The organism is Pseudomonas sp. Ga0074129 (genome assembly GCA_001465025.1).
In the GTDB taxonomy this organism is placed as follows: domain Bacteria; phylum Pseudomonadota; class Gammaproteobacteria; order Pseudomonadales; family Pseudomonadaceae; genus Aquipseudomonas.
On sequence record LNDO01000100.1, the window covers coordinates 1 to 57,671 of the forward strand.

47 protein-coding genes, 4 pseudogenes and 1 riboswitch (1 of these 52 running past the window's edge) are annotated in these 57,671 nt (G+C 58.7%); of the genes and pseudogenes, 13 read left to right on the plus strand and 38 right to left on the minus strand.

Annotated elements, in window-relative coordinates:
* Positions 1-136 precede the first annotated feature (136 nt).
* The 13 genes from AUK77_RS15635 to AUK77_RS15695 form a co-directional block, all read right to left on the minus strand.
* Positions 137-796: a hypothetical protein gene (locus AUK77_RS15635; RefSeq protein WP_296131388.1), complete on the minus strand. Its 660-nt coding sequence runs from the start codon at positions 794-796 to the stop codon at positions 137-139.
* 222 nt (positions 797-1,018) lie between these two features.
* Positions 1,019-3,154, minus strand: a complete 2,136-nt coding sequence (gene gspD, locus AUK77_RS15640; protein WP_363079422.1) for a type II secretion system secretin GspD — start codon at positions 3,152-3,154, stop codon at positions 1,019-1,021.
* A gap of 359 nt (positions 3,155-3,513) precedes the next feature.
* On the minus strand, positions 3,514-3,837 hold the full coding sequence (locus tag AUK77_RS15645) for a DUF3392 domain-containing protein (protein ID WP_296131393.1): 324 nt from the start codon (positions 3,835-3,837) through the stop codon (positions 3,514-3,516).
* 30 nt (positions 3,838-3,867) lie between these two features.
* On the minus strand, positions 3,868-5,034 hold the full coding sequence (hemW, locus tag AUK77_RS15650) for a radical SAM family heme chaperone HemW (RefSeq protein ID WP_296131551.1): 1,167 nt from the start codon (positions 5,032-5,034) through the stop codon (positions 3,868-3,870).
* 26 nt (positions 5,035-5,060) lie between these two features.
* Positions 5,061-5,657 (minus strand): RdgB/HAM1 family non-canonical purine NTP pyrophosphatase, encoded by a 597-nt coding sequence (gene rdgB, locus AUK77_RS15655; RefSeq protein ID WP_296131396.1) that lies wholly within the window; start codon positions 5,655-5,657, stop codon positions 5,061-5,063.
* Between the two features lie 13 nt (positions 5,658-5,670).
* Complete coding sequence (locus tag AUK77_RS15660; protein ID WP_296131398.1) at positions 5,671-6,090, minus strand: DUF4426 domain-containing protein; 420 nt, start codon at positions 6,088-6,090, stop codon at positions 5,671-5,673.
* 51 nt (positions 6,091-6,141) lie between these two features.
* A complete protein-coding gene (gene metW / locus AUK77_RS15665; RefSeq protein WP_296131399.1) occupies positions 6,142-6,741 on the minus strand; it encodes a methionine biosynthesis protein MetW in 600 nt (199 codons plus the stop codon).
* 2 nt (positions 6,742-6,743) lie between these two features.
* Positions 6,744-7,883 carry a homoserine O-acetyltransferase gene (locus AUK77_RS15670; protein WP_296131402.1) on the minus strand — a complete coding sequence of 380 codons (1,140 nt, stop codon included), beginning with the start codon at positions 7,881-7,883 and terminating at the stop codon, positions 6,744-6,746.
* A 108-nt stretch (positions 7,884-7,991) separates the two neighbouring features.
* Positions 7,992-9,974, minus strand: coding sequence for a dynamin-like GTPase family protein (locus AUK77_RS15675; RefSeq protein WP_296131405.1), 1,983 nt, complete (start codon positions 9,972-9,974; stop codon positions 7,992-7,994).
* Positions 9,975-10,206: 232 nt separating this feature from the next.
* Positions 10,207-10,338 carry a hypothetical protein gene (locus tag AUK77_RS15680; protein WP_296131408.1) on the minus strand — a complete coding sequence of 44 codons (132 nt, stop codon included), beginning with the start codon at positions 10,336-10,338 and terminating at the stop codon, positions 10,207-10,209.
* 160 nt (positions 10,339-10,498) lie between these two features.
* A complete protein-coding gene (locus tag AUK77_RS15685; RefSeq protein ID WP_296131409.1) occupies positions 10,499-11,089 on the minus strand; it encodes a YggT family protein in 591 nt (196 codons plus the stop codon).
* Between the two features lie 9 nt (positions 11,090-11,098).
* Positions 11,099-11,917 (minus strand): pyrroline-5-carboxylate reductase, encoded by an 819-nt coding sequence (gene proC / locus AUK77_RS15690; protein WP_296131412.1) that lies wholly within the window; start codon positions 11,915-11,917, stop codon positions 11,099-11,101.
* Positions 11,918-11,953: 36 nt separating this feature from the next.
* Positions 11,954-12,640 carry a YggS family pyridoxal phosphate-dependent enzyme gene (locus AUK77_RS15695; protein WP_296131415.1) on the minus strand — a complete coding sequence of 229 codons (687 nt, stop codon included), beginning with the start codon at positions 12,638-12,640 and terminating at the stop codon, positions 11,954-11,956.
* Positions 12,641-12,703: 63 nt separating this feature from the next.
* On the opposite strand from AUK77_RS15695, the gene AUK77_RS15700 reads away from it, so the two are divergent.
* Entirely contained in the window at positions 12,704-13,738 is a 1,035-nt protein-coding gene (locus AUK77_RS15700) for a type IV pilus twitching motility protein PilT (RefSeq protein WP_296131417.1), read from the plus strand.
* 103 nt (positions 13,739-13,841) lie between these two features.
* Positions 13,842-14,987, plus strand: coding sequence for a PilT/PilU family type 4a pilus ATPase (locus tag AUK77_RS15705; protein ID WP_296131421.1), 1,146 nt, complete (start codon positions 13,842-13,844; stop codon positions 14,985-14,987).
* On the opposite strand, the gene AUK77_RS15710 is transcribed toward AUK77_RS15705, so the two are convergent.
* Both AUK77_RS15710 and AUK77_RS15715 read right to left on the minus strand, forming a co-directional pair.
* Positions 14,953-15,825: a TIGR03915 family putative DNA repair protein gene (locus tag AUK77_RS15710; protein ID WP_296131425.1), complete on the minus strand. Its 873-nt coding sequence runs from the start codon at positions 15,823-15,825 to the stop codon at positions 14,953-14,955. The two genes, AUK77_RS15705 and AUK77_RS15710, sit on opposite strands and share 35 nt — an antisense overlap.
* Entirely contained in the window at positions 15,825-17,036 is a 1,212-nt protein-coding gene (locus AUK77_RS15715) for a putative DNA modification/repair radical SAM protein (protein WP_296131426.1), read from the minus strand. The genes AUK77_RS15710 and AUK77_RS15715 overlap by 1 nt, the downstream gene beginning before the upstream one ends.
* 157 nt (positions 17,037-17,193) lie before the next feature.
* On the opposite strand from AUK77_RS15715, the pseudogene AUK77_RS15720 reads away from it, so the two are divergent.
* Positions 17,194-17,592, plus strand: a pseudogene (locus tag AUK77_RS15720) (TM2 domain-containing protein).
* A gap of 115 nt (positions 17,593-17,707) precedes the next feature.
* On the opposite strand, the gene AUK77_RS15725 reads toward AUK77_RS15720, so the two are convergent.
* The 7 genes and pseudogenes from AUK77_RS15725 to gshB all read right to left on the minus strand — a co-directional run bounded on the left by AUK77_RS15725 (position 17,708) and on the right by gshB (position 23,596).
* Positions 17,708-18,940: a dihydroorotase gene (locus AUK77_RS15725; RefSeq protein ID WP_296131428.1), complete on the minus strand. Its 1,233-nt coding sequence runs from the start codon at positions 18,938-18,940 to the stop codon at positions 17,708-17,710.
* Positions 18,940-19,915: pseudogene (locus AUK77_RS15730) on the minus strand (aspartate carbamoyltransferase catalytic subunit). Before AUK77_RS15730 ends, AUK77_RS15725 begins: the two are co-directional and overlap by 1 nt.
* 10 nt (positions 19,916-19,925) lie before the next feature.
* On the minus strand, positions 19,926-20,432 hold the full coding sequence (pyrR, locus tag AUK77_RS15735; protein WP_296131431.1) for a bifunctional pyr operon transcriptional regulator/uracil phosphoribosyltransferase PyrR: 507 nt from the start codon (positions 20,430-20,432) through the stop codon (positions 19,926-19,928).
* Positions 20,433-20,626: 194 nt separating this feature from the next.
* Positions 20,627-21,067 (minus strand): Holliday junction resolvase RuvX, encoded by a 441-nt coding sequence (gene ruvX, locus AUK77_RS15740; protein WP_296131434.1) that lies wholly within the window; start codon positions 21,065-21,067, stop codon positions 20,627-20,629.
* Entirely contained in the window at positions 21,067-21,630 is a 564-nt protein-coding gene (locus AUK77_RS15745; RefSeq protein WP_296131437.1) for a YqgE/AlgH family protein, read from the minus strand. Before AUK77_RS15745 ends, ruvX begins: the two co-directional genes overlap by 1 nt.
* A gap of 50 nt (positions 21,631-21,680) precedes the next feature.
* Positions 21,681-22,577, minus strand: coding sequence for an energy transducer TonB (locus tag AUK77_RS15750; protein ID WP_296131440.1), 897 nt, complete (start codon positions 22,575-22,577; stop codon positions 21,681-21,683).
* 56 nt (positions 22,578-22,633) lie between these two features.
* Positions 22,634-23,596, minus strand: coding sequence for a glutathione synthase (gene gshB, locus AUK77_RS15755; RefSeq protein ID WP_296131442.1), 963 nt, complete (start codon positions 23,594-23,596; stop codon positions 22,634-22,636).
* 244 nt (positions 23,597-23,840) lie between these two features.
* Between gshB and pilG the strand changes: the two genes are divergently transcribed.
* From pilG to AUK77_RS15795, 8 genes are all read left to right on the plus strand, one after another.
* Positions 23,841-24,248, plus strand: coding sequence for a twitching motility response regulator PilG (pilG, locus tag AUK77_RS15760; protein WP_296131444.1), 408 nt, complete (start codon positions 23,841-23,843; stop codon positions 24,246-24,248).
* A 47-nt stretch (positions 24,249-24,295) separates the two neighbouring features.
* Positions 24,296-24,661 (plus strand): twitching motility response regulator PilH, encoded by a 366-nt coding sequence (gene pilH, locus AUK77_RS15765; RefSeq protein WP_296131446.1) that lies wholly within the window; start codon positions 24,296-24,298, stop codon positions 24,659-24,661.
* A gap of 45 nt (positions 24,662-24,706) precedes the next feature.
* Positions 24,707-25,243: a chemotaxis protein CheW gene (locus AUK77_RS15770; protein WP_296131449.1), complete on the plus strand. Its 537-nt coding sequence runs from the start codon at positions 24,707-24,709 to the stop codon at positions 25,241-25,243.
* Positions 25,244-25,327: 84 nt separating this feature from the next.
* Positions 25,328-27,373, plus strand: a complete 2,046-nt coding sequence (locus AUK77_RS15775; RefSeq protein ID WP_296131451.1) for a methyl-accepting chemotaxis protein — start codon at positions 25,328-25,330, stop codon at positions 27,371-27,373.
* 68 nt (positions 27,374-27,441) lie between these two features.
* Positions 27,442-28,299, plus strand: coding sequence for a CheR family methyltransferase (locus AUK77_RS15780; RefSeq protein ID WP_296131453.1), 858 nt, complete (start codon positions 27,442-27,444; stop codon positions 28,297-28,299).
* Between the two features lie 99 nt (positions 28,300-28,398).
* Entirely contained in the window at positions 28,399-35,787 is a 7,389-nt protein-coding gene (locus AUK77_RS15785; RefSeq protein ID WP_296131553.1) for an Hpt domain-containing protein, read from the plus strand.
* Positions 35,784-36,803: a chemotaxis protein CheB gene (locus AUK77_RS15790; protein ID WP_296131454.1), complete on the plus strand. Its 1,020-nt coding sequence runs from the start codon at positions 35,784-35,786 to the stop codon at positions 36,801-36,803. Before AUK77_RS15785 ends, AUK77_RS15790 begins: the two co-directional genes overlap by 4 nt.
* Positions 36,804-36,833: 30 nt before the next feature.
* Complete coding sequence (locus tag AUK77_RS15795; protein ID WP_296131458.1) at positions 36,834-37,304, plus strand: chemotaxis protein CheW; 471 nt, start codon at positions 36,834-36,836, stop codon at positions 37,302-37,304.
* A gap of 66 nt (positions 37,305-37,370) precedes the next feature.
* On the opposite strand, the gene AUK77_RS15800 is transcribed toward AUK77_RS15795, so the two are convergent.
* Positions 37,371-38,090 (minus strand): 16S rRNA (uracil(1498)-N(3))-methyltransferase, encoded by a 720-nt coding sequence (locus AUK77_RS15800; protein WP_296131460.1) that lies wholly within the window; start codon positions 38,088-38,090, stop codon positions 37,371-37,373.
* 146 nt (positions 38,091-38,236) lie between these two features.
* A complete protein-coding gene (locus AUK77_RS15805) occupies positions 38,237-39,643 on the minus strand; it encodes an adenosylmethionine--8-amino-7-oxononanoate transaminase (protein ID WP_296131462.1) in 1,407 nt (468 codons plus the stop codon).
* Between the two features lie 308 nt (positions 39,644-39,951).
* On the opposite strand from AUK77_RS15805, the gene AUK77_RS15810 reads away from it, so the two are divergent.
* Together AUK77_RS15810 and AUK77_RS15815 are read left to right on the plus strand one after the other, a co-directional pair.
* Positions 39,952-40,497 carry a cytochrome b gene (locus AUK77_RS15810; protein ID WP_296131465.1) on the plus strand — a complete coding sequence of 182 codons (546 nt, stop codon included), beginning with the start codon at positions 39,952-39,954 and terminating at the stop codon, positions 40,495-40,497.
* Between the two features lie 65 nt (positions 40,498-40,562).
* Complete coding sequence (locus AUK77_RS15815) at positions 40,563-41,141, plus strand: YceI family protein (RefSeq protein ID WP_296131468.1); 579 nt, start codon at positions 40,563-40,565, stop codon at positions 41,139-41,141.
* Between the two features lie 112 nt (positions 41,142-41,253).
* On the opposite strand, the gene AUK77_RS15820 is transcribed toward AUK77_RS15815, so the two are convergent.
* From AUK77_RS15820 to AUK77_RS15885, 14 genes and pseudogenes are all read right to left on the minus strand, one after another.
* The gene (locus tag AUK77_RS15820) at positions 41,254-43,116 is read right to left on the minus strand and encodes a DEAD/DEAH box helicase (RefSeq protein WP_296131473.1); all 1,863 of its coding nucleotides are present in this window, start codon (positions 43,114-43,116) and stop codon (positions 41,254-41,256) included.
* Between the two features lie 153 nt (positions 43,117-43,269).
* A complete protein-coding gene (locus AUK77_RS15825) occupies positions 43,270-43,965 on the minus strand; it encodes a transporter substrate-binding domain-containing protein (RefSeq protein ID WP_296131476.1) in 696 nt (231 codons plus the stop codon).
* A gap of 174 nt (positions 43,966-44,139) precedes the next feature.
* Positions 44,140-45,513, minus strand: coding sequence for a nucleotide 5'-monophosphate nucleosidase PpnN (ppnN, locus tag AUK77_RS15830; protein ID WP_296131478.1), 1,374 nt, complete (start codon positions 45,511-45,513; stop codon positions 44,140-44,142).
* Between the two features lie 178 nt (positions 45,514-45,691).
* The gene (gene metF / locus AUK77_RS15835; RefSeq protein WP_296131481.1) at positions 45,692-46,537 is read right to left on the minus strand and encodes a methylenetetrahydrofolate reductase [NAD(P)H]; all 846 of its coding nucleotides are present in this window, start codon (positions 46,535-46,537) and stop codon (positions 45,692-45,694) included.
* 99 nt (positions 46,538-46,636) lie between these two features.
* Positions 46,637-48,043: an adenosylhomocysteinase gene (gene ahcY, locus AUK77_RS15840; RefSeq protein WP_296131484.1), complete on the minus strand. Its 1,407-nt coding sequence runs from the start codon at positions 48,041-48,043 to the stop codon at positions 46,637-46,639.
* Positions 48,044-48,051: 8 nt separating this feature from the next.
* Positions 48,052-48,145, minus strand: a riboswitch (S-adenosyl-L-homocysteine riboswitch).
* Between the two features lie 93 nt (positions 48,146-48,238).
* Entirely contained in the window at positions 48,239-49,309 is a 1,071-nt protein-coding gene (locus tag AUK77_RS15845; protein ID WP_296131488.1) for a chemotaxis response regulator protein-glutamate methylesterase, read from the minus strand.
* Positions 49,310-49,317: 8 nt separating this feature from the next.
* Positions 49,318-49,926: a chemoreceptor glutamine deamidase CheD gene (cheD, locus tag AUK77_RS15850; protein WP_296131490.1), complete on the minus strand. Its 609-nt coding sequence runs from the start codon at positions 49,924-49,926 to the stop codon at positions 49,318-49,320.
* Positions 49,923-50,765 (minus strand): CheR family methyltransferase, encoded by an 843-nt coding sequence (locus tag AUK77_RS15855; RefSeq protein ID WP_296131492.1) that lies wholly within the window; start codon positions 50,763-50,765, stop codon positions 49,923-49,925. Before AUK77_RS15855 ends, cheD begins: the two co-directional genes overlap by 4 nt.
* Positions 50,766-50,831: 66 nt before the next feature.
* Positions 50,832-52,385, minus strand: a pseudogene (locus tag AUK77_RS15860) (methyl-accepting chemotaxis protein); the annotation flags it as partial.
* A 246-nt stretch (positions 52,386-52,631) separates the two neighbouring features.
* Positions 52,632-53,591, minus strand: a pseudogene (locus AUK77_RS18980) (PAS domain-containing protein); the annotation flags it as partial.
* Positions 53,592-53,700: 109 nt separating this feature from the next.
* Positions 53,701-54,189 carry a chemotaxis protein CheW gene (locus tag AUK77_RS15870; RefSeq protein ID WP_296131495.1) on the minus strand — a complete coding sequence of 163 codons (489 nt, stop codon included), beginning with the start codon at positions 54,187-54,189 and terminating at the stop codon, positions 53,701-53,703.
* Positions 54,173-56,155: a chemotaxis protein CheA gene (locus AUK77_RS15875; RefSeq protein WP_296131498.1), complete on the minus strand. Its 1,983-nt coding sequence runs from the start codon at positions 56,153-56,155 to the stop codon at positions 54,173-54,175. Before AUK77_RS15875 ends, AUK77_RS15870 begins: the two co-directional genes overlap by 17 nt.
* A 27-nt stretch (positions 56,156-56,182) precedes the next feature.
* Complete coding sequence (locus AUK77_RS15880; RefSeq protein WP_296131502.1) at positions 56,183-56,548, minus strand: response regulator; 366 nt, start codon at positions 56,546-56,548, stop codon at positions 56,183-56,185.
* A gap of 27 nt (positions 56,549-56,575) precedes the next feature.
* Positions 56,576-57,671: the 3' portion of a fused response regulator/phosphatase gene (locus AUK77_RS15885; RefSeq protein ID WP_296131505.1), read on the minus strand. 635 nt of this gene lie beyond the right edge of the window; only the last 1,096 of its 1,731 coding nucleotides appear in the window; its start codon lies beyond the right edge, outside the window — the gene reads right to left on this strand; the stop codon is at positions 56,576-56,578.

Genomic DNA, 57,671 nt, shown 5'->3' on the forward strand with positions numbered 1-57,671 from the left:
CTGCTTGAGCGCTACAAAGCGCAGCTCAACCCATTGATCTGCCTGAGTGAATCGCTGGGTTATACGAGCGGCAACAGTTAACTCAGACATAGCCTTTTCATTCGGGTTATCCTTATTCGCAAGTTGTTGGCAGCGCTTAGCCTTGGGTTGGCGGTGGCAACGGCAACGGGCTGTGTTCTTTGTGGTCGTAATGCAGGTGGTCATTGGGGTCGGCGCGCATCACCAGCTGGTTTTCGTCGGTGATGACGGTTTTACCCGTGGCGTTATCGATAATGATCGACAGGCTGCCGTCCAGCGTGGCGACCGTGATGTGGGTTTCCAGAGCGCCTTTGACCAAGGTCATGCTCTCCACGTCATCGCCATCGATCAGGCTGCCTTGCCACACAGCGCTGCCACCAGTGTTGCGGGTTTCGCTCAGGGTGGCGCGCGTGGGGCTGCTACGCCCTGGTAGCGCCAGCGAGAGTTCCTGGCCAACGCTTAGGTTGTTCAGCAGCGCGGGATCGACTTGGGTCAGGTGCTGGGTGATGCCGTTGTTCTCAATCTCTTGCAGCGATTGCACATCCCAGAGTGTGGCGCTGGGTGTGGCTGCAGCGGTTTGGGTCGGCTGCATGGGCAGGGTGTGGCTGACCGGTTGTACGGGGTGAGCCGCTTGCGCAGCAGGCGCGGGGGCGGCGGTAGCCGGTTCGTTGCGTGCGGCTTCCAGAGTCGGCGGTGTGAGCGCGCCTGAGACAACGACGCCGAGCACGCCGCCGACAATGGCGGTGGCGAGCGCAGCAGTGATCCAGCGTGGTGACATGTGACAGCTCCAAGGCTCCAGCAGATTAGGCTGCGCAGTCTAGAGAGCGGGCTGTAGCTGATTCGTTATGCAGTTCACAGGTTGATCAGCGTGCCAGCGCGCCTTGCGCTAATTCGGACGGTGGTCTCATTTTCACAGTGCGACGTGTCTCGTTCGCCAGCGTCTGTGTTGCATCCCTGTATTGTCAGCCTAGCTCAGGCTTCACCTGTGTGCGCCCGCTAGTTATTCAGGACGGGCGCTGGCGGTGCGTTTGGGCAATTGCTCGGGCAGATCTGCGAGGGCTTTAAGAGCCATTTCACGGTTCGGGTAACTGCCGTAAAGCAGGGCAAACTGGCGTTCGCCGTTCAGCTCGCGCTCGACCAGACGCAGCGGTTGCTTGGGATGGCGCTCCAGTATGGCCTGCATAAACTCGCGGCTGCTGCCTTCGATCAGGGCGATGGTGTGACGCTGCTCGTTGACCTCCGGACGGCTTTCACCGCCCCGGCCATTGCCCAGGGTGGCAGGGTCGACGGGTTTGGGCGTCTCGATCAGACTTTTGCTCGGTTTAACCGGGATGGCCTGTGGGGGTTGCAGCGGTTGCGAGTGCTGGCGCAGGTCGGTGGCGGGTGTTTCAAGGCCATGGTTGAACAGGGCTTGTGCTTGCTGTGGCAGTTGCTCGAAGCCATGGGCCTGACCGAGCAGGCGCAAGTCACGGTATTTACCCAAACTCAGGTTGGCCAAACCCGCCCCGTCACGCGCCACTGTCGGGCGCAGGAACACCATCAGATTGCGCTTCTGCCGGGCCTCGCGGGTGGAGCGAAACAGGCGGCCCAAGCCGGGAATATCCCCGAGCAATGGCACCTTGCTTTCGCTGCTGGTGACGTCGTCCTGAATCAGTCCGCCGAGCACGATCACCTGGCCATCGTCAGCCAGCACCGTGCTTTTGATCGAGCGTTTATTGGTTACCAAGTCCACTGCTTGTGCGTTCAAACCGGTGCTGGGGGCAATAGAGGAGATTTCCTGTTCGATCACCAGGCGCAAAGTGGCGCCTTCATTGATATGCGGGGTGACCTTGAGGGTAACGCCGATGTCCTTGCGTTCGATGGTGGTGAAGGGGTTGCTCGAACCCGCTGCGTCGGTGGTGTAGGAGCCGGTTTGAAACGGCACGTTCTGCCCGACCAGAATCTCGGCGGCCTGGTTGTCCAGGGTTAGCAGGGTTGGGGTGGACAGCAGGTTGCTCTTGCCCGTCGATGACAGCGCGGTAATCAGCGCGCCAAAGTTGTCGTTACCGGCCCCCAAGATCAAACCGTTGGGCAGGGCACCGGCCAGTTCTGCGGTTTTTTCGCTGGCAATTGCGCCGAGCAAGGTGCCGACCGACAGGCCAGTGTTGCTGAAATTGACCCCGCCTAGGCCACCGCCGTTGCGGCCATCAATGGCCCACTGCACGCCAAGGGCGTCGTTGATGTCGCCGGACATCTCAACTATCGCCGCTTCAACCAACACCTGCGCGCGCGGCACATCCAGCTGGCGTACCAAGTCCTCGAACATATTGACGATATCGGCTTCGGCCATGATAACGATGGCATTCAGGCTTTCGTCTGCGCGAATCATCAACTTCAGCGGTGATGCATTTTCACTGCCCTGGCTCTGGCTTAGGTTTTCACCGAAGTCGCCCAGGGTTTTGGCCAGTTCCTTGGCATCGCCATGGCGCAGGCGAACCACCCGCGTATTGGCCGAGCGCGAACTGGGTGTGTCCAGGCTCTGCGCCAGTTTCAACAGCCGCGCCCGTGCCTCTTGCGGGCCGAGCAGCAGCAAGCGATTGGCGCGTGTATCGGCAATCACCTGAGCACCGCTGGCTTGCGGGTTTTGTAGTGAACTGTTGATTACTGCTGCCAGTTCTTGCACCCACGCATGGCGCAGGTCGTACACGCTGAAATCGTCTTGGCTGCGACTGTCGAGCTGGCGGATGACATCTTCAATGCGCGCAATATTGGCCGGGCTGTCGCTGATGATCAGGCTATTGGACGACGGTACAGCGGCCAAATGCCCATGGTTGGCAACCAGCGGGCGAATCAGCGGTAGCAGGTCATTGGCCGCACCGTGTTGCACCTGCAGCACGCGGGTTTCCAGATTGCCCCGGCTGCCGGCGGTGGTCTTGGCCTCGCTGTTGGGGATGATGCTCAGCTGATTACCCTGCGGCATCACGGCAAAACCGTGGGTGCTCATCACGGACAGAAACAGCTTGTACACCTCGGCCAGGCTCATGGGCTGTTGCGCCACCACGGTCACCTGACCTTTCACGCGCGGGTCGATGATAAATGTCTGGCCGCTGATGCTGGAGATCTGCTCGATAAAGTCACGGATGTCGGCGCTCTGCATGTTGATGGTCCAGCTTTCGTCTGGCGCGGAGGACGTTTGTTCCGCGTGGCTGAAAGCGCTGGCCAACAATGCAAGGTTTAGAACGCACAGGCAAAACAGGGAGCGAAGGTTCAGCGTGATCATGGCTAGGGCATCAACAGGTAGGGCCGCCGGGCACGTCCTGAGCACAGGCAGGGGCTTGCTTGGGGTGGCGGGAGGCGGTTTTTGCGCCACAGACAGTGGCTACAGCTGGCACGCCGGTGCATTTCGGAGTGCAAGGCTAATCAAAAAGCGCTCTGATTGTTGAGGCTGCGTGACGATCTGCGATGGTCGTCACATTCGCTGCGGAAGTTTCCCTGGTTGCGGTTTGAGTGCCGGACTTAATTCCGGTCGGCGAGGATGCCGACGATAAAGAACACCAGAATCAGCATGGGAGCCAAGGTGAAGTTGTTGAACAGGCCTAGGCCCTTGGCCAGATAGGGTGTGGCAAAGACCATCAGCAGGCCGTAGCCCACCGCGCAGAGCAGGACGAAGATCAGCGTGCGCAGGATGAAGTTCATGCTGCTGGTGTTGCGTTGCACCCAGGTGTTGATACCGGGGCCGAAGAGCACCAGCAGGGTGGCCATGATCGCCAGGGAAATGTCGTAGAGGTGGCCACGGCTCCAGCGCGACAGGGTGACGATCAGGTCGAGTAGCAGGTCCATCCGGGTTCCTTAGCCGTGGCGGCGTCTACGTCAGGGAAGAAAATACTGCAGCAGGTCGTTGAGAAACAGTTGGCCTTCGCGGGTGGCGCACAGCCGGGTCGGGTCCGCGTGCAGCAAGCCACGTTGCTGAGCGTCCTGGCGGGCGGCCGCGAGCACGCTGAGCGGCAAGCCGGTGCGCTGAGTGAACAGTTCGCTGGCGACGCCGTCTGTGAGGCGCAGCACATTCATCAGAAACTCGAAGGGCAGTTCTTCTGCCGTCAACACGCGCTCGCCAGCGCTGAAGCGTTTGCGGCTGTCCATGTAGTCTTTCGGCAGGCGGGTCTTCCAGCTGCGCTGGATGCGGCCATCCGGCTGGCTGAGCTTGGCGTGGGCGCCGGCGCCGATACCGAGAAAGTCACCAAAGGTCCAGTAATTGAGGTTGTGCCGCGCGGCCTTGCCGGGCTGTGCGTAGGCTGACACCTCATACTGCGCATAGCCTTCGGCGGCCAGCAGCGCTTGTCCGGCCTCCTGAATGTCCCACAGCACATCGTCTTCCGGCACCTCGGGCGGCTGGTTCCAGAACACCGTGTTCGGCTCCATCGTTAGCTGGTACCAGGACAGGTGCGTGGGCTGCTGAGCAATGGCAATGCGCAGGTCGCTCAGGGCATCGTCAATCGACTGATCGGGCAGGCCGTGCATCAGGTCTAGGTTGAAGTTATCGAAGCCGGCTGCGCGGGCCATGTCGGCGGCGCGTACGGCTTCGTCACCGTCATGGATGCGGCCGAGTGCCTTGAGTTTGGCCGGTTGGAAACTCTGTACGCCGATGGACAGACGGTTGATACCCAAGCTGCGGTAATCGCGAAACTTGGCTTGCTCGAAGGTGCCGGGGTTGGCTTCAAGGGTGATTTCGATGTCGGCGGCAAACGGCACGCGGCGTTCAACGCCTTCCAGCAGGCGGCCTAAGGCTTTGGCGGAAAACAGGCTGGGTGTGCCGCCGCCAAAGAAGATCGAACTCAACGGTCGCTGATGCACCTGCGCTAGATCGGCATCCAGATCAGCGAGCAAGGCGTCGACATATTCCTCTTCGGGCAGGGTAGGGCCGGCTGCGTGCGAGTTGAAGTCGCAGTACGGGCACTTCTTCACGCACCAAGGGATGTGGATATAGGCCGCCAGCGGGGGCAGCTCGAAGCCGCTGCTAAGCCCCTCACTTTGTGTCAGAGGGGTAGGGGCCGAGGGGGATTGAATCACGCCAAACCCAACCGCTGTTTCAGCAGGGCCATGGCGCGGGCGCGATGGCTGATCTGATTTTTCTCGGCAGCGGGCAGTTCCGCGCTGGAACAGTTGCGCTCCGGCACCCAGAACAGCGGGTCATAGCCAAAGCCTTCCACGCCTTGCGCCGCGTGGAGAATGCGTCCGTGCCAGAGTCCTTCGCAGATGATCGGCAGTGGATCATCGGCGTGGCGCACCAGAGCCAGGCAGCAGACGAACTGCGCGCCGCGCTCGGCATCCGGCACATCTTTAAGCACGTTGAGCAGTTTGGCGTTGTTGGCGGCATCGCCCTGACCGTCGGCGTAGCGCGCGGAGTAAATCCCGGGTGCGCCACCGAGAAAGTCCACCGCTAAACCTGAGTCGTCAGCCAGCGCGGGTAAACCGGACAGGCGCGCCGCGTTGCGCGCCTTGAGGATGGCGTTCTCAATAAACGACAGGCCGGTTTCTTCCGGCTCGACGGTGGAGAACTCGCCAATCGAGCGCACATGCACGTTGCTGCCGAGCATGGCTTGCAGTTCTTTGAGTTTGCCAGCGTTGTGGCTGGCCAGTACCAGTTCCTTGAAAGGCATCATGTGCTCATGACCGTTATTCGTCTGGGAAGACTTCTTGGTTGAAGTCGAAGCTGCGCGCCACGCCATCGTTGGCCCGCACATTGATAGTGAAACGCAGCATTTCGCGCTGGGTAAAGTTGTATTGCGCCAGGTAATAGATGGCTTGGCCTTCTTTGACTTGGCGGAAGGTCAGCGGCTGGCTGCGGCCGACCAAATCCTTCACTTCACCGGTGACGCTGGCGGTGATCGGTGTGCCGGCTTTGAGCACGGAGATATTCACCACGCCCTGGGTTTTGCTGCGTACCAGGTTGCTGGCTGCGGCGATTTCCGGCTGCAGAAAGCTGGAATTAAACGCGATGTAATGCACATCCAGGTCGCCGAAGCTCTTTTTCCGCTCGGCCACTGCCGGCAGGCTCAGGCACAGGGCCAACAACACTAAAGCGATGCGTTTCATAGGTGTCTCCCGATAAACCAACTGTTGATGCAGGGACCAATATCCCGTGCGTTAACGTGTGGTGCCAGTGATGCGGTAAATGCCAATTTCCCCCAGCAGGTTGGGCCAAAGGCGGCTAGCCCAGTTGTTGCGGTGCTGACGGTCGACGGCCAGACGGTCCATGATGGTAGCGCCTTGGTCGTGGCAGAGGTTTTCAAAGTCGGCAAAGGTGCAGAAGTGAATGTTCGGCGTGTTGAACCAGGTGTAGGGCAAAAAGTCCGACACCGGCATGCGGCCTTTGGTAGTGAGGTACCAGCGGCAATGCCAGTGGCCGAAGTTGGGGAAGGTGATGATGCAGGTCTTGCCGACGCGCAGCATTTCCGCCAGCACCTTGTCCGGGTAGTGCAGCGCTTGCAGCGACTGGGTCATGACGACTACGTCGAAGCTGTCACTGGCGAAGTTACCCAGGCCCTTGTCGAGGTTTTGCTCGATCACGTTGACACCCTTGCTGACGCACTGGGCGATATTGTCTGCATCAATCTCCAGGCCGTAGCCGGACACCTGCTTGTGTTCCGTCAGCCAGGCGAGCAATTCACCATTGCCGCACCCGAGGTCGAGTACGCGACTGCCCGCTGGAATCCACTCTTGAATGATGTCGAGGTCCGCGCGCATGGTTACACCTTGATCCTTTTCATATAGCTGTCGAAGGCCTGCAGGTAGCGCGGAATCGGCATCAGGAATGCATCGTGGCCTTGCGGCGCATCGATTTCCAGGTAGCAGACGTTCTTGCGAGCGGCGGTCAGGGCGTCGACGATTTCCCGCGAGCGTGCCGGCGAGAAACGCCAGTCGGTGGTGAAGGACATCACGCAGAAATCGGCGCTGACATGGGCCAGGGTCTTGGCTAGATCGCCGTCGTGCTGAGCGGCCGGGTCGAAGTAATCCAGCGCTTTGGTCATCAGCAGGTAGGTGTTGGCGTCAAAGCGGCCGGAGAACTCTTCGCCCTGATAGCGCAGGTAGCTTTCCACCTGAAACTCGACGCTGTGGAAGTCGTAGTTGAGCTTCTCGCTCTTTAGCCCCCGGCCGAATTTCTCGCCCATGGCGTCGTCCGACAGGTAGGTGATGTGGCCGACCATGCGCGCCAACATCAGGCCGCGCTTGGGAATAACACCCTGTTCCTGAAAGTGCCCGCCGTGGAACTGCGGGTCAGTCAGAATCGCCTGGCGCGCCACTTCATTGAACGCGATGTTCTGCGCCGACAGCTTGGGGGCCGAAGCAATGGCGAGGCAATGACGCACGCGCTCGGGGTAGCTGATGGTCCATTGCATGGCTTGCATGCCGCCGAGGCTGCCGCCGATGACCGCAGCCCATTGAGTGATCCCGAGGTTGTCTGCCAGTCGTGCTTGGCTGTGCACCCAGTCTTCCACGGTCATCACCGGGAAATCCGCCCCAAACGGTTTGCCGGTCGCCGGGTTGGTGCTGCTGGGGCCGGTGGAGCCGTTGCAGCCGCCGAGGTTGTTCAGGCTAACGACAAAGAATTTGCGCGTATCGATCGGCTTGCCGGGGCCAATGCAGCTGTCCCACCAGCCCGGTTTACGCTCATCGGCGCTGTGATAACCGGCGGCGTGATGGTGACCGGAGAGGGCGTGGCAGATCAGCACGGCGTTGCTCGCCGTGGCGTTCAGCTCACCGTAGGTTTCAAACATCAGTTGGTAGTCGGCCAGGCTGCGCCCGCAGGCCAGCGCCAGAGGTTCAGCAAACTGCATCACCTGCGGGGTTACCAGGCCAACAGAGTCTTGGGGAAAGGCAGTCGACATCGACTCTGCTCGCAATAAAGGAAGAGCCGCAGTCTAAAGAGCGCCGCCCCACGCGGCAAGCGCGTGGGGCGGCAGGAGGTGGTACAGGGTGTGTAGCGCTGGCGCGGCTTATTCGCCGATGCTGTGCGGCCGTGCTGCTGTGGGCAGGGTGACCACTTTACCTTGGCGCTGCACCGGTGCCGGGCGGCGCAACACTCGCAGCATCTCGCTGGCCTGGGTTAACTGCTGCTGCAACTCAACACTGTAGTGCGCCAGTTGTTGACCGCGCTGCCGCGTTTGCTGCGTTTGTTGGGCCAGCGCTTTAAGGCGCAGCATGTGGGTTTCCAGCAGTTGTTTGTGCTCAAGCGTGTGCTGCATCAGCGGCATCAAGGCATCGCTGGACCACTGCTCAGCTTCTTGGCGAATGCGTTGATGCAGACCAATCACCTCTTGCACCAAGGTCGCAAAGAAGCGCTTGGTCAGGCTGCGTTGCTCAGTCAGCAGGGTTTTCAGGTGCAGACGAAACTGATCAGCCTTGGTTTGCTGCTTGCGCAGTTCGCGCAGGTAGCGCTCCACATTGAACTGCGGTGCATCCACCCCGTTGAGCGGGTTTTCTTCGTTATGCCGACGGTAAATGGCGGCGACCATTTTGTTAGCCATCTCGGCTTCCTGCGCCAGGGTGTGCAGGTCATGTTCGACACTGCGGAAGAAGTGCAGGATGGCCTGGTTGATGCCAAAGGTGGTCCAGCTGCCGGTCAGGTTCTTGCGCACCTTGTCCAGGTGTTCATCCAGACGTTCGCTGCGCGAGGCATGGCGCAACAACTCGCCCTGACGCTTGAGCAGACGTTGATTGGTCTTCAGGCCGAGCAGACGCTTGTGGTGCTGGCTGTGGTCCTCTTTGGTCTTGGCCGTCAGCTCAAACAGCATTTGCCCATTGTCATGCTGGTGATGGTTGAGCAGCGCCTGCTGTTCGTTGACTTTCTCCAGGCGCAAATTGAGCACGTGCTGGCTGTTTTGCAGCAGGGCCAGCACCTGATTGACCACGCGGTCTTCGAGCAAGCGTTCCTTTTGCGCAATGATGCGTTCGCAGAGCAGGTTTTCCAAGTTGCTCATCTGGCTGCGGGCCAGCAGCTCCGAGTCCTTGCGCACTTTGGCCAACATCGCCTGCTTGGCCGAGAGCGGCAGCACGTCTTCAACACGTATACCAAGCTGTTTGGCGGTGTTGGTTTGGATCTGGCGGATGGCGTTTTGCACAAAGGTTTCGCCGGCCAGGTCGTCCCACAGCACGTCGATCTTGTTCAGCACGGCAAACAGGCAGGTCTGGGTGTCTTCGTCGAGTTGGCGAATGTGCTGCTGCCAGACGGCCATGTCGCTGGCGGTCACGCCGGTGTCAGCGGAGAGCAGAAAAATGATGGCCTGGGCGCTGGGCAGCATCGACAGGGTCAGCTCCGGTTCACTGCCCAAGGCATTCAGGCCCGGTGTGTCGAGGATGCGCAGGCCTTGGCGCAGCAGCGGATGGTCGAAGTTGACCATGGCATGCCGCCAGGCTGGCACCAGCACTTCGCCGGGTTTCTGTGTGCTTTCCAGCATGTCGGGATGAAAGCCCAGGGTGATGGCTTGCTCAACCGGCATGGGCTTGGTGCGCGCGACCTGATTAAAGGCCTGCACCATGTTATTGGGGTCGCTCAAATCCAGCGGGATGTTCACCCAGTGGCGCGGGATGCGTTTGAACTGCGCCACGCTGGCCTCGGCCACGCGCGTTTCGATGGGCAGTAAGCGGATATAAGAGCGTTCCGAGCGCGGATCGAAGAACAGCTCGGTGGGGCACATGGTGGTACGCCCCGCCTGCGACGGCAACATGCGCTGGCCGTAGGACGAGAAGAACAGGCTGTTGATCAGCTCGGTCTTGCCCCGCGAGAACTCCCCCACAAAGGCCAGGGTGATATGGTCGGTGCGCAGCAGCTTGAGCGCCCGTTCGAGCTTGGCCTCCACGGCCTCGGAGTTCAGCCGGTTGGTCATGAGCCAGCTGCGATAGCGCGTGATCTCACGCATCAGCTCGCGCTTCCAGGCGACGTACGCATCCACCTGCTGACTGAGACGTTCCATGCTCATGCGGGCTTTCCTCCGTTGGGTGCATCCATTGTGGGGGCGCTGGGGGTTGGGCACCCAGGGCAAGTCGTGCACACATTGAGCGCTACAGCGTCGCTAATGGCGGCGGCATAACGGCCAATGGCCGCCGAAAGCCCGCCAGATCGGCGCAGTTCGCTCACAAACTATCGGGGCATTATGCGCGGCGCGGCTATGGCGTCAATTGCACGTCGTCGAACACCCGCCTTATGGTCAGTCAAGATGACCGAGCGGTCAGTGCGCGTTCGGTGGATAAGGCTTTTGGGGCGTCGATGCGCAGGCGCTTTTGCCAGCTCTGCTGGCCGGCTTCCAGGCAGGCGTGCTGACCGCCAAGGCTGTTGTCAGGCATGCATGCAGCAGGGCGTTGGCTTTGCCGTCTACCGATGGTCCGGTGGGGTGAATCTTGCTCCGTTCACCTGCAGCCCAATGCATGCGCGTTAGCGTTAGGCTGCAGGTGGCAGTGAGGATCAGGCCGCGGCCATCCCCGGTCAAAATGGCCCAGGCGCCGATCAGATCGCCAAGCTCAGGCCTTTGAGCATGCCGGTCATCACGGCAAGGTTGCGGATCACCAACATGTCGATCAGGTTGAGGATCAGAAACGCCACGATCGGTGACAGGTCCATGCCGCCCATGCTCGGCAGCATGCGCCGAATCGGGGCCAACAAGGGCTCGCAGATCTGATTGATCAGCATGGCGGTTGGATTGTGGCTGCCCTGCGCAACCCAGGAAAGGATGACGCTAATGATCAAGGCAAAGAAGAACACCTTGAGGAACAGGGCCGTCACCCCGACGATCGACCAAACCAGCAACTGCAGCGGATCACCCAGGCCGTAGCCCATCAGCATCAGGGTCAGCGCCATCAGCACCAACTGCACCACAATCGCCAGGACCAGCGACGCCAGATCAAGCCCGGCAACGCTGGGAATGATCTTGCGCAGCGGTTTCACCAGCGGGTGCGTGGCGCGCACGATGAACTGGCTGACCGGGTTGTAAAAATCTGCGCGCACCAACTGCAGGATAAAGCGCAGCAGGACGATCAGCAGGTACAGGCTGCCGATGGTTTGCAGGATGTAAACAGCGGCGGTATCGAGTCCGATCATGTTCGTTCCTTATTGACCCAGTTGTTCGGCCAGCTCGGCTGAGCGGTGAGCAGCGGCGTTGAGTGCTTGTTCGACCAGGGCTTCGAAGCCATTGGCCTGGAAGGTTTTAATTGCCGCTTCGGTGGTGCCAGCGGGGGAGGTGACTCGGCGGCGCAGTTCGCTGGCGTCAACATCGCTGGCCACCGCCATGCGTGCCGCGCCCAGCGCTGTGTGCAGCGTAAGCTGCGCGGCGGTTTCGCGCGGTAGGCCGAGCTTCTCGCCAGCGGCGGTCATGGCCTCAATCAGCAGGAAGAAGTAAGCCGGACCACTGCCGGATACGGCCGTCACCGCATCAATCAGCTCTTCTTTATCCAGCCACAAAGCCAAACCAACCGCGCTTAGCAGGTGCTCTGCTTGTTCGCGCTGAGTCGGCGATACTTGTGTGTTGCCGAACAGGCCACTGACACCCTGACGCAGCAGCGCCGGTGTGTTGGGCATGCAGCGCACAATGGCGCGTGGGCCCAGCCAGTTTTCCAGGCTGGCGCAGCTGATGCCGGCGGCAATCGAGACGATTAGCTGCTGTTCACCGATGTGAGGCGCGAGATCCAGACAGACTTCTTTCATCACTTGCGGTTTGACCGACAAGACAATCACATCGGCATCTTTAATAGCGTCGGCATTGTGCTCAAAGGTGGCGATGGCGAAATCGGCGTTGATCTTGCTGCGCTGCTCGGCACCACGGTCGCTGGCGCGAATGGCGCTGGCCTCAATGCCTTGGGCACGCAGCCCGCCGATCAGGCTGGCAGCCATGTTGCCGGCACCGACAAAGGCAATGCGGGGAGTGGTCATAACGGGCTTCCTTAATAAGGCTGAAGGCAAACTTAATCAGCTGTTGCTGTAATCACGCGCGCCAAACAGGGCTGTACCAATGCGCACCCAAGTTGCACCTTCGGCAATGGCCGCTTCCAGGTCATGGCTCATGCCCATGGAGAGGGTGTCGAGGTCCAGGTTTAGGCTTTGCTGCAACTCACGCAAACGGGCAAACGCCGCGCGCTGTTCAGTCACATCATCGGTCGGTTCAGGGATTGTCATCAATCCACGCAGGCGCAGGTTGGGCAGTTGTGTGACGGCATGTGCCAGCGCCGACAGCTGATCTGGGCTGCAGCCAGATTTGCTGGCTTCACCGCTGACATTGACCTGCAGGCAGATATTCAGTGCGGGCAAGTGTGCCGGGCGTTGGGCAGACAGGCGTTCGGCGATTTTCAGGCGGTCAACCGAATGCACCCAGGCAAAGTGCTCAGCGATGGGTTTGGTCTTGTTCGATTGGATCGGCCCGATAAAGTGCCAGACCACCGGCAGATCGCTCAGTTGCGTCTGCTTATCCAGTGCTTCTTGCAGGTAGTTTTCGCCGAAATCCGTTACGCCCGCCGCGAATGCCTCGCGAATCGCGTCGGCCGGTTTGGTTTTGCTGACTGCGAGCAAGCCGATGTGGCTGAAATCTCGCTGCGAGGCTTGCGCCGCCTCACGGATGCGCACTCCGACCTTTGCAATATTCTCTGCTATCGTGGACATTACTCGCGCCCGCCGCCTGGGTTTTGCGGCATTCTACCTGCTTGTCTGTCATTAGGGAGTCCCATGGATATCACTGAGTTGCTGGCCTTCAGTGCCAAGCAAGGTGCATCGGACCTGCATCTTTCTGCTGGCCTGCCGCCGATGATTCGAGTCGACGGCGATGTACGTCGGATCAACCTGCCAGCCCTGGACCACAAACAGGTGCACGCGCTGATTTACGACATCATGAACGACAAGCAGCGTAAGGATTTCGAGGAGTTCCTCGAGACCGACTTCTCCTTCGAAGTGCCCGGTGTGGCGCGCTTTCGGGTTAACGCCTTTAACCAGAACCGCGGCTCTGGCGCAGTATTCCGGACCATTCCGTCGAAAGTGCTGAGCATGGAAGACCTCGGCATGGGCGAGATCTTCCGCAAAATTTCTGATGTGCCGCGCGGTCTGGTGCTGGTGACAGGGCCAACCGGCTCGGGCAAGTCCACCACTCTGGCGGCGATGCTCGACTACATCAACAGCAACAAGTACCACCACATTCTGACGGTCGAAGACCCGATCGAATTCGTTCACGAATCGAAGAAGTGCCTGGTCAACCAGCGTGAAGTCCACCGCGACACCTTGGGCTTCTCGGAAGCCCTGCGCTCGGCGCTGCGGGAAGACCCGGACATCATCCTGGTGGGCGAGATGCGCGACCTCGAAACCATCCGTTTGGCCCTGACAGCCGCAGAAACCGGCCACTTGGTATTTGGCACCCTGCACACCACCTCGGCGGCCAAGACCATCGACCGTGTGGTTGACGTGTTCCCGGCGGAAGAGAAATCCATGGTGCGCTCCATGCTCTCCGAATCGCTGCAGTCGGTTATTTCGCAAACCCTGCTGAAGAAAATCGGCGGCGGTCGAGTGGCGGCCCACGAAATCATGATCGGCACCCCGGCCATTCGTAACCTGATCCGCGAAGACAAAGTGGCGCAGATGTATTCGGCGATCCAGACCGGTGGCTCGCTGGGCATGCAGACGCTGGATTCGTGCCTGAAAACTCTGGTTGCCAAGGGCGTTGTCAGTCGCGATGCCGCTCGCGAAAAAGCCAAAACGCCAGAGAACTTCTGACTCAACTTGCGCCGCCAGCGTTTGTCTGGCGGTTCCCCAGCGGCACGCCACGCGTGTGTTGTTGGCTTTTGCATAACCGCGTAATGCACATGGGCGACTAACGATGGAATTCGAAAAACTGCTGCGCCTGATGGTTGAAAAGGGCGGCTCCGACCTGTTTATCACCGCCGGTGTTCCGCCGTCGATGAAGGTCAACGGCAAGATCATGCCGGTCACCAAAACGCCTATGTCGCCCGAGCAGGCCCGTGAAACCGTGCACGCGGTGATGAACGAGCAACAGCGCCGTGACTTTGCCGAAAACCATGAGTGCAATTTCGCCATCAGCGCGCGTGGCATTGGTCGTTTTCGCGTCAGCGCCTTTTATCAGCGCAACCTGGCGGGCATGGTGTTGCGCCGCATTGAGACCAACATCCCAACGCTGGACGAACTGAAACTGCCGGAAATCCTGAAAAAATTGGCCCTGACCAAGCGCGGTCTGGTGCTGTTTGTCGGGGCGACGGGCACCGGTAAATCCACCTCGTTGGCGGCGATGATCGGCTACCGCAACAAGAACAGCAGCGGCCACATCATTTCCATCGAAGACCCGATTGAGTACATCCATCAGCACCAGAGCTGCATTGTTACGCAGCGTGAGGTAGGCATCGACACCGAGTCTTTTGAGGTCGCGCTGAAGAACACCCTGCGCCAGGCGCCAGATGTGATTCTGATTGGTGAGGTGCGTACCCGCGAAACCATGGATCATGCCGTGGCTTTCGCTGAAACCGGACATTTGTGCTTAGCCACTTTGCACGCCAACAACGCCAACCAGGCGCTGGATCGCATCATCAACTTCTTCCCGGCTGACCGGCAGAATCAGGTGTGGATGGACTTGTCGCTCAACCTCAAGGCCATCGTTGCACAACAATTGATTCCAACGCCGGATGGCAAGGGGCGGCGCGCGGTAATTGAGGTGCTGATCAACACCCCGCTGGCGGCTGACCTGATCCGCAAGGGCGATGTGCACGAGCTAAAAGCCCTGATGAAGCGCTCAACTGAGCAGGGCATGCAGACCTTCGATCAGGCGCTGTACAACCTCTACAGCCAGGGTGAGATCACCTATGAAGATGCATTGTTGTATGCCGACTCGGCGAACGACCTGCGTCTGATGATCAAGCTGGGGTCGGAAACAGATGGCGATCACCTGACCAGTATGGCGCAAGGTCTGTCGCTGGAAGTCAGTGACGAAGAGCCGGGTCGGCGTTTTCGCTGACAGTCACATGTGCCGGGCGGCTGATGCGTTTGCCGCCCCTGCCTGCCACCGCTTCTGCCTGACCATCGCGCTGTGCCCCGGCGCGGGCTTGGCTCATCAACTGCGGAATCAACGGCCCTTCGGGTAAATTTTTCCAGAAGCGCACCGGCAAGCTGGTTTCCAGCGCGCTGCGGTTGAGTCGCGCCGGGTTGAAGGTGCTGCCGTAATAGGCCAGCCACAGTGCCTGGCCTTCGTCATCGGGTGTGTGTGCCAGGCGCTGCCATTCGGGTGGGCAGGGCCGTTGGTAATGCAAGGTATGCCCATCCCAGTAAACCCCATCATCCGGCGTGGCGATCAGCCAGGTCGTGCGGCCCAAGCGTTCGGCAAAGTGTCCGCTGGCACTGGCCAAAATATCGTGAGCCGGTTCATGCCAGGCCACTAACTGCGGGCCTTCGGCATTCTCGGGGCGTGGCTGGAAGCGCAAAAACGCATGCAGGTGATGGGCTTCACGGCGGACCGCTTTAAGGCGTTTGTGCAACTGGCTGCCGTCGATATCCCCCGGCAACATGGCCGCACGGTCGCCCTGCGCGACGCGCCAGAGTATCCGATAGAGCAGGCTCCAGCGGTCTTCCATGCGGAAACACGCTGCACTTTCCAGCAGTTCCAATAATTGCCGGGGGATACGTGGTGCGGGCTTTGTTGCATCCAGATCCGCTGCCGTGGGCGACTGATCGAACAGGCTCAGGCTGTCGCCGTCGGGTCGCCAGTTCACCTGATGCGGGGCAATGCCTTGTTGCAGCAGACTTCTGGCCACTGTGCGCCAGCCAATAAAGCTGCCGTCGAAGGAGGCATTGCGCATCACCACAGCGACATCTGCGCGGGTGTTTCGCTCAGTTGCTGGCGCAGCACGAGCGATTCGCTGCCCGCCTGATTCGGGCGATAGTCCTGGGTGACGATAAACGGCTTGGCCTTTTCCAGCGCGCAGCGCAGGCGTGTGAGATCTTCAAAGCGAATGCGTTTTTGCCTGCGTAAAGCCATCAGGCGTTTTGCGCTGAGCACGCCGATGCCCGGCACGCGGGCGATCATCGCCGGTTCGGCGCGGTTGAGGTCGGCCGGGAAATGCTCGCGGTTGTTCAGCGCCCAGGCCAGTTTCGGGTCGATATCCAGAGCCAGGTTGCCGGGGCCGCTGAGCAGTTCGCCGACCTCAAAGCCGTAACCGCGCAAAAGGAAATCGGCCTGATACAAGCGGTGTTCACGCAGCAGCGGTGGGGCTTCGAAGGGTACGGTGTTGGGACTTTGTGGGATCGGGCTAAATGCCGAGTAGTACACCCGGCGCAGTTGATATTCGCCGTAGAGCGAGGCGGCGGTATGCAGAATAGTGCTGTCATCGGTTGCATCGGCTCCGATGATCATCTGCGTGCTCTGCCCGGCCGGGGCGAAGCGTGGCCCACGTTTTTCCGCGCGGGCTTCGCTCTCACCCAGATGGATGGAATGCATGGCCTGCTTGATGGTGCGTACCTGCTTCTCGGGTGCCAGGCGGATCAGGCTGCTCTCTGTGGGCAGTTCGATGTTCACGCTGAGGCGATCCGCATAGCGACCCGCTTCAGCAATCAGCAGTGGGTCGGCGTCGGGAATGGTTTTAAGGTGGATGTAGCCGCGAAATTCATGCTCCTCGCGCAGCAGTTTGGCCACGCGAATCAGCTGTTCCATGGTGTAGTCGGCTGAGCGAATGATGCCCGAACTGAGAAACAGCCCGCTGATGCAGTTGCGCTTATAGAAGTCGAGGGTCAGCGTTACTACTTCTTCGGGGGTGAAACGCGCGCGCGGTACATCGCTGGAGCGGCGGTTGACGCAGTATTGGCAGTCATACAGGCAGAAGTTGGTCAGCAGGATCTTCAGCAGCGCCACGCAGCGCCCGTCCGGGGTGAAGCTGTGGCAGATGCCCATACCGGTGGTCGAGCCGATTCCGCTCTTACCCTTCGAGCTGCGGTTGGGTGCACCGCTGCTGGCGCAGGAGGCATCGTACTTGGCGGCGTCGGCGAGTACGGTGAGCTTTTCGATCAGTTGCATCATGACGCCTGTGCATAACTGGTTATGCATACAGTATTTAGCAATCAGCAGCGAGCTTCAAGCGTCATTGGGCTGTTGAGGGATGAATTTCCACCGACGGCGAACCTTGCGTACAGTGGCGCGTCAAACCTTCACACTAAGCTACGGAGTCATACACATGCAGCGACAGGACACGCACAGCAAGCTAATCGGTTATCTGCTGTGGATTTTTGGCTTTCTCGGCGCGCACCGCTTTTATTACGGCAAGCCGGTGACCGGGACCATCTAGTTCTTCACCTTGGGGCTGCTGTTTATCGGCTGGATTGTCGATTTGTTTTTGATCCCGGCGATGGACCGTGAGGCGGATCTGCGTTTTACCGCTGGCGATACCGACTACAACGTTGCCTGGATTCTGCTGACCTTCCTCGGCATTTTCGGCGTGCACCGCATGTACCAAGGCAAGTGGATCACCGGGGTTATCTATCTGTTTACCGGCGGCTTGTTCCTGATCGGCGTGCTGTATGACTTTTGGACGCTGAATAGTCAGGTGTCAATCAAGAACGCTGAGCGCGCCTGAACAGGCGCGCATTTTTCGTGAGATTTTGCCGTGTCGTGGGAAGGGCTTTAGCCGCGAGAGCATTGTTAAAAGCTCGCCGCTAAAGCGCCTCCCCCGTGGCTCTATCGGTTAGCTGTCAGGCCTGATAGCTGATGCGTCCGTCCACCAGGGTATAGCGCACGGCACCCGGCAGGCAGTGGCCGATAAACGGGCAGTTGTCCCCTTTCGAATACCAGGTCTCACCGGCCACGCTTGAAGCCTGCGGATCAAACAGCAGCACATCGGCCTGTGCGCCCACGCTCAGTTTGCCAGCAGGTAGACGCAGCGCTTGCGCCGGGCCACAACTCAGCCGCGCGAGCAGGGTGGGCAGGTCGAGCAGGCCGTCCTGCACCAGGCTCATGGCCAAGGGCAGGAGCAGTTGCACACTGCTGATGCCAGGTTCGGTGGCGCCGAATGGCGCGAGCTTGGCGTCACGTTCATGCGGCTGGTGATGGCTGGCGATGGCGTTGATGACACCGCTTTTCACGGCTGCGCGCAGGCCGTCTCGGTCAGCGACTGTGCGCAACGGTGGCTGCACGTGGTACAGGCTGGAGAAGTCACTCAGCGCTTCATCGGTAAGAATCAGCTGATAAAGCGCGACATCGGCTGTCACTGGCAGGCCGCGAGCTTGGGCGTCTGCTATCAGCTGGGCACCGCGTGCGCTGGTCAGTTGGCTGAAGTGTGCGCGCACACCGGTTTGTTCAACCAGCAGCAGGTCGCGGGCCAGCGCCACCGTTTCTGCCGTTTCCGGAATGCCGGGCAGGCCGAGGAAGCTGGCGGTTGGGCCTTCGTGAGCCAAGCCGCCTTCGGCCAGATCATAATCCTGAGAATGGAAGATTACCGTCAGGTCGAAGGTGGCCGCGTATTCCAGCGCGCGGCGCAAGGTACGGTTATTGCGGAAGTTGTCCAAGCCATTGCTGAAGGCGACACAACCCGCATCGCGCAGGGCTACCAACTCGGCAAGTTGCTCGCCCTGCAGGCCTTTGCTGAATGCGCCAATTGGAAACACCTTGGTGTGGCCGGCTTCGCGGGCGCGGTCGAGAATCAGCTCAGCCACCGCTGGCGTGTCCAGCACGGGGGCGGCTGCCGCGAGGGTTTCCGTGGCGATGCTGCCTTTACGGCTGTAGCCCGGTTCGCGCAGGGCGACGTTCAGGTCGACCAGGCCGGGCGCGGCCACCAAGCCTTGGGCGTTAATGCTCTGCTCGGCGACAAAACCGGCGGGTGCCTGGCCGATGCCGACCACTTTGCCGCTTTCAATGTACAAATCAGCCTGCTGATCAAAACCACTGGCAGGGTCGATCACACGGGCGGCGAGGATACGGATACGCATCAGTTCTGCTCCTCGGCATCTTGATTGAGCTGGCGCTGCGCGGTTTGCCCGCTCATGGCCATGGACAGCACCGCCATGCGGATGGCAATGCCGTAAGTGACTTGATTAAGGATCACCGATTGCGGGCCATCGGCCACAGCCGATTCGATCTCCACGCCACGGTTGATGGGGCCAGGGTGCATGACCAGCGCATCCGGTTTAGCCAACTTCAGGCGCTGTTCGGTGAGGCCGAACAGGCGGTAGAACTCGCCTTCGCTGGGCAGCAGGCCGCCGGTCATGCGCTCGCGCTGCAGGCGCAGCATGATCACCACATCAACTTCCTTGAGGCCTTCAGTCATGTCGCTGTAAACCGTCACGCCGTATTGCTCAATGCCGACTGGCAGCAGGGTTTTCGGTGCAATCACGCGAATGTCCGGGCAGCCCAGGGTTTTCAGCGCGAGCATGTTCGAGCGCGCCACCCGCGAATGCAGGATGTCGCCGACGATGGCCACCGAGAGATTCTCGAAACCGCCTTTGTGCCGGCGGATGGTCAGCATGTCGAGCATGCCCTGGGTTGGGTGGGCGTGACGGCCGTCACCGCCGTTGATGATGGCCAGATTCGGGCACACATGCTCGGCAATAAAGTGCGCGGCACCGGAGTCGGCATGACGCACGACAAAGATGTCGGCTGCCATGGCTTCCAGTTGTGGAGCTGGTCGAGACGTTGAGCGTAATGACATCCGCCGATAGCCGCTGGGCGGCCAGTTCAAAGGTGGTGCGCGTGCGCGTGGAGTTCTCGAAGAACACGTTGCACACCGTTTTGCCGCGCAGCAGCGGGACTTTCTTGACCGCGCGTGCGCCGACTTCGAGGAAGGAGTCGGCGGTGTCGAGGATTTCCGTCAGCAGCTCACGGGACAGGCCGTCGAGGGATAGAAAGTGGCGCAGTTGGCCTTGGTCATTGAGCTGCAGCGAGCGCTTGGCGGCTAGGGTCGTCATGGGGCGAGTCTCAGTGGGCAAGCGTCTGGAGTTCGAGGGTCAGCGGTGTGGGGCCGGTCAATTTTACCCGCTGATCCGTTGTCAGCGACAGCGTGGCGCCGACTACGTCCGGGCTGATCGGTAACTCGCGGGCATTCAAGTCGAGCAGGCTGACCAGGGTCACGCTGGCTGGACGGCCGTAATCAAACAGCTCATTGAGTGCGGCGCGGATGGTGCGGCCGCTCATCAGGACATCGTCAATCAGCACCAAGTGCTGACCTTCGATCTCGAACGGCAACTCGGACGGTTGCACCTGCGGGTGCAGGCCATTCTGGGTGAAGTCATCACGGTAGAAGGACACATCGAGAATGCCCAGCGCGTCTTGGCGGCCGAGGGCTTCGAGCAATGCTTGAGCCACCCAGACGCCGCCGGTGCGGATGCCAATAAAACGCGGCTGGCTGATTTGCCGTTGGTTTAGGTGGCGGGTCAGCGCATCGGCCATTTGCGGTAGCAGTTCGGCCGGGTTGGGTAAACTCATGGCAACACTCCAGATGTATACAAAACAGCCTCTGAAAACGTAGGCGAGGCAGCCGAGACAAGGCGCTACGCCAGTAACAGCCTGCGGCTGGTCAAAACGGTGAGGAAGCGCACTGGGCTCGCACGCGAGTTTACGTGTTGTAAATGAGCATTCCGAGCCTGTTTTTAACGCAGTATCGGCAACGCAGGTAGTTTTCAGGGGCTGTTTTCATCGAGCCAGCCCTGCAAAAGCAGTGCGGCGGCCAGGGCGTCTACCGGGCGTTCGCGGTAGCCACTGTTCTGCCCTTGTTGCAGGCGTTGGCCTTTGGCTTCGTAGGTGGTTAGGCGTTCATCGTGGGTGTGCACGGGCAGGTTGAAGCGGCCGTTTAAGCGGAGGGCGAATTTTTCCGCGCGCTCGCTCATCTCGCTTTTGCTGCCGTCCATGTTCAGCGGCAGGCCGACGACGATGGCATCCGGCTGCCATTCCTTGACCAATGCTTCGACTTTCTGCCAATCCGGCACGCCGTTTTGCGCCTTGAGGATGCACAGTTCGCGAGCCTGGCCGGTGATGACCTGGCCGACCGCCACGCCAATCTGCTTGGTGCCGTAATCGAAGCCCAGCAGCAGGCGCAAAGGTTTGCTTTTGTTATCCGACATTAGGCGTGACCGGCTTGTGAGGTGAGCAGGCTGAGGTTGACGCCCAGGCGCGCGGCAGCGGCATTCAGACGTTGGTCGAAGGGCAGGTCGAAGAGAATGCTCGCGTCGGCCGGGCAGGTCAGCCAGGCGTTAGCAATCAGTTCGGCTTCCAGTTGCCCGGCGTCCCAGCCGGCATAGCCGAGGGCGATCAGGTATTGCTGCGGGCCGTTGCCATCGGCTATGGCAAACAACACATCCTGCGAGGTCGACAAACCCAGTTCACCCAGCTCCAGAGTGGCCTGAAATTGCGTGCCGCTGGGGTGCAGAACAAAACCGCGATCAGTCTGCACTGGGCCACCGGTAAAAATCGGTAAGCTGCGGCAAAGTGCAGGCGGCTCTTGGTCCGGACGCAGTTGCTCCAGTACATCGGCCAGGTTGAGGCCGTTGGGTTTGTTGATCACCAGGCCCATCGCGCCGTTTTCGTTGTGATCAATGATGTAGGTGACCGTCTGCGCAAAATGCGTATCGGCCATGTGCGGCATGGCAATCAGGAACTGATGCTTGAGGGAGCTGGCGTCTTTCATGGCGCTAGTTTGGAGCTTCAGGCGGGAAGGCTCAAGCGCCAAGCAGCGATTCAGTTGCTGGACAGGCGATCGCCGCGCGCAAAGCGCCAGGTGCGGATGATTTCCAGGCGGTCTACATCCGCCAGATCGCCGGTAAACGGCGCGAAGGGAGCAGCCAAACGCACGATGCGCAAGGCGGCTTGATCGAGCAGGCGCTGACCGGATGACTCCAGTACCTGCACTTCATACAGCGTGCCGTCGCGATTGATCGAAACCAGCAGGCGCAAGCTGCCGTAAATCCCCGCGCGCCGGGCTTCGTCGGGGTAGTTGAGATTGCCGATGCGCTCAACTTTCTTGCGCCACTCATCTTTATACCAAGCACCTTTGTCGCGCATGGTTGAGGCGGCGTTCAAGCGATGAATCTTTGGGCGTTTAGCGTATTGCTGAACTTCCTGAGCCAGTTCAGCTTCTAGGCTGGCGATTTCTGAAGACAGTTGCGCGCTGTCGAACACCGGAGCGGTGCGGGTGGGCGGTGTGGCTTTGCTTTCTTCGCGCTTTACCGGAGTTTTCTGTTGTTGTGGGGCGCGGGTAGCGACTGCCGCTTTCGGGGCTTCCTGGCGGGCAGCAGGCTGCTGGGGTGTAGCGGGGGGCGTGACGCGTTTGACCTCGCTGTCCTGAAATAAGGCCTGTTCAGTGGTTTTTGGCGCGGCTTTGTGATCCAGAGTGCCACTGCCTTGCTGGTTGTCCTGGGCGAGAAAATCGGCCTCTTTAGGCTTTTCTTCGCTCTTGAAGGTCGACAGGGTAATTTCCAGCGTTTTGCTGATCTGGCTGGGCTCGGCCAGGGTAAAGCCCAGGCCGAGAATCAGCGCGGCATGCAGCACAGCCGCCAGGAACAGGGTGAAGCCCAAACGGTCAGCCGGCTTTACTGCGGAGCTGGACAGTTCGGGTTGTCGAGTGGCTGCATTCATCGGGTATCAGGTCTGCTCAGGTTGCCGCGCAGTCTGCCGAGGGAGCATGCAAAAGTCTATGAAGCACTGCGCGCATTGAGCTTCTCGGCAATCACATCCATCAGTCGCTCACCGATGCGGGTGTCAAAGGCGGCGTCGATCTCGCGGATGCAGGTCGGGCTGGTCACGTTGATCTCGGTCAGGTGCTCGCCGATGACGTCCAGGCCGACAAACAGCAGGCCTTTTTCACGCAGGGTTGGGCCTACGGCAGCCGCAATTTCACGATCTCGCTCGGTCAGCGGCCTAGCTTCGCCGCGGCCACCCGCTGCAAGATTGCCGCGCGTTTCACCCACCGCCGGGATGCGCGCCAGGCAGTAAGGTACGGGTTCGCCATCAATCATCAGAATGCGTTTGTCGCCATCTTTGATCGCCGGCAGGTAGCCCTGGGCCATGATTTGCTGCTGGCCGTGGTTGGTCAGGGTCTCGAGGATCACCGAAAGGTTGGGGTCGCCTTCGCGGTGACGAAAAATCATCGATCCGCCCATGCCATCGAGGGGTTTGAGAATGATGTCACGCTGCTCTTTGGCAAACTCGCGCAGAATGTCGGCCCTGCGGCTGACAATGGTCGGCGGCGTGTAGTGACTGAATTGCGTGGCAAAGTACTTTTCATTGCAGTCGCGCAGGCTTTGCGGGCGGTTAACCACCAGCACGCCAGCTTGCTCGGCTTGTTCCAGTAGATAGGTGGAGTAAACGAACTCGTTGTCGAAGGGCGGGTCCTTGCGCATCAGGATCACGTCCAAGTCGCTCAGAGCAATGTCCTGCTCGGGGCTGAGTTCGAACCAGCGCTGCGGATCGTTGAATACGCTAAGCTCAGCCACTCGAGCGCGAGCCTGACCTTTGTGCTGATAAAGGTCTTGTTGCTCCATATAAAAGAGAGACCAGCCGCGCGCCTGGGCGGCAAGCAGCATGGCCAGCGAACTGTCTTTTTTGAAGCTGATTTGGGCGATGGGGTCCATGACAATGCCGAGGCGGATGCTCATGGTGGTGTTCTCCGTAATTTTAGGCAGCTTTTCACAGTGTGCTGCGAGCGTGATGTGGCGTCAGGGTGGCGCTGGCGGATCGGGTGGTCAAGGAAAAACCTTGGCCCCGCGTGGCTTATAGATTGCGGCATGAGAGTGTGCTAAAAAGGCCCGACGATTGGGTTGTATCCCGTCGGTGACAGGGCCTCAGACGCACTGATATAACGCAAAAATAACGACTCACCGAGGCGATGGTAGGGCAAACATGGAACAGCATTCCGAGGGTTTGAGGGTGATGGTGATCGACGATTCGAAAACGATTCGTCGTACCGCGGAAACCCTGCTGAAAAAGGTGGGCTGCGAGGTGATTACCGCAGTAGACGGCTTCGATGCTTTGGCAAAGATCGCTGACACACACCCGAATATCATATTTGTCGACATCATGATGCCGCGGCTCGATGGCTATCAAACCTGTGCCTTGATCAAGAACAACAGCGCTTTCAAGTCCACGCCGGTGATCATGCTGTCTTCCAAAGATGGCCTGTTCGATAAAGCCAAGGGCCGTATTGTTGGCTCCGATCAATACCTGACCAAGCCCTTCAGCAAAGAAGAGTTGCTCGGTGCGATCAAAGCCCATGTGCCTCAGTTTACGCCGGTTGAACAAGCGTCCTGACGCCTGGTTGCTAAACCACGCGCCTCTTATAAGTATTGGGAAACACCATGGCTCGAATTCTAATTGTTGATGACTCCCCAACCGAAATGTACAAGCTGACCGCGATGCTCGAGAAGCACGGTCACCAGGTGCTTAAGGCAGAAAACGGCGCTGACGGTGTAGCGCTGGCTCGCCAAGAGAAACCGGACGCCGTGTTGATGGACATCGTCATGCCGGGTCTGAATGGTTTTCAGGCCACGCGCCAGCTGACCAAAGACGCCGAGACTAGCCACATTCCGGTGATCATTGTCACCACCAAGGATCAGGAAACCGACAAAGTCTGGGGCAAACGCCAGGGCGCGAAGGACTACCTGACCAAGCCAGTCGATGAAGACACTCTGGTTAAAACCTTGAATGCGGTACTGGCTGGTTAATTCCGGATTTGTCCGCAACTAAAAAACAATAAGGCCGCAGTTGGCATGTCGGACGCACAAACACCTTTTCAGACACTTCAGGATATTGACAGGCTGTGCCGCTCTTTAGCGGCTGGCCTGCCATCGCAAAAAGCCGTGGTGCAGACCTGGAGCGGCATTGGCTTTCGCATGGGCGAACGCTTTTTCGTCGCGCCGATGGGTGAGGTGGGCGAGGTTCTGCACGAGCCTCGACATACCCTGCTGCCGGGCGTGAAGAACTGGGTCAAAGGTGTGGCTAACGTTCGTGGTCGGTTGCTGCCGGTGATGGATCTGTGCGGCTTCTTCGGCAATGAGTTGTCGCCGTTGCGCAAAAAACGGCGCGTGCTGGTGGTCGATCATCAAGAAGTCTTTGCCGGTCTGACGGTCGATGAAGTCTTCGGCATGCAGCATTTTCCAGTGGACACCTTCTCAGAGCAGCTACCGCCGCTCGAAGCATCCATTGCACCCTTTATCCACGGAGTCTTCCAACGTGAACAGCCCTGGCTGGTGTTCAGCCCACATGCGCTGGCCCAAAATCCGGGCTTTCTCGACGTGGCGTATTAACAGTTTATCGGTTGGGTCGGCATTGCCGGCCTTTTGGCGTTACATGGGAACCGTAGTGCGGTCGGTCCAGGCGGGGGCCAGTAAATGAAAAAACTAAATGCAGGTAAATTGTTAGCAGGTGCGCGCAGTAGCACATTGATCGCAGGGCTGTTTATTGTCCTGATCGTTTCGATTGTGTTGTTGTTCGCCAACTTCGCCTACATCAACACCCAATCCAACTACGACACGGAATACGTTGGTCACGCCGGTGAACTGCGTGTTCTGTCCCAGCGAATTGCCAACAACTCCACGGAAGCGGCGGCAGGTACTGCCGAGGCGTTCGAGTTGCTGCGCGCTGCGCGTAACGACTTCCAGGCACGTTGGGGTTACCTGACCGACGGTAACCAAGAAACGGGTCTGCCTGCTGCTCCTGAATCACTCCAGCCGCAGGTGGCTGTGGTGCAGCAAGAGTGGGATACGCTGCGGCAGAACACCGACGCCATTCTGGCGAACGAACAAACTGTATTGTCCCTGCACCAGGTAGCTGCCACGCTGGCAGAAACCATTCCGCAGTTGCAGGTCGAGTACGAAGAAGTTGTCGACATCCTGCTGGAAAGCGGTGCACCTGCTGCTCAGGTCTCGGTTGCACAGCGTCAATCCTTGCTGGCAGAACGTATTCTGGGTTCTGTAAACAAGGTACTGGCGGGTGACCAGGACTCGGTGCAAGCTGCCGACATGTTCGGTCGCGATGCCAGCCTGTTCGGTCGTGTACTGGCCGCGATGCTGGAAGGCAACGCCGCCATGGAAATCAGCCAGGTAAGCGACGAAGAAGCTCTCGAGCGTCTGGCTGAAATTTCCGAACTGTTTGAATTCGTATCCGGTTCGGTAGACGAGATTCTCGAAACCTCGCCTGAGCTGTTCCAGGTACGTGAATCGGCGAACATCATCTTCAGCGTTTCGCAAACCCTGCTGGATAAAGCCTCTGACCTCGCCGTCGGTTTTGACGACCTGGCCACCGGCCGTGCCGTTAACACCCTGTTCGGTTATGTGCTGGGTGCCTTGGCACTGGGCTCAATTATTCTGATCGGCTTGGTGATGGTGCGTGAAACGAACCGCCGCTTGAGCGAAACCGCTGAGAAAAACGAACGTAACCAGGCGGCGATTCTGCGACTGCTCGACGAAATCGCCGACCTCGCGGACGGTGACTTGACTGTGGCCGCGACGGTAACCGAGGACTTCACCGGTGCCATTGCGGACTCCATCAACTACTCCATCGACCAACTGCGTGACCTGGTAGCCACGATTAACCTGACCGCCGTTCAGGTAGCCGGTGCTGCTCAGGAAACCCAGGCCACGGCGATGCACCTGGCGGAAGCTTCCGAGCTCCAGGCTCAGGAAATTGCCGGTGCCTCGGCGGCGATCAACGAAATGGCCGTGTCGATTGACCAGGTATCGGCGAACGCCTCTGAATCCTCCGCGGTAGCAGAGCGTTCCGTAGCAATCGCCAACAAGGGTAACGAAGTCGTACACAACACCATCACCGGCATGGATAACATCCGTGAGCAGATCCAAGACACCTCCAAGCGAATCAAGCGCCTCGGTGAGTCGTCTCAGGAGATCGGTGACATCGTTAGCCTGATTAACGACATTGCTGACCAGACCAACATCCTCGCACTTAACGCCGCGATTCAGGCCTCCATGGCCGGTGACGCGGGTCGAGGCTTCGCCGTAGTAGCGGACGAGGTACAACGCCTCGCAGAACGTTCCTCTGCTGCAACCAAGCAGATCGAGGCGCTGGTTAAGACGATTCAGACCGACACCAACGAAGCCGTTATCTCGATGGAGCAAACGACCTCCGAAGTGGTACGCGGTGCTCGTCTGGCACAGGACGCCGGGGTTGCACTGGAAGAGATCGAGAAGGTATCGAAAACCCTCGCGGCCTTGATTCAGAACATCTCCAACGCCGCTCGCCAGCAGGCTTCATCGGCGGGTCACATTTCCAACACGATGAACGTCATCCAGGAGATCGCCTCGCAAACCTCGTCCGGTACCACGGCCACCGCCAAGAGCATTGGTAACTTGGCCAAAATGGCCAGTGAAATGCGTAAGTCGGTATCCGGCTTTACCTTGCCGGGTGGGGAGCAGGCCTAAGCCGTTGCTGTGCGACAGGCTGAAAAGCCTGTCGCTTAGAGGCTTTAGCCGTAAGCGAGGGGCACGACATGCAGTCAGGCGTCTGGGCCTTGCAGCCTCTGGCAGACATGACAGCCACGGAGTTTCGTGACTGGCAAACGTTGCTTGAGGAGCGTACCGGGGTTGTACTCAATGAGCGTAGGCGTGCATTTCTGCAGACCAATCTGAGCGCGCGGATGCGCGAGCTGGGTGTGGCCGAATACGCAGCGTACTACCGGCAGGTGACTGATGGGCCGCGTGGCGCGGTGGAATGGTCAACCCTGTTGGACCGTTTGACCGTTCAGGAAACGCGCTTCTTTCGTCATCGCCCTTCTTTTGATGTGCTGGAAGGCTACCTGCGTGACCGTTTGCAGCAAGGCATGAGCCAGCCTTGGGAGTTGTGGAGCGTGGGCTGCGCCAGTGGCGAAGAGCCTTATTCGCTGGCCATCAGTGCGGCCGAAGTGTTGCGTGAGACGGATAAGCCTGATTTTTATGGGGTTACGGGGACTGATATCAGCCTGAATGCCCTAAGTAAGGCACGCGAAGGTCAGTACACGGCGCGTCGTTTGGAATTGTTGGATGAAGAACTATGTCAGCGTTACTTCGTTGCGCAGGGTGAAGGGCGTTTCAAAGTCGTGCCTACGTTGGCAGGTCGAGTGTGTTGTGCCCGGCTAAATGTGTTGGAGCTTGCCAAGGCTCCAATGACCGGAATGGACGTTATTTTTTGCCAGAACTTGCTGATCTATTTTCGTCGCTGGCGCCGTCGCGAGATCCTCAATCACTTGGCTGAACGCCTTGTGCCAGGGGGGCTGCTGGTGGTGGGAGTGGGCGAGGTAGCCGGTTGGCAGCACCCGGAATTGATCCCGGTGGCCGACGAGCGAGTTTTGGCGTTTACCCGTAAGGGATAGCAGGTTGTTGAAGCGAGAAGACGAGGCAGCAATGACCGCGTAGGTCGTTTTTCAGCAGCTTGATAAGGCAGAAGAGCCAAGAATATGAGTGGAGTGGCTATGGGTGATCGGCACGATTATGTCGCCCTGGAATGGGTTAAAGGCGAGATCGCGGAAACCCTGAAACAGGCGCGTCAAGCCTTAGAGGCGTTCGTTGAGAACCCTCAGGACGCTTCACGCATGCGTTTCTGCCAGACCTATGTGCATCAGGTGCTCGGCACGTTGCAGATGGTCGAGTTTTTCGGCGCCGCATTACTCGCTGAGGAAATGGAGCACCTGGCTGGTGCTTTGATCGACGGACGCGTGACCAACCAGGGTGAAGCCCTGGAAGTGCTGATGCAGTCGATTCTGCAGCTGCCGGTTTATCTGGACAGAATCCAGACCGCACGCCGTGATCTACCGATGGTGGTGCTGCCTCTGCTCAATGACCTGCGCGCCGCGCGCGGAGAAAAACTCCTCTCGGAAACCAGCCTTTTTGCTCCGGACATGTCCGAGCGAACGCCTGCGTTACCGAGTGAATCGCTGGAACATCTGCGTACGGAGGAGTTGCCGCCGCTGCTGCGCAAACTGCGTCAGATGCTGCAAATGGCACTGGTTGGGGTCATCCGTAATCAGGATCTGCCCACTAACCTGGGGTACATGGCGCGGGTCTTCGCACGCCTGGAAAATCTTTGTAAAGGCTCGCCGTTGGGCCCGCTATGGCAAATCGCGTCGGGTGTGGTCGAAGGGTTGGCCGATGGCAGCGTGGCGAATGGCTCCTCGGTCCGTACGTTGTTGCGCCAAGTCGACAAAGAGCTCAAACGTCTGGTCGAGCAGGGTGCCGACGCTATCAACCAAGCAGCCCCAGATGAGCTGAATAAAAACCTGCTGTTTTATGTCGCCAAGTCATCTGCTCAGTCGCCTCGTGTGCGCAGCCTACGCGACCAATATCGACTCGATGACGCATTGCCGGATGCAGCGGTCGTTGACGAAGAGCGCGCACGCCTTGCCGGTCCTGACCGTGACGCAATGCGATCGGTTGTGGCTGCCTTGTGTGAGGAGCTGGTTCGCGTCAAAGACAGCCTTGATCTGTTTGTCCGCAGCGATCGCAGCCAGGTTACTGATCTTGATGCACTCGCTGCGCCGCTCAAACAAATTGCCGATACTCTCGCCGTTTTGGGCTTTAGCCAGCCGCGCAAGGTCATTGTTGATCAGCTGGATGTAGTCAATGGCCTGGCCAAAGGCCAAGGCGAGCCAAGTGATGCCGTATTGATGGATGTCGCGGGTGCCCTGCTTTATGTCGAGGCAACGTTGGCTGGCATGGTCGGTCCTGCGCAGGACAGCGGTCGCGAGCAAAGCCATTTGCCCACTACCGATGTGGCGCAAATCCACCAATTGGTGATCAAAGAAGCGCGCAATGGCCTGGAGCAGGCCAAAGACGCGATCATCGAATTTATCGCCTCGCAGTGGAACCACGAGCACCTGGCCCGCGTGCCTGACTTGCTAACCCAGGTGCGCGGCGGCTTGGCGATGATTCCCCTGCAGCGTGCGGCGGATTTGCTCAATGCCTGCAATCGCTACATTCAAGAACAGTTGTTGGTGCGCAAGGCCGTGCCTAACTGGCAAAGCCTGGATACGTTGGCTGATGCCATCACCAGTGTTGAGTATTACCTGGAGCGTCTGGCCGAAGACCATGCCACGCAGGGTGATCTGATTCTGGACGTGGCCGAAGAAAGCCTTGAGAGCCTGGGCTATCCACTCAAGGAAAAACCTTCAATCCTGGATCGTGTAGAGCCGCGGGTTGAAACGTTTGCCCCTCTGTCAGATCCACTCGATGAGATGGACGTGCTCGATCTTGTTGAGCCGGAGCCAGAGTCTCAAACTGAGATGCATGAACTTGTAAAGGTTGAAGAGTCGCTATCCTTTGAGTTGGCTGATGATTTCAGCCATGAGTTTGCCAATCTGGATTCGACTTCGATCGAAGCGCCGCGCAATGAGTCGCAGTGGATCATCGACACTCCGGTCGAAGAGCTTGAACTGATCGATTTTAGCGTCGACCTTGCCGAAGCTGAGCCACTTGCGCTGGTCGATAACCATGCAAGCGAAGGCTTGGATCACGACACTCTTGCGCTTGAGAACTATGACTTAGGCGCCGCCGATAGCCCGAGTAATTGGGATGAGGCCGAGCTTGCGTCCTTGCAGTTGCCCGAAGTTGAGCTGCCGAGTGCGCCGGTTAGTGACTTAGCTGATGAGCCTGAGGGTGAAAAAGCGCTGTCGATGGCCGACGTGATGGCCGCCCCCGTGCAGGCCATTAACCCGCCTGCCAAAGATGTACCGCTAAGCTTGCTGCCGCCGCCAGCCGGCGAAGAGCCGATTGATGAAGAGCTGATGGAAGTCTTTATCGAAGAAGTCGGTGAAGTACTCGAAACCATCAATGAATACTTTCCTGCTTGGTGTGCTGACCCAGATGACAAGAATGCGCTGAGCGAAATTCGCCGCGCATTCCACACGCTCAAGGGCAGCGGCCGTATGGTGCGCGCTCTGGTCATTGGCGAGTTGGGCTGGGCAATCGAGAACTTGCTCAACCGTGTGCTTGACCGCAGCATAGAACCCAATGCGGACGTGCATCAGGTGATCGCCGATGTAGTTGCGTTGATGCCGGCGCTGGTGGATGAATTCGCCAACAAAGCCCAGCGTCAGCGCGATGACGTCGACCACTTGGCCGCCACCGCGCATGCCTTGGCCAAAGGGCACCCGTCGCCAACGCCCGCAGCGCCGACCGAGCGGGCTGCCATTGCTGATGACAGTCACCTTGCTTCAGTCGATGCTGTGACGACCAACAGCGTATCGTTCGACAATGACGATGACACAGGCCTTGATCCGCAGTTGCTGGAGATATTCCGCAATGAGGCGGAGATGCACCTCGACACCTTGGTTGGCTTTCTGGCCGACTGCGCCCAAGAGTTGCCCCAGCCCGTCACCGATGATCTGCAGCGCGCCCTACACACCCTAAAGGGCAGTGCCTCCATGGCGGGTATTTTGCCGGTTGCGGAAATTGCCTCGCCGTTGGAAAAACTGGTTAAAGAATTCAAAACCAATCTGATCCCGATGGACCTGGCGGAAGCCGAGTTGCTAAGCAGCGCGGAGAAGCTTTTCCGGCTTGGGCTTGAGCAACTCGAAAGCACGCCTTTGGCTGTATTGCCTGGCGCGAGCGAGTTTCTTGAGCGGGTGCAAAAGCTACACAGCGATCGCCTCGAGCATGCCGAGAGCAGCCGTCAGGACGAGTCAGGCGAGAAGCGTGATCCGCAGTTGATCAGCATCTTCCTGGCTGAAGGCATGGATATCCTGCTGGATGCCGAAGATTTGCTGCACAAGTGGCGTGAGCATCCATCCGAGCGACAGGAGCTTAGCGCGCTACTTGAAGAATTAACCACGCTGGGGCGTGGCGCCGAGATGGCCGACCTGCCGCAGATCGATGAGCTGTGTGAAGCCCTGCTAGACCTTTACGGCGCTGTCGAAGATGGCAGCTTGGCAGTCAGCGACCGGTTCTTCACTGAGGCTGAGCAAGCCCATGAAGCATTGATCGGCATGATGGACCAAGTGGCGGCGGCGCTTGAGGTTAGCCCTGCACCTGAGCGTGTGCAGGCGCTGCGCAGTTTGTTGGACGAGGCGCTCGATCCGAGAGCGCTAGCGCTGTTATCCACTACAGCGGATGGTGGCATTGAGGTGGTTGAACTCACCGACGCTACCGAGGCGCTGCAGACCGTCGCCTTGGGTGATGTGCTGGATGTCGGTGAAGGTCCAGCAGCAGAGGTTGAGATCGAACAAGCCGAGTTGACGCCCGCTGCTGAGCCAACGCCTGCTTCAGTTGGCTCCGTCAGCGATGTCTTCCACGAGTCGCTCGATGAGGAGATGGTCGCGATTTTCCTCGAAGAGGCCGTCGATATCCTCGACAGCGCGGGCAAGGCACTGGAGCGTTGGTTAGCTGACCCTGAGAACAAGCCTGCGCTCTCGTCGCTTCAGCGAGATTTGCACACCCTTAAAGGTGGTGCGCGAATGGCTGAGATCCGCCCAATTGGGGACTTGGCGCACGAGCTGGAATCGCTTTATGAAGGCCTGATTGACCGCCGTTATAGCGCCTCGCCCATGCTCGCTGGCTTGCTGCAACAGAGCCATGACCAACTGGCACGTTTGCTTGAGCAGTTGCAGGCACAGACTGCACTGCATTCACCCGATGACTTAATTGAAAGCATTCGCGACTTTCGTCTAAACGGTGCTGCGGGTCAGTCGCAAGTCCCAGCCAATACTGTTGTCCAATTTGAAGCCGAAGCCGAAGCCGAAGCCGAAGCTGAAGAGATTGAGTTTGATGTGGGGGCAGCTGTTGAGCCTGAAATGTTCGCGCCGCTGGAGCTGCCCGGCATCGAAGAAGAGATTGATTTCGGCATACTGGCTGACGTGACGCAGTCGACTGAATTCGGCTCAGCGCAGCGAGAGCAAGTGTTGGATGACCCGCAATTCGAAGAGCCTGCGCTTGAGCAGCAGCCCGACATAAGTGCTGAGTTTCCTTTAGATCCGGTGTTTGAACAGCAGGATGCTGAGCCGCTGGCTGAAGTCCTGTCAGCAGCGCCGATGCCTCACGACGAGCGCGATCCTGAGTTGGTCGAAATCTTCCTTGAAGAAGGTTTTGACATCATGGATAGCGCAGGCGCTGCCTTGCAGCGCTGGATGGATAATGTCGACAACAGCCTTGAGCTTGAGTCGTTGCAACGTGATCTGCACACCCTCAAGGGTGGTGCGCGCATGGCCGAAATTCGTGAGATTGGTGATCTGGCCCATGAGCTGGAGTTCCTCTACGAAGGGCTTGGGCAAGGTCGACTGCGCCCAAGTCAGGATCTGTTTACCTTGCTGCAAAGCTGCCAAGACAGCTTGGCTGAGATGCTTGAAGCGGTACGCGACAAGCAGCAGACCCCGTCGGGCGATGCGTTGATTGAGACCATCAAACGCTTTCGCGCCAATCCAGATGAGCAGCTGAACATGCCTTCTGCGGTCGCGCTCAAAGCTGTGGAAGTTCAGTCTGAAGAGGAGACCGAATCCGACATCCTCGACATCTTCCTCGAAGAGGGCGATGAACTTCTGGAGGCCATGGAAAGCGCCATGGGCCGTCTGGAGGAAGACCGCGAAGATGGCAGCAGCATTGAAGAACTGCAGCGCATTCTGCACACCCTCAAAGGTGGCGCACGCCTGGCTGGGCAAAAGCGTCTGGGTGATTTGGCGCACAACCTGGAGCAGCATTTAGCTGAGGCTCAGGCCCAAGGCTTGCCATTACCGCAGAGCCTGTTTGTTGATGTGCAGTCGGGTTTCGAGGGTTTGCAGCAAGAGCTGGATGCACTGCGTCAGCGCCTGAATGACAGCTTGGAGTCTGAAACCGAACAGCATCCAGTCATAGTGCCAGCGTTGGCACCTGTACCTGCACCTGCATCACGCAGCTATGACCTGGCTAGCTCGATTGTCGCCGCCAGCGCGATGCCGGCAGAGGAAGTCGTGGCTAAGGTGCTGCCATTCGTGCGCCGCGCCCAAGAGGCGGCACTTGAAGCGGCGTCACGGCGTGCTCCGCAGGAACTGGTCAAAGTTCCTGCCGAACTGTTGGAAGGCTTGGTTAACCTAGCCGGTGAAACCTCGATCTTCCGTGGTCGGGTTGAGCAACAGGTCAGTGACTTCGGTTTCACCCTGGGTGAGATGGAAGCCACCATCGACCGCGTTCGCGATCAGTTGCGCCGTCTTGACACTGAAACCCAGGCACAAATTCTCAGCCGTATTCAGGCTGAAGCCGAGCGTGTCGGTTATGAAGACTTTGACCCGCTGGAGATGGACCGTCACTCACAGTTGCAGCAGCTTTCGCGCTCACTTTTTGAGTCGGCGTCTGACTTGCTCGATCTGAAAGAAACCCTCGCCGCACGTAACCGCGACGCGGAAACCCTGTTGCTGCAACAAGCGCGCGTCAACTCCGAGCTGCAGGAAGGCCTGATGCGTACGCGCATGGTGCCGTTTGACCGGCTAGTACCGCGTCTGCGTCGTATCGTGCGACAAATTTCTGGAGAGCTGGGCAAACAAGTCGAGTTCCTCGTCGGCAACGCCGAAGGTGAAATGGACCGTACGGTGCTTGAACGCATCGTTGCACCGCTGGAGCACATGCTGCGTAACGCCGTTGACCACGGTATTGAAACGGCGGATGTGCGTCGTGCGGCCGGTAAGCCTGAGCAGGGCACCATTCGTCTGGGTCTGGGGCGTGAGGGCGGTGATGTTGTCCTGACCCTGTCTGACGATGGCGGTGGTATTCGTCTCGATGCCGTCAAACGCAAAGCGATTGAGCGCGGCTTGATGGATGCCGACTCGGACCTGACCGACTACGAAGTGTTGCAGTTCATCCTTGAAGCGGGTTTCTCCACTGCCGAGAAGGTGACACAGATTTCTGGCCGTGGCGTTGGCATGGACGTGGTCCACTCCGAGGTCAAGCAGCTTGGCGGTTCGATGAGTATCGAGTCGCTACCGGGCACCGGCACAACCTTCACCATCCGTCTGCCGTTTACGGTATCGGTTAACCGCGCACTAATGGTGCTCTCCGGTGAAGACCTGTACGCCATTCCGCTTAACACCATTGAAGGTATCGTGCGGGTTTCCCCGTATGAGTTGGAGGCCTACTACGGCCCCGACGCTCCGCGGTTCGAATACGCCGGGCAAAGCTATGAGCTGCGTTACTTGGGCGATCTGCTGAACAATGGACAGCAGCCCAAGTTGGTCGGCCAAAGCCTGCCGTTGCCGGTGATTCTGGTGCGCTCGAAAGAACACGCCGTGGCTGTTCAGGTTGACTCGTTGGCCGGTTCGCGGGAAATCGTGGTGAAGAGCCTCGGGCCGCAGTTTGCCGGCGTGCACGGGATTTCCGGTGCAACCATCCTTGGGGACGGTCGCGTGGTGGTCATTCTCGATCTGCTGGCCACCATTCGTGTGTTACATGCGCACTTGCTGACGCAGTTGCAACCACGTCAGATCAAGCAAACTGCCACCGCCGCTGAGATTGAAGCGGATCGCCCAACCCTGGTGATGGTGGTCGACGACTCGGTTACCGTGCGCAAGGTGACCAGTCGCCTGCTTGAGCGTAACGGCATGAACGTGTTGACTGCTAAAGATGGCGTTGATGCCATCTCGCTGCTGCAAGAACGCAAGCCGGACATCATGCTGCTGGACATCGAAATGCCACGCATGGACGGCTTCGAAGTTGCCACCTTGGTGCGTCACGACGAAGGCCTGAAAGACCTGCCTATCATCATGATCACCTCGCGTACCGGTGAGAAACACCGTGAGCGCGCCATGAACATTGGTGTTAATGAATACCTCGGCAAGCCCTACCAGGAGTCTCTGTTGCTCGAAACCATTCAGCAATTGGTGGATCGCCACCCGGTGAACCGCCCATGACCGAGAAAACAGCAGCTCGCATTGCAGTTATCGCTGACACATCCTTGCAGCGCCACGTGTTGCAACAGGCGCTGACCGGCAGTGGCTATCAGGTGGTGATGAACAGTGATCCCGCGCGCCTGGATCAGGATACCTTGAATGCGTGCGAAACGGATTTGTGGTTGGTTGATCTGGCGCAGTCAGAAGACTCGCCCTTGGTCGACAGCTTGCTGGAAAGCACTTCAGCGCCTGTTTTGTTCGGTGAAGGCCATGCGCCTGAACGGCATTCAGAAAACTACCCGCGCTGGGAGCGTCGCCTGTTTGGCAAGTTGAAAAAGCTCGTTGGCGACCCCTCGCAGGCCGTTGGGCCGAGCCTGGAAGCTTTGATGGCTGAAGCGCAGCGGCCTTCGCGTCTGGATTTACCCGCGGCCCTGGCGGACACCCCGCTGGTGGCGGGCGAGCCGGCGCGACAGGTCTGGCTGCTGGCCGCATCAATGGGCGGCCCTGCTGCTGTTAAAGCGTTCCTGGATGCGCTGCCAGGTGGCTTACCGATTGGTTTTGTTTACGCGCAGCACATCGATGCCAGCTTTGAGAGTGCGCTACCTCAGGCTGTTGGTCGTCATAGCCAGTGGCATGTAAACCCGGCGCGGCATGGCGATGCCGTGCGCTGTGGTGAAGTGGTGGTGGTGCCTATCACCCAGGAACTGGGTTTTACAGATGATGGCGTAATGCACATTGCCGAGCGCGGCTGGCCCGAACCCTACAGCCCGTCTATCGATCAGATGATGCTCAACCTGGCGCAACAGTTCGCGGGCATGAGCGGCGTTATTGCGTTCAGCGGTATGGGCAGTGATGGCAGTGCCGCTGCGGCGTATGTGCTGCGTCAGGGTGGTTTGATCTGGACGCAGCGCGCTGACAGTTGCGTCTCGTCGAGTATGCCGGACAGCTTGCGCGAAGCCGGTTACAGCAGCTTCAGTGCTGACCCGCGTGAACTGGCTGAGGCGTTGGTTCGTCACCTCGCCGAGCAGTGCGAATAATCCGCGGCGTCCCCTCAACAGGAATTTGTCATGAGCCAAGCCGTTGCTTCTCCAAACACCAGTGTCAGCCTGACTGGGCTGCTGATGCCGCTCAGCGACCGAACGTTATTGTTGCCGAACGTCGCTGTCGCCGAGTTGATTCCCTACCGCGCGCCGCAAGTCACTGAGGGCATGCCTGATTGGTTTCTTGGCCAAATTGCCTGGCGTGATTTGCGTTTGCCGCTGCTCTCGTTTGAGGCGGCGTCGGACGGTCAAGCTGTCGTCAACAGCGGTTCACGGGTGGCGGTGATAAACGCCCTGGGTGGGCGGCCGATGGTGAAGTTTATTGCCGTGCTGGTGCAGGGTATTCCGCGCTCCATCAAGCTTGAGGCCAACCTGGCGCGGGCTGAGGCGGTGCTGTCGCCGCTGGAGTTGGATGCCGTGCAGTTGGGTGAGGCGGTGCTAAAGATTCCGGACCTCATCGGGCTGGAGCAGAAACTGGCAGATGCCGGACTGATCTGACGGTCTATAAAGCAAAAATCCCGCTGAATGAGCGGGATTTTTTATGGCGGGCAGCAATAGCGCGGATTAAAAATCACCCCACAACTGCTGCGCCACGCTGAGGGCAACCACTGGCGCGGTTTCGGTGCGCAGCACGCGCGGGCCCAAGCGGGCGGCGTGGAAGCCCTGGCTGTTGGCTTGCGTTACTTCCGCATCACTCAAGCCGCCTTCTGGGCCGATCAAAAAGGCCAGGCTGGACGGTTGTGGGTGGCTGGCCCAAGGTTGCGCGACCGGGTGGAGCACCAGTTTCAAATCGGCCGAGACCTGCCCGAGCCACTCGCCGAGGCTTATGGGCGGGTTGATGATGGGCAGTACTGAGCGCCCGCACTGCTCGCAAGCGCTGATGGCCACCTGACGCCAGTGGGCCATGCGTTTGTCGGCACGCTCATCTTTTAGGCGCACTTCACAGCGCTCGCTGACAATCAGGCTGATTTCATTTGCGCCCAGTTCGGTGGCTTTTTGAATTGCCCAGTCCATACGCTCACCCCGTGAAAGGCCTTGGCCCAGGTGGATTCGTAAGGGGGATTCGGCCTGCCCGGCGAAGGCTTCACGCAGCTCAACGCGCACGTTCTTTTTGCCCACCTCGATCAGTTCACCGCGGTATTCCTGACCGCTGCCATCAAATAATTGCACGGCATCACCGACGGCGTGACGCAGCACGCGACCGATATAGTGGGCTTGGGCTTCTGGTAATTCGTGCTGGCCGAGGGACAGCGGGGCGTCGATAAAGAAACGGGATAGGCGCATAAACTGTGAACCTAGATTAAAGGCGCGAATTCTAGCCTCAGGCTGAGCCACGCGCATGGATATCCGTAGGATGGATGACGCAGTTTTCATCCACCGCAATAGGGCAGTGGTGGATGGGTGAAGCGTCATCCTCCCTACTGACCTGTTCAGCCCGGATCGCGAAAGCCCGGGTAGTTGGTATTGCTATGCGCCACGCTGATTGAAGTGCGGGTGGCGAGGTCGATGCCTTCGCTGGCGACTTCTGCGAGAAAGTCGATCTGCTCGGGCGTGATCACATAAGGCGGCAGGAAGTACACCACGCTGCCCAGCGGACGCAGCAGGGCGCCGCGTTCCAGCGCATGTTGATAAACCTTGAGGCCGCGCCGCTCCTGCCAGGAGTAGGCGGTCTTGCTGGCTTTGTCTTGCACCATCTCGATGGCCAGGGCCATGCCGGTTTGACGTACTTCGGCGACATGCGGGTGATCTGCCAAGTGTGCCGTGGCGCTGGCCATGCGCGCGGCCAGTGCCTTGTTGGCCTCAATCACGTTGTCTTGTTCGAATATATCCAGCGTGGCCAAAGCGGCTGCGCAGGCCAGCGGGTTGCCGGTGTAACTATGCGAATGAAGAAAGGCGCGCAGAGTTGAGTAGTCGTCGTAGAACGCCAGATACACCTCGTTGGTGGTCAGGCACGCCGCCAGCGGTAGATAGCCGCCGGTGAGGGCTTTCGACAGGCAGAGAAAATCCGGGCGAATACCGGCTTGCTCGCAGGCGAACATCGTCCCGGTGCGGCCAAAGCCTACGGCGATTTCGTCGTGAATCAGGTGCACGCCGTAACGGTCGCACGCTTCGCGCAGCAGCTTGAGGTAGATCGGATGGTACATGCGCATACCGCCCGCGCCTTGAATCAGCGGTTCGACAATCACGGCCGCGACTTCATGGCTGTGCTCGCCCAGCGCCTGTTCCATGTGGGCAAACATGGCCCGCGAATGGTCTTCCCAGCTCATGCCTTCGGGGCGGTGGTAGCAATCCGGGCTGGGCACTTTGATTGTATCGAGCAGCAGCGCTTTATAAGTGTCGGTAAACAGCGCGACATCACCCACCGACATCGCGGCAATGGTTTCACCGTGATAGCTGTTGCTCAGGGTAATAAAGCGCTTTTTCGCCGGTTTGCCGACATTGAGCCAGTAGTGAAAGCTCATCTTCAGCGCGACTTCAATGCAGGATGAGCCGTTGTCGGCGTAGAACACCCGGTCCAGACCTGTCGGGGTGAGCGCGACCAAGCGCTCGGACAGTTCAATCACCGGTTGGTGACTGAAGCCGGCAAGAATCACGTGCTCCAGTTGGTCGACCTGATCCTTGATGCGCTGATTGATACGTGGGTTGGCGTGGCCAAATACGTTGACCCACCACGAACTGACCGCATCCAGATAACGCTTGCCGTCGAAGTCTTCCAGCCACACCCCTTCACCTCGGCGGATGGGTACAAGTGGCAGGTGTTCGTGATCTTTCATTTGGGTGCAGGGGTGCCAAAGTACCTTCAGGTCACGCTGCATCCACTGGTCGTTCAAGCTCATCGAGGTGTTCTCCGTTATCTGCCGCAAGCCTATCAGAAGCCCTGCTGCGGATGGACGGCACAATCACTCCAGGCACTGCTGGCAGCCCGTGAGCATTGGTCTAATGTGTGACGTGATACGCGAGCGGATCACGCACCCCGGTGAACTTTTGCGAGCGGATCGGGGACATAAAAGGTCATGTGAAATCTGCGGGCGCAATCATCGTATTTCCCGATATTTCAAAGCAAAAAAATCCGCTATTAGTCGATAGGTTTGTTGCTAATCTTGCGGCTGCTCCACTTCGAGCCCCTTATTTTCGGAATGTTTTCATGCAATGGCGCAATAGCTCTTCTCACTACGGCATGACCAGCATCCTGCTGCACTGGCTGGTGGCCTTGAGCGTATTTGGTTTGTTTGGCTTGGGCTATTGGATGGTCGGGTTGGACTATTACAGCAGTTGGTACAAGCCAGCACCGGATCTGCACAAGAGCATCGGCTTGGTGTTGTTTGTGGTGATGCTGGGGCGTGTTGTGTGGCGTCGGGTAAGCCCGCCACCGGCTAGTTTGCCTAACCATGATGCGCTAACCCGCAAGGCCAGCAAATTGGGCCATGCCTTTTTATATGTGGCGCTGTTTGTATTGATGATTTCCGGCTACCTGATTTCCACGGCCGATGGTCGTGGCATTGCGGTATTTGGTTTGTTTGAAGTGCCGGCCACGCTGACCAGCATTCCTCGCCAGGAGGATGTGGCGGGTCTGGTGCATGAGTACCTGGCATGGGCGCTGGTGATTTTTGCCGGCGTGCATGCTTTGGCCGCCTTGAAGCATCACTTCATTGATCGTGATCGCACACTGCTGCGTATGTTTGGTCGCTGATTGAGCTTTTATAACTGGGGGGTGAATACCCATCCCCTCACTCACACTGCATAAGGAGCATGTCCATGTTGAAGAAAACTCTCGTCGCGCTGGCCCTGGGTAGCGCACTGATGAGCGCAGGCCAGGTCATGGCAGCGGATTACGCCATCGACAAGCAAGGCCAGCACGCGTTCGTCAATTTCAAAATCAGCCACCTGGGCTACAGCTGGCTGTACGGCACCTTCAAGGATTTTGATGGCAGCTTCAGCTTTGATGCCGCCAAGCCAGAAGCCAGCAAAGTGAATGTCACGCTGAACACCGCCAGCGTCGACACTAACCACGCTGAGCGCGACAAGCACCTGCGCAGTGGCGATTTCCTCAATGTCAGCAAGCACCCGCAAGCGACGTTCACCTCCACTGCCGTGAAGTCCACAGGTGAAGGCAGCGCTGACATTACCGGCGATCTGACACTCAACGGCGTGACCAAACCGGTTGTGATTGCAGCCAAATTCATCGGTGAAGGCACTGATCCATGGGGTGGCTACCGTGCCGGTTTTGAAGGCAGCACCACCCTTAAGTTGAAAGACTTCGGCATCACCAAAGACTTGGGCCCAGCCTCGGAAACCGTTGAGCTGATCCTCTCGGTCGAAGGTATTCGCAAGTAAGATCGCGCAAGAGGCTTTAGCTGCGGCAGAGTCTCAACCGATCGCTGCTTGACGCAATACAAACAAAAACGCCGCCTGATCAGGGCGGCGTTTTTGCTTCTGCGTTACAGGCTTACGACTCTTCGCGGTTACGCGTCAGCAGCGCTGGCTTTTCGCCGCGCGGACGTGCACTCGCCAATTCGTCGAGTTGCTCCGGTGTCGGGAAGCGGTCCAGGCGTGAGCCTTTGTGCATGATCACCGGTTGCTTATCACTGGGTGCCTTCGCTGCGCCTTCGCGGCGCGGCAACTCATCACGGTTCAGTGATGTGGTGCGCGTGTCACGCGGTGGTCGAGCGCGCCCTGAGTTGTTTCGGCCTTGGCCGGTCGGTGCAGCACCGCCCTGGCGACGGCCTTGGTTGGTGGCGCCAGCAGTGCTGGTATTGCTACGCGGGCTTTTCGCGGCGCGTGCAGGTTGGCCGACGCCGTTGCTGGCGCTGGGGCCTGAAGCAGGCGCACTGGGCCGACGGCCACGGTTCTGCTGCTTGTTCTGGTTTGGGCTGACATAGTCGGCACGATTGCCGAAGTTGTCGATTTCATCATCGCGGAACTCATCCGGCGCGCGGTCCGGAGGGAGTGCAGGCACTGCCGGGGCGGCTGAGCGGCTTGCAGAGGCGGTGCGCGGTTGTTGGCTACGGCTGCCTTGAGGCTTGCTGCGGTTGTTGTCACGACCGCTGTCTTTACCTTTGTCCTTGCGGCCACCGCCGTGGCGCTCACCTTCCGGCTTGGCGCCGCGTGGTGTGCGAGGTTTTTGCGGCTCGCGTACTTCCGGGCGCTCGGCCTCAACGGTGCTGGCATCAAAGCCCATCAGATCGCCGTCCGGGATCTTCTGTTTGGTCATGCGCTCAATACCTTTGAGCAGCTTTTCTTCGTCCGGCGCAACCAGCGAAATCGCTTCGCCGCTGCGACCGGCACGGCCAGTACGGCCAATGCGGTGAACGTAATCTTCTTCGACGTTAGGCAGTTCGAAGTTGACCACGTGGGGCAGTTGGTCGATGTCCAGACCACGCGCGGCGATGTCGGTGGCTACCAGAATGCGCACGTTGTTCGCTTTGAAATCAGCCAGGGCTTTGGTGCGTGCGTTCTGGCTTTTGTTGCCGTGGATCGCGACAGCCGGCAGGCCATGCTTATCCAGGTATTCGGCCAGGCGGTTTGCGCCGTGCTTGGTGCGGGTAAAGACCAGCACTTGCTCCCAGGCACCCTGGGTAATCAGGTGGGCGAGCAGGGCGCGCTTGTGGCTCGCGGCCAAGCGGAATACGCGTTGCTCAATGCGCTCGACCGTGGTGTTAGGCGGCGTGACTTCGATGCGCTCGGGGTTGTGCAGCAGCTTGCTGGCCAACTCGGTGATGTCTTTGGAGAACGTCGCCGAGAACAGTAGGTTCTGGCGTTTGCTCGGCAGTTTGGCGAGGACTTTTTTCACGTCATGGATAAAGCCCATGTCGAGCATGCGGTCGGCCTCGTCGAGCACAAGGATTTCCACGTGCGAGAGGTCAATAGCGCGTTGGTTCGCCAGGTCGAGCAGTCGGCCTGGGCAGGCCACCAGTACGTCGACGCCTTTGGCCAGTGCTTGCACCTGTGGGTTCATACCAACCCCACCGAAGATGCAGGCGCTGACGAATTTCAAATCGCGGGCATACAGCTTGAAGCTGTCATGCACTTGGGCGGCCAGTTCGCGGGTGGGTGTCAGCACCAATACGCGCGGCTGTTTTGGGCCGTGGCGTTGTTCGCGATCCGGATGACCGTTAGGGAACAGTCGCTCAAGGATCGGCAGGGCAAAGCCGCCTGTCTTACCTGTACCCGTCTGGGCCGCCACCATCAGGTCGCGACCTTGCAACGCGGCGGGGATGGCCCGCTGTTGCACCGGAGTGGGTTGGGTGTAGCCGGCAGATTCGACTGCACGGACTAAAGCCTCGGAGAGACCGAGGGAGGCAAAGGACATGTGTAATCCTGTCTAGTGAGGGCGCAGCCCTATGGGGTGTATTGCCAGGCTTGAATCACGCTTGGGGAGCGCAATCCCGTCCGGTACTGCTGACCTCTGGGGTCTAGCATCCGGGCGCAAGCCTGGCGGGAAGGCCGGAGTATAACAGAGCCGCTAGTCTGCGCGAGTTTCTCTCTGCTCGACGGTCTGCGTGGGTATTGCCTGGTGATAACGGCGCAAGATGGCGGCGTATTCAGGCGTCTGTTTGACCCGGCGCAACTCGCTTTCAAAGCTGGGCACCAGCGCGGCAATGGCTGGGCGTCGGCTGAAAGCGGCAAAGACGCGATCGCTATAGAGCGGTTGCGGGCTGTAAGCGATGCTGTCCTGCACGCCCATGTTTTTGGCGGTGAACAGGCCGACTGCACGATCCGTGATGACCAGGTCGATCCGCCCCAGTAATAATTTGCCGACGTTGGCATCCAGCGTTGGCGCATCTTCGCGGATAAAGTGCGTGCCTTTGGCAAAGGCCTCATGGCTGTAGGCATAGCCGGGTTCTGTGCCGACACGCAGGCCGGTCAGGTCATCCACCGAATTGATGGTGTAAGGCCGGGCGCGGGCATGGAACAGCACCATGGCACTTTCTGCCATAAGCTCGTTGGGGAAGATCATGGTTTTGGCGCGCTCGTCGCTATAAAAAGCGTCGAGCAAAATGTCCAGCTTGCCGTCATTCATCTTGCGCAAGCAGCGACGCCAGGGTTCCAGGGTGATGTCATAACTGATGCCGAGATTGGTCAGCACCAGATGCAGAAGATCAGCATCAATGCCGCGCACCTGACCCTCTTCCAGCAAGGTATAGGGGGGGCCACTCATTGGTGCATACCTTAAGTGGCTGGGCGTGACTCACAACGCTGACACACAGTAGGACAAGCAACGCATACAGTCTGGCCATGGTGCGGTGACCTCACTCGCGCGGTTACAAATGCCTGTACTTACTGTAGCGGCTATCGCGCGAGGCGGACTGTTTTTGTCGGGCTGCTGGTCGGCTCAGGTGACCAGCTTGTAGCAGGGCACATAAGCACTGCCACCTGGCAGCTTCATGCGGTGTTGGTCGACGAAGGCTTTCAGCAGTTGATCAAGCTGCTGCATGATTTCGGGGTCACCGCTGATGTGGTACGGGCCGTGTTGTTCGATCAAACGAATGCCCTGATCTTTGACGTTGCCGGCGACAATCCCGGAAAACGCCCTACGCAGATTGGCCGCCAGTTCGTGCCCCGGTTGCGCGCGCGTCAGGTTGAGCGCGGCCATGTTGGCGTGGGTCGGCTCAAACGGGTGCTGGAAGCTCTCGTCGATTTTCAGCAGCCAGTTGAAGTGGAAGGCGTCGTTGTGTTCGCGGCGGAACTGTTTGACCGCCTTGATACCCAGCGCCATCTCCCGTGCCACTTGTTCCGGGTCGTTGAGGATGATGCTGTAGCGTTGTTGCGCGGCCTCGCCCAAGGTTGCACCGATAAAGGCATGCAGTTGTTTGAGGTACTGCTTGGCGCTGCTCGGCCCGGTAATGATCAGCGGGAAGGGCATGTGCTGGTTATCCGGGTGCATGAGGATGCCCAGCAGATAAAGTAACTCTTCGGCAGTGCCCGCTCCGCCGGGGAAGATGATCACGCCATGTCCCAGGCGGACGAAGGCTTCCAGGCGTTTTTCGATGTCCGGCAGGATGACCAGTTCATTGACGATAGGGTTGGGCGCTTCGGCGGCGATGATGCCCGGCTCGGTCAGGCCCAAGTAGCGGCCTTGAACGTTGCGCTGTTTAGCGTGGGAGATGGTCGCCCCTTTCATCGGGCCTTTCATCACGCCGGGACCGCAGCCGGTGCAGATGTCCAGGCCGCGCAGGCCAAGTTCGTGACCGACCTTCTTGGTGTACTTGTATTCCTCTGTGCTGATCGAGTGACCGCCCCAGCACACCGCGATCTTCGGCTCGACGCCGGCGCGCAGGGTGTGGGCGTTGCGCAGCAGGTGGAATACGTAATCGGTGATGCCTTGCGAGCTGCTGAAATCGATGCGCTGATGCTCCAGCTCGCTTTGTGTGTAAACAATATCGCGCAAAGCACTAAAGAGCATTTCACGGGTGCTGGCGATCATCTCGCCATCGACAAAGGCATCCGCAGGGGCGTTGAACAGCTCAAGGCGAATGCCGCGATCCTGCTGCAGGATACTGATTTCGAAATCCGGGTAGGCTTCTAGGATGGTCTTGGCGTTATCGCTGTGTGAGCCGGTGTTGAGGATTGCCAGGGCGCATTGGCGGAACAGTGCATACACACTGCCAGATCCGGTTGCGCGCAGTTGTTGCACCTCGCGCTGGGAGAGGGTTTCCAGGCTGCCTTTGGGGGTAACCGATGCATTGATGGTTTTACGGCTGACCATTGAGTCACTCCATTGTGGTCTTAAGCTTCACGCTATGCAGGGTTGACCCTCTGGTCAAGTCGGATTCGCCAGCGTGTGGCTGCGGTGTGTATCTGAGGCCGTGAACACTGAGGGGTAAAGTCATGTGCAAGGGGGAGGCGGCCATGACACGTTAGCGTCATGGCCGAAGAGATCAGCCTCAGCGTGGCAGCTTGAGGTTGTTCCAGATCGCCAGGCTCGGTTCAGCCTGGTTCATGCTGTAGAAGTGCAAACCCGGTGCGCCGCCCTGCAGAAGGCGCTCGCACATTTCAGTGATGACCTGCTCGCCATACGCTTGGATGCTGTCGGTATCGTCACCGTAGGCTTCCAGTTGCTTGCGTATCCAGCGCGGGATTTCCGCGCCGCAGGCATCGGAGAAGCGCGCCAGCTTGCTGTAGTTGGTGATCGGCATGATGCCCGGCACCACCGGAATATCCACGCCCAGCTTTTGCACGCGCTCGACAAAGTAGAAGTAGCAGTCGGCGTTGAAGAAGTACTGGGTAATTGCACTGTCCGCGCCGGCTTTGGCCTTGCGTACGAAGTTGGCGATATCGTCTTCGAAGTTTCGTGCCTGTGGGTGCATTTCCGGGTAAGCGGCCACTTCGATATGGAAGTGATCGCCTGTTTCTTCACGGATAAAATTGACCAGTTCGTTGGCGTAACGCAGTTCGCCACTGGCCATGCCCATACCCGAAGGCAGGTCACCGCGTAGAGCGACTATGCGCTTGATTCCGGCGTTCTTGTACAGGTTCAGCAGCTCACGCAGCTCGGCTTTGCTGTCGCCCACGCAGGACAGGTGCGGAGCGGTCGGCACCTTCACGTCGCCATCGAGTTGCAGCACGGTGTTGAGTGTGCGATCACGGGTGGAGCCCCCGGCACCGTAGGTGCAGGAGAAAAAGTCTGGTTTGTAGCTCGCCAATTGGCGCGCCACGGTCATCAGTTTTTCATGCCCGGCATCGGTCTTCGTGGGGAAGAACTCGAAGCTGTAACGGCGTTCTTGGCTCATAGGGTTTCTAGCCTTGGAGACGTAGGGTGGATGGCGTTTTTCCATCCACCTTGCGGGAAGTCGGCGGTGGATAAGCCATGGGCTTATCCACCCTACGCATTAGTAGCGATAGGCTTCTGGCTTGAATGGGCCTTCAGCGTTAACACCGATGTAGTCGGCCTGGGTTTTGGTCAGGCGGGTGACAACACCACCGAAGCCTTTAACCATTTCCAGCGCAACTTCCTCGTCGAGCTTCTTCGGCAGTACTTCCACGGTCAGGCGCTCGGCTTTCTTGTCAGCCGACAGGTCAGCGAACTTCTGCTCGAACAGGAACATTTGTGCGAGTACCTGGTTGGCGAACGAGCCGTCCATGATTCGGCTTGGGTGACCAGTGGCGTTGCCCAGGTTCACCAGGCGACCTTCGGCCAGCAGAATCAGGTAGTCATCGTTGTGCGGATCGAAGCTGCCAGCGCCGGTGCGGTGGATCTTGTGCACCTGTGGCTTCACTTCTTCCCACGCCCAGTTTTTACGCATGAAAGCAGTGTCGATTTCATTGTCGAAGTGGCCGATGTTGCACACCACAGCGCGCTTTTTCAGGGCCTTGAGCATGTTGGAATCGCAGACGTTGACGTTGCCGGTGGTGGTTACCAGCAGGTCGATCTTGCTCAGCAACTGTGCGTCAATGCTGGCGGCGGTACCGTCGTTGATGCCATCGATAAACGGCGAAACCACTTCGTAGCCGTCCATGCAGGCTTGCATGGCGCAGATCGGATCAATTTCGGTCACGCGAACGATCATGCCTTCCTGACGCAGCGATTGCGCCGAGCCCTTGCCCACGTCGCCGTAGCCGATGACCAGCGCTTGCTTGCCGGACAGCAGGTGGTCGGTGCCGCGCTTGATCGCGTCGCTCAGGCTGTGACGGCAGCCGTACTTGTTGTCGTTCTTGCTCTTGGTCACCGAGTCGTTGACGTTAATGGCCGGGATTTTCAGCTCGCCCTTGGCCAGCATGTCCAGCAGGCGGTGTACGCCGGTGGTGGTCTCTTCGGTGACGCCGTGGATGCGTTCCAGCATCTGCGGGTATTTCTTGTGCAAGATCTCGGTCAGGTCACCGCCGTCGTCGAGGATCATGTTGGCATCCCACGGCTTACCGTCCTTGAGGATGGTCTGCTCGATGCACCACTCGTACTCTTCTTCAGTCTCGCCCTTCCAAGCGAATACAGGGATGCCGGCGGCAGCGATGGCGGCAGCTGCTTGGTCCTGAGTCGAGAAGATGTTGCACGACGACCAGCGTACTTCAGCGCCCAGTGCAGTCAGGGTTTCGATCAGTACGGCCGTCTGGATGGTCATGTGGATGCAGCCGATGATCTTTGCGCCTTTAAGCGGCTGTGCGCCGGCATATTTGTGGCGCAGGCCCATCAGGGCAGGCATTTCAGATTCAGCGATGATGGTTTCGCGACGGCCCCAGGCAGCCAGGGACATGTCAGCGACTTTAAAATCAGTAAAAGTGGCGCTCATAAAGCACTCCATTCGTTGTCTGCGAATGGGCGCCGTTGATGCGTATGGTTAACGCCCTATCCGAGCCTGACAAAGCCCTGTTTAACAGGGTTTGCTGCAGCGCCCCTCGGACAGGTGGCGGGAGCAATCGGAGCGGTGCCGATTGCGTGAAGCGGGTGTGATTATAGCCATGCTGAAGATTTAGCCAAAGGCTTTCCGTCGCATCGCTTAAACGCGGTTGCCACCACCGCGCAGCTTAACTTGCTGAGTCAGCGCATTTGCCACTTTGTTGAGCGGCAGAATGTCTTCTGCAGCGCCCAGCAGCATCGCTTCGCGTGGCATGCCGTACACCACGCTACTGGCCTCGTCCTGAGCCGCGGTGTAGCCACCGGCCTCACGAATGTTCTTAAGGCCTAGGGCGCCATCTTTGCCCATGCCGGTCAGCAAAACAGCAATTGCGTTTCGACCTGCTGATTGCGCCACCGACTCAAACATGGGGTCAACGGCGGGGCGGTGGCGATGCACTGGCGGCCCCTCCGAGAGTCGCGTGATGTAATTGGCGCCGCTGCGTTCGACGAGTAGGTGATGATCGCCAGGCGCCACAAACGCATGGCCGGGCAGAATGCGCTCACCGCCTTGGGCTTCGATTACGTGCAAGCGACTGATTCGGTTCAAGCGTTCGGCAAATGTGCGGGTGAAGCCGGGCGGCATGTGCTGCGTGATGACGATTCCCGGACTGTCGGCGGGCATGTCGAGCAGTACATCTTTGATCGCTTCCGTTCCGCCGGTTGACGCACCTATGGCGATGATCTTCTCGGTGCCAATGATGGGTGCCCGCGTTGCAGTCGGTGCCTTATCACGGTTGCTGACAGGGTCGGCGGATGCCCGAGGTTTGTGTAAGCGTGCGCGGCTGGCCGCTTTGATTTTGTCGCGTATGTCATCGGCATACGCCTCCATGCCTTCGCGAATACCCAGTTTGGGTTTGGCAACGAAGTCCACGGCACCCAGTTCCAAGGCGCGAAAAGTGGCCTCAGAACCACTTTCGGTCAGCGATGAAATCATGATCACGGGTGTAGGGCGCGCATTCATCAGCTTTTCCAGAAAGCTCAAACCGTCCATGCGCGGCATTTCAATGTCGAGGGTAATGACGTCGGGGTTGAATTGCTTAACCAGATCACGCGCGACGTAAGCATCGGGTGCCTGACCGATCAACAGCAGCTCGGGATCCTGCTGGATGATTTCTTTAAGTACCGCGCGAATCAGTGCGGAGTCGTCAACAACCAAAACCTTGATCGGCATGAGAGCTCCTAAAAGAGATCAATTTCGCCACAGGCGGGCGTTTTCTTGATGCGCAGGCTGTATTCCATTTCCCGGTCAAGCAGCGTTGTGTTGTGCAGGGATTTGAGCTTCTTGAGCATCACCTTGCCTGAACTGGGGAAGAAATAAACCTTGCGTGGATAGGTATCGAGCAGATCCTGCGCCACCACTGGGATGCCTTCGGTATGCAGGTAGTCGAGCACGAATTCGGCGTTGCGTTTGCCTACATTATTGGTGCCGAAACCACGCAGCACGCTGGCACCACCAAATACCTTGGCCTCGAAATGGCGGCGCTGGGCGCCCAGTTTCAGCAAGTGGTTGATGAGGATTTCGATGGCATATACACCGTAGCGAGCGGAACTGGAGAGTGGGTTGCCGCCTTCCTCGGTATTGCCCGGCAACATGAAATGATTCATACCGCCGATGCCGTTGCTGCGATCGCGCAGGCATACAGCAACACAGGAGCCAAGTACGGTGACGATCAGCAGATCACGCTGAGTAACATAGTATTCGCCAGGCAGAATCTTTACCGCCTCACTATTAAAGTGACGGTCAAAGTAAGTGTTAGGCGCCAGTTCGCTGGTGTAGTCGTAGCTCATGGGCGACCACTGCTCGGATTTGCTGGCCGATAAACTGTCCGACCTATCAGGCGGACTAAGTGGGTTGCGTGGACAAAACTTTCTGAGTGGCCTGCAAAGAATAGTCCGTCGTTGCGCAGTAACTTGACCATGCGCTCCAGTAAATGCTGCTGGGTCGGTTTATCGAAATAGATCATCACGTTCCGACAGAAGATCACATCCAGGCCGGGTTCGATTGGCCAGCGCGGGTCAAGAAGGTTGATCTGCTGAAACTCAATCAGCTCACGCAGTTCATCACGCACACGCACCATGCCCTCTTGGCTGCCCTTGCCCCGCAGGAAAAAGCGCTTCTTACGCTCGTTGCTCATCTGGTCGATACGACTCAGTGGGTAAATGCCCTGGGCAGCGGTTTGCAGTACGCCAGTGTCGATATCCGACGCAATGATCTGTACAGGTGGGTGCAGGCTGGCGAAGGCTTCCATGGCGGTGATGGCTAACGAATACGGCTCCTCGCCGGTGCTCGCAGCCGAACACCAAATACGCACGGGGCCATTTCGGCGTGGATGCTTTTTCAGGTGCTCGGCAAGAGAGACAAAATGATGGCTCTCGCGGAAGAATGAAGTGAGGTTTGTAGTTAAGGCATTGACGAACTCCTGCCACTCTTCGTCGTACTGTTTCAGGTGGCTAAAATACGCGGTGAAGCTATTTAGCCCGAGCGCGCGCAGTCGCCTGGCGAGGCGGCTGTAAACCATCTGTTCCTTGCTATCCGAAAGACTGATACCCGAGCGTTCATAAAGCAGGCGTCGTACTTGCTGGAAATCCCCGATGCGATAGTCAAATTCGCGTTCTTCATCAGCCATACCAGCTCCTTAATGACGCTGAATGCCCAGTGCCGGTGAACTGCGGCGGCACTGGGCTGCAGTGCTTCAGAACTGCTCCCATTCATCATCGTGACTGCTCGCACGTGGCAGTGCCTGGCGAGGGCTCCTGTCGTTACGTGGTGGTTGCTCGCTGCGTAATGGCATGCTGGCGGCGCGGGACGCTACCGGCGAGGCCGAGGGCGTGCGCTGACCGGCCTGCTCAACTTTGAAGATGCCGACTGCTTCGGTCATGGCTGCTGCTTGATCAAGCAGAGATTCGGCTGCTGCTGCGGCCTGTTCGACTAGCGCCGCGTTCTGTTGTGTCATCTCGTCCATCTGGCTGACGGCACCGTTGACTTCCTCGATGCCCGTACTCTGCTCGGCGGAGGCTGCTGCGATCTCGGCCATGATATCCGTGACGCGTTTGATGGCAGTCACGATCTCGCTCATCGTCTTGCCCGCCTGAGCCACCAGGGTATTGCCTGTTTCGACCTTGTCGACCGAGTCGGAAATCAGCGTTTTAATTTCTTTGGCGGCTGCTGCCGAGCGTTGCGCCAAATTACGGACTTCGGCAGCGACCACCGCAAATCCTCTGCCTTGCTCACCGGCCCGTGCGGCTTCCACTGCAGCGTTGAGAGCCAGGATATTGGTTTGGAAGGCGATGCCGTCAATCACGCCGATAATGTCGGAGATCTTGCGGGAGGAGTCGTTGATCGATGACATGGTTTGCACCACGCGCTCAACCAATTGGCCGCCATCGCTGGCTACCTCAGAGGCGTTCATGGCCAGCGAGTTGGCTTGCCTGGCGTTATCGGCATTAAGTTTCACCGTACTGGTGAGTTCTTCCATGCTTGATGCGGTTTCTTCCAGGCTTGAGGCCTGTTCCTCAGTACGGGAAGACAAGTCAGTATTGCCGACAGAGATCTCATTGGCGGCCGTATAAATGGTGTCGGCGCCTTCACGGATTTGTCCGAGCATGCGCGAGAGGCTGATGGCCGTTTCGTTGGAGAAGTCCTTCAATTGGCCAAAGGTGCCGTGGTATTCATCAGTGATGCGTTGCGTCAGGTCACCCTGAGCGAGCGCACCGAGCATGCGGACTACGTCCTGCAGGCCTTTGTCGGCGGTCTCCACCAGTTGATTGAGGCCGGTTGCAAGGTTGAGCAGGAAGCCGTGCTTGTCGCGCAGTTCCAGGCGGCGTGTGAAATCGCCTGCGGCAGCGGCGTTAACTACGTCGGCCACTTCGCGTTCGACGGCGACCTCTACGGTGCGATCACTCCACTCGACCACGGCACCGAGGCGCTCGCCGCCCTCGCTGATAACCGGGTTGGCAGCCAGGGCGAAGGTGCGGCCACCGACTTCGATTTGGGCGCGGAAGGTGCTGGTGAATGTCCCCAGCAGGTGTTTCTGGTGCTCCGGGTTCTTGTGGAACTGGTCGATGGAGCCACCCAGCAAGCGGCTGGCGTCGAAGCTCGGCAGAGCCTTGCGCAGGTCGCTTTCGGCGTTCTGCATCATCGCTTTGACGGTATGGTTCATATAGATAATGTTGCGTTCGTTGTCGGCGATCATCACGCTGCTGCTGACATTGTCGAGGGCGATTTTGATCCGTGCGTTTTCTGCAGCCAAGGTCAGTTCGCGCTCGCGTACGGCGAGTTCGGCGGTCATGTCCTTCCACTCGACTACCGTACCGATACGCTTGCCGCTGTGGACAATCGGATTGACGATTAGGTCGAAGGTGCGTCCACCGATGACCAGATGCGTCTGGAACGTCTGCTGCAGGCGATCGAGTAAGCCTCGCTGGTGTGCCGGGTTCTTGTGGAAAATGTCGATGTTACTACCGAGGATGCTGCTGGCATCGAAGGTCGTTAGCTGAGCGCGCAGATCACTCTCGGCGTTGTGGAACATCGCCTGCAGGGCTTTGTTGGTGTAGATGATGTTGTAGCCGGCATCGGCGACCATAATGTTGGTCGCTGCAACATCCAGCGCCTGACGGATACGCAGGCTGGCCTGGGCGTTGCGTCTGGTGTCGGCGAACTCGAAACCGAGCCGGGTTTGCAGGCGTTTCAACGCCAGGCGCATTTGCGCCAGTTGGTCATTGCCGCTGGCTTCGACGATGCCGTCGAAATTGGCTTGGGCAAAGCGCTCCAAATGTTCAGTGGCATTTTCCAGCGACTGTCCGAGAGCACTGCTCAGGCGCAGGCCGCCGATCAGGGTCAGCAGGAGGATGGCGACCGGCACGGCCAGTAATGCCAGGTTACCGCTGTTGGCCGCTGCGGCTGCCGCAAGTGAGGCCAGCACACTGCCGAGACCGAGCAGGGCGAACTTGCCGCCCAGGCTGAAACGTTCTGAGAGCCGAACGAGGCTATTAAGCAGTCCGAGTTTTACACCCTTGCCTTCATGGATCGCCCAGCCCTTGGCCTTGCCGTCACGGAATAGCTGATACAAGTGCTCGGCAGCTTGCACTTGTTCACGGCTGGCGCGGGTGCGCACCGACATGTAGCCCACCACGGAGTTGCCTTCGCGAATCGGCGTGGCGTTGGCGATTACCCAATAATAGTCACCGTTTTTGCACCGATTTTTAACCATGCCGGTCCAGGGACGTCCGGCCTTGAGGGTTGTCCACATGTCAGCGAAGGCGGCCTCGGGCATGTCTGGGTGGCGCAAGATGTTATGGGGTTCACCGATCAATTCAGACTCGGCGAAACCGCTGGCCTCGATGAAGTCGTCGTTGACAAAGGTGATGCGACCCTTCAGATCGGTACGCGAGACAATGGTCATGCCGTCGCGTAGGACGAATTCCTGATTGGTGATGGGCAGGTTGGTACGCATGTGTGCTCCTTGGCTCAGGCCGAGAAAACGACAGGGCAGGCGCGGCTCGGCCGGACTGCAGGCAGGTGCGCTTGGGGAAGCTTTAGGGTGTTGCAGGCAATGTTGCTGTTCATGCGTCGCGACCCTCGTTGAGCAGGGCCATTTCCTGGCTGCTCATGAGTTGCTCGATGTTGACCAGAATCAACATGCGCTCCTCGACGGTAGCCAGGCCCATCAGGTACTGGGTGTCGAAACTGCCGCCAAACTCTGGAGCGGGCTTGATGTCATTCGGCATCAAGGCCAGCACATCGGAGACAGAGTCCACAACGATGCCAACAATGCGGTTGAGCACATTGAGAATGATCACCACGGTGAACGGGTCATAGGTCACTGACGCTAGGTTGAATTTGATACGCAGATCGACGATCGGCACGATAGCGCCGCGCAAATTAATCACGCCTTTTATAAAGGCAGGGCTGTTTGCAATTGCCGTGACTTGGTCGTAACCGCGAATCTCCTGCACGCGCAGGATATCGATGGCGTATTCCTCGCTGCCCAGGGTAAAGGTGAGAAATTCTTGCACCGGCTCACTGCTGTTGTTGTTACTCGCAGGATTCATTGACTAGTTCTCCATGACTGGCCAGGCGCGGCAATGCGTCGACGTCGAGAATCAGGGCAACGCTGCCATCGCCCATGATGGTGGCGCCGGTAATGCCGTCGATGCGGCGGAAGTTCTGTTCCAAACTTTTAATCACCACCTGCTGCTGACCGACCAGATCGTCGACCAATAGGGCGAACTTTCGACCTTCGGCTTCAAGGATCAGCACGATCGCCTCCCAGGGTGCAGGTGGTTCGCCTTCTAGGTTAAGCAGGCGGTGCAGGCTAAGCAGGGTGAGGTACTCGCCGCGTACGCGGATCACGCTCCGCTGAGTGCCGCGCATGCTGCGGATGTCGTCAGCCTTAGGTTGCAGGGACTCGATGATGTTGGTCAGTGGTATGACGTAATGCACGGTGCCGCTGGCGACGATCATGCCGTCGAGGATGGCCAGCGTCAGTGGCAGGCGAATGGTGATACGTGTGCCATGGCCCGCTAGCGATTCGATATCGATGCGGCCACCGATGGCGGAAATGTTGCGACGTACCACGTCCATGCCAACGCCTCTTCCGGAGAGGTCGGTGACCGCCTCTGCGGTGGAAAAGCCGGGCATAAAGATCAGTTGCCAGACCTCGCTGTCGGGCATCTCATCATTGACTGGGAGGCCTTGCTCGCAGGCCTTGGCGAGGATCTTGTCGCGGGCCAGCCCTTTGCCGTCGTCATTGATCTCAACCACGATGCGCCCGCCCTGGTGGAAGGCCGAAAGACGCACTGTGCCGTGTTCCGGTTTACCTGCCGCCAGGCGTTCGGCGGGCAACTCTATGCCGTGGTCGACGCTGTTGCGGATAATGTGGGTGAGCGGATCGGTGAGCTTTTCGATCACACCCTTATCCAATTCGGTGTGCTCGCCCTGCAGAATCAGCTCGACCTTTTTCCCCAGTTTACTGGCTGTGTCTCTGACCACCCTGGGGAAGCGGTTGAAGATAAAACTAATTGGCAGCATGCGAATCGACATGACCGACTCTTGCAGTTCGCGCGTGTTGTGCTCCAACTGGCCGAGGGCCTGATTGATCTTTTCAAAGATCGCCGGATCAAGGCCCGCAGTGAGTTGCGCGAGCATGGCTTGGGTGATTACCAACTCACCGACCTGATTGATCAGGCTGTCGATCTTTTCAACGCTGACGCGGATTGAACTGGATTCAACATCACCATTGGGTTTCGCAGGGGCAGACGATGGTGGTGCAACACTTCGACGATCTTCACTGCGCCTATCCCCCGCACGCCTGTCGTTTAGCGTGGTGCTCGGCGGAGCGTCCTGCTGGCTTAAGTGCGAAGCCGCAACGCCTACAGTGGTTTCGTTGTCTGCTGCAGGCGTGTCCAGGAAAAGACCATAGGCATCATTGCTGACGACTGGGGCGGGCTGATTCGGTGCGCCTGGTTGGTCATCGAAGAAGCCGAATTCATCATCTTCTGGTGCGCGGGTGCTGGCAGTGCTGTGCTGATCAGGCGGAGCTATAGCGCTCTGTGATTCGCCAGGGTCAGCATCGAAAAATCCGTACGCATTCTCTATCGCTGAGGGCTCAGGAGGCTGGGCAGAGGACTCGCTGTCGATCAGTGCTTGCAGGCGGGTGACAGTGGCCGCCACTGGAATACTCGGGTCGGGGCGGGATTGTTTGTGGCAGGCCAGCAACTGGCCTAAAACGTCCCGTGATTGCAGGAACACGTCAACCATCTCAACGCGCAGAGCAATTTTGCCGCCCCGTATTTTGTCCAGGAGTGTTTCCAATACATGGGTAACGGCGGTCAGGTCGTCAAAACCGAACATGCCGCTGGAGCCCTTTATCGAATGCGCGGCCCGGAAAATGCCATCCAGGGCTTCTCGATCAGGTGCGGCGATATCCAGTGTAAGTAGCAGGTGTTCAAGGTTAGCCAAGTGTTCCTCAGCTTCCTCGAAAAACACCTCGAGAAATTGCTCCATGCCAGCATTCATAATGATCTGCCTGCGCGTTACTGCGTTCTATGGGAGCACCTTTTTGGTCACTTCCAGCAGTTTTGGCGGATCAAAAGGCTTTACCAGCCAGCCTGTTGCGCCGGCGGCGCGGCCTTGCTGTTTCATGGTGTCGCTGGACTCAGTCGTGAGCATCAGCACGGGAGTGGTGCGGTAATTGGGCAATCCGCGCAGGCTTTTGATCAGCGTAAGACCATCCATATTGGGCATGTTTTGGTCCGTGAAAATCAGTTGATAGGCTTTACGTTGTGCCTTGCCCAGCCCCTCCTTACCATCTACCGCTTCGTCAACCTCATAGCCGGCAGAGCGCAGGGTAAAAGCCAGCATTTGGCGAATGGATGCTGAGTCATCCACAATCAGGATCGATTTCCCCATTTATATTTTGCCCCCTAAAATCCGTGGCTAATTCCCGTTAGTGGCGCCTGCCACGTCTTCGTTTGCCCAGTGTAGTTCAGCAATTACCTGGTTGCCGTTACCCCGAAATTCGAGGCTCGAACAAATTTTTCGCAGCAGCAGAAGGCCGCGGCCGTGGTAGCGATCAGCGTCATTCTGCAGGCTTGCCTGCTCCAGTTTTGCAAAGTCAAAACCGGGGCCACTGTCGCGGACGCTAAGGATCAGGCGGTTCGTGTTGGCGTCTCTGTGCTGCTTGATATCCAAATTAATTTCGCCGTAATCCAGCGCCTGCAAGCGTTCGCTGCGCAACTGGCGGTAGCGTTCGAAGCCATCGATTTCATGTTTCAGGTTAGACGCAAGCCCTAGCAGGCCATGATCCAACGCGTTGGAAAGCAGTTCGCGCAGGATTAATCCGAAAACACCCTGGCGAGACTCTTCCAGGCCCAGGCTCTGGCAAAAATTGGTGATCAAGGGTTCCAGGTCGAGGTGTTGCAGTTGTGAGGCGCTCAGGCGCAGTTGTAGCCCCCAGTTATCGGCGGTGTTCGGTGCGCTCAGCAGGGGGCTTGATGGCGCTGCGTGTGGCGTTGTTCGCTCTTTGCACAGCAATTGCAGGTAAGACACATCATCATGCGCGGGATGGTTACCCAGGTGGTCAGCCAAGCTGGCTTGTAGGTTTACCAAACGCGTGCTGGCGGCCTGATGCAGTAACTGCTCCAGGCGTGCTTTACCAAATGCCTGCCCGTCAGCATTTTCTGCCTCGATAAGCCCGTCGGAATACATGAACAGTTGCGTGTTCTCGTCGGCCAGTTTGACCACTTCAACGGTGCTGTCGAAGAGTGTGTTGTCGACAATGCCCAATGGCAGGTGAGCAGAGTTGAAGCGACAGAGCACTTGGCCTTTTTCATCGAGTAGAAATGCAGGCGGTATGCCGCCGTTCCAAACTTCCAGCGTGTTATCAAGGGGGCGATAACAGGCCGCCATCGCTGCGACAAAACGATCAGATGGGCTGTGCGCGCGGTGTTGCTGGTTAAGCTCGCGCATGATGGAGCTCAGCCGGAATCCTTTGTTCGTCATCGTATAAAAGGTTTGCGACAGCGGGATCAGG

Excerpts from the sequence above, each read along its gene's own strand:
- AUK77_RS15635 (WP_296131388.1), bottom strand. The coding sequence starts at position 796 with ATGTCACCACGCTGGATCACTGCTGCGCTCGCCACCGCCATTGTCGGC.
- gspD (WP_363079422.1), bottom strand. The coding sequence starts at position 3,154 with ATGCAGAGCGCCGACATCCGTGACTTTATCGAGCAGATCTCCAGCATC.
- AUK77_RS15645 (WP_296131393.1), bottom strand. The coding sequence starts at position 3,837 with ATGGACCTGCTACTCGACCTGATCGTCACCCTGTCGCGCTGGAGCCGT.
- rdgB (WP_296131396.1), bottom strand. The coding sequence starts at position 5,657 with ATGATGCCTTTCAAGGAACTGGTACTGGCCAGCCACAACGCTGGCAAA.
- AUK77_RS15660 (WP_296131398.1), bottom strand. The coding sequence starts at position 6,090 with ATGAAACGCATCGCTTTAGTGTTGTTGGCCCTGTGCCTGAGCCTGCCG.
- metW (WP_296131399.1), bottom strand. The coding sequence starts at position 6,741 with ATGCGCGCGGACCTCGACATCATTCAAGAGTGGATTCCAGCGGGCAGT.
- AUK77_RS15670 (WP_296131402.1), bottom strand. The coding sequence starts at position 7,883 with ATGTCGACTGCCTTTCCCCAAGACTCTGTTGGCCTGGTAACCCCGCAG.
- AUK77_RS15675 (WP_296131405.1), bottom strand. The coding sequence starts at position 9,974 with ATGAGCATGGAACGTCTCAGTCAGCAGGTGGATGCGTACGTCGCCTGG.
- AUK77_RS15680 (WP_296131408.1), bottom strand. The coding sequence starts at position 10,338 with ATGCCTGACAACAGCCTTGGCGGTCAGCACGCCTGCCTGGAAGCCGGC.
- AUK77_RS15685 (WP_296131409.1), bottom strand. The coding sequence starts at position 11,089 with ATGATCGGACTCGATACCGCCGCTGTTTACATCCTGCAAACCATCGGC.
- proC (WP_296131412.1), bottom strand. The coding sequence starts at position 11,917 with ATGACCACTCCCCGCATTGCCTTTGTCGGTGCCGGCAACATGGCTGCC.
- AUK77_RS15695 (WP_296131415.1), bottom strand. The coding sequence starts at position 12,640 with ATGTCCACGATAGCAGAGAATATTGCAAAGGTCGGAGTGCGCATCCGT.
- AUK77_RS15700 (WP_296131417.1), top strand. The coding sequence starts at position 12,704 with ATGGATATCACTGAGTTGCTGGCCTTCAGTGCCAAGCAAGGTGCATCG.
- AUK77_RS15705 (WP_296131421.1), top strand. The coding sequence starts at position 13,842 with ATGGAATTCGAAAAACTGCTGCGCCTGATGGTTGAAAAGGGCGGCTCC.
- AUK77_RS15710 (WP_296131425.1), bottom strand. The coding sequence starts at position 15,825 with ATGCGCAATGCCTCCTTCGACGGCAGCTTTATTGGCTGGCGCACAGTG.
- AUK77_RS15715 (WP_296131426.1), bottom strand. The coding sequence starts at position 17,036 with ATGCAACTGATCGAAAAGCTCACCGTACTCGCCGACGCCGCCAAGTAC.
- AUK77_RS15725 (WP_296131428.1), bottom strand. The coding sequence starts at position 18,940 with ATGCGTATCCGTATCCTCGCCGCCCGTGTGATCGACCCTGCCAGTGGT.
- pyrR (WP_296131431.1), bottom strand. The coding sequence starts at position 20,432 with ATGAGTTTACCCAACCCGGCCGAACTGCTACCGCAAATGGCCGATGCG.
- ruvX (WP_296131434.1), bottom strand. The coding sequence starts at position 21,067 with ATGTCGGATAACAAAAGCAAACCTTTGCGCCTGCTGCTGGGCTTCGAT.
- AUK77_RS15745 (WP_296131437.1), bottom strand. The coding sequence starts at position 21,630 with ATGAAAGACGCCAGCTCCCTCAAGCATCAGTTCCTGATTGCCATGCCG.
- AUK77_RS15750 (WP_296131440.1), bottom strand. The coding sequence starts at position 22,577 with ATGAATGCAGCCACTCGACAACCCGAACTGTCCAGCTCCGCAGTAAAG.
- gshB (WP_296131442.1), bottom strand. The coding sequence starts at position 23,596 with ATGAGCATCCGCCTCGGCATTGTCATGGACCCCATCGCCCAAATCAGC.
- pilG (WP_296131444.1), top strand. The coding sequence starts at position 23,841 with ATGGAACAGCATTCCGAGGGTTTGAGGGTGATGGTGATCGACGATTCG.
- pilH (WP_296131446.1), top strand. The coding sequence starts at position 24,296 with ATGGCTCGAATTCTAATTGTTGATGACTCCCCAACCGAAATGTACAAG.
- AUK77_RS15770 (WP_296131449.1), top strand. The coding sequence starts at position 24,707 with ATGTCGGACGCACAAACACCTTTTCAGACACTTCAGGATATTGACAGG.
- AUK77_RS15775 (WP_296131451.1), top strand. The coding sequence starts at position 25,328 with ATGAAAAAACTAAATGCAGGTAAATTGTTAGCAGGTGCGCGCAGTAGC.
- AUK77_RS15780 (WP_296131453.1), top strand. The coding sequence starts at position 27,442 with ATGCAGTCAGGCGTCTGGGCCTTGCAGCCTCTGGCAGACATGACAGCC.
- AUK77_RS15785 (WP_296131553.1), top strand. The coding sequence starts at position 28,399 with ATGGGTGATCGGCACGATTATGTCGCCCTGGAATGGGTTAAAGGCGAG.
- AUK77_RS15790 (WP_296131454.1), top strand. The coding sequence starts at position 35,784 with ATGACCGAGAAAACAGCAGCTCGCATTGCAGTTATCGCTGACACATCC.
- AUK77_RS15795 (WP_296131458.1), top strand. The coding sequence starts at position 36,834 with ATGAGCCAAGCCGTTGCTTCTCCAAACACCAGTGTCAGCCTGACTGGG.
- AUK77_RS15800 (WP_296131460.1), bottom strand. The coding sequence starts at position 38,090 with ATGCGCCTATCCCGTTTCTTTATCGACGCCCCGCTGTCCCTCGGCCAG.
- AUK77_RS15805 (WP_296131462.1), bottom strand. The coding sequence starts at position 39,643 with ATGAGCTTGAACGACCAGTGGATGCAGCGTGACCTGAAGGTACTTTGG.
- AUK77_RS15810 (WP_296131465.1), top strand. The coding sequence starts at position 39,952 with ATGCAATGGCGCAATAGCTCTTCTCACTACGGCATGACCAGCATCCTG.
- AUK77_RS15815 (WP_296131468.1), top strand. The coding sequence starts at position 40,563 with ATGTTGAAGAAAACTCTCGTCGCGCTGGCCCTGGGTAGCGCACTGATG.
- AUK77_RS15820 (WP_296131473.1), bottom strand. The coding sequence starts at position 43,116 with ATGTCCTTTGCCTCCCTCGGTCTCTCCGAGGCTTTAGTCCGTGCAGTC.
- AUK77_RS15825 (WP_296131476.1), bottom strand. The coding sequence starts at position 43,965 with ATGAGTGGCCCCCCCTATACCTTGCTGGAAGAGGGTCAGGTGCGCGGC.
- ppnN (WP_296131478.1), bottom strand. The coding sequence starts at position 45,513 with ATGGTCAGCCGTAAAACCATCAATGCATCGGTTACCCCCAAAGGCAGC.
- metF (WP_296131481.1), bottom strand. The coding sequence starts at position 46,537 with ATGAGCCAAGAACGCCGTTACAGCTTCGAGTTCTTCCCCACGAAGACC.
- ahcY (WP_296131484.1), bottom strand. The coding sequence starts at position 48,043 with ATGGAGTGCTTTATGAGCGCCACTTTTACTGATTTTAAAGTCGCTGAC.
- AUK77_RS15845 (WP_296131488.1), bottom strand. The coding sequence starts at position 49,309 with ATGCCGATCAAGGTTTTGGTTGTTGACGACTCCGCACTGATTCGCGCG.
- cheD (WP_296131490.1), bottom strand. The coding sequence starts at position 49,926 with ATGAGCTACGACTACACCAGCGAACTGGCGCCTAACACTTACTTTGAC.
- AUK77_RS15855 (WP_296131492.1), bottom strand. The coding sequence starts at position 50,765 with ATGGCTGATGAAGAACGCGAATTTGACTATCGCATCGGGGATTTCCAG.
- AUK77_RS15870 (WP_296131495.1), bottom strand. The coding sequence starts at position 54,189 with ATGAATCCTGCGAGTAACAACAACAGCAGTGAGCCGGTGCAAGAATTT.
- AUK77_RS15875 (WP_296131498.1), bottom strand. The coding sequence starts at position 56,155 with ATGAATGCTGGCATGGAGCAATTTCTCGAGGTGTTTTTCGAGGAAGCT.
- AUK77_RS15880 (WP_296131502.1), bottom strand. The coding sequence starts at position 56,548 with ATGGGGAAATCGATCCTGATTGTGGATGACTCAGCATCCATTCGCCAA.